This is a genomic window from Acinetobacter portensis, from assembly GCF_009372215.1.
GTDB lineage: Bacteria > Pseudomonadota > Gammaproteobacteria > Pseudomonadales > Moraxellaceae > Acinetobacter > Acinetobacter portensis.
Genome location: NZ_LWRV01000040.1, coordinates 1 through 57,671, shown reverse-complemented (window position 1 = coordinate 57,671; position 57,671 = coordinate 1). Strand labels below are relative to the sequence as shown.

Annotated in this window: 56 protein-coding genes, 4 tRNA genes and 1 riboswitch (1 of these 61 running past the window's edge); of the genes, 38 read left to right on the top strand and 22 right to left on the bottom strand. The window is 37.4% G+C overall.

Going from position 1 to position 57,671, the window contains the following annotated elements:
• Positions 1 to 504, top strand: partial view of an AMP-binding protein gene (locus A6M14_RS04130; RefSeq protein WP_152873746.1) — the final stretch only. 1,173 nt of this gene lie to the left of the window's left edge; the window shows 504 of its 1,677 coding nt (coding positions 1,174-1,677); its start codon lies beyond the left edge, outside the window; it ends in the stop codon at positions 502 to 504.
• Positions 505 to 546: 42 nt separating this feature from the next.
• On the opposite strand, the gene A6M14_RS04125 is transcribed toward A6M14_RS04130, so the two are convergent.
• Positions 547 to 927: a hypothetical protein gene (locus A6M14_RS04125; protein WP_152873745.1), complete on the bottom strand. Its 381-nt coding sequence runs from the start codon at positions 925 to 927 to the stop codon at positions 547 to 549.
• Positions 928 to 1,037: 110 nt separating this feature from the next.
• Between A6M14_RS04125 and A6M14_RS04120 the strand changes: the two genes are divergently transcribed.
• Positions 1,038 to 1,439: an MAPEG family protein gene (locus A6M14_RS04120; protein WP_152873744.1), complete on the top strand. Its 402-nt coding sequence runs from the start codon at positions 1,038 to 1,040 to the stop codon at positions 1,437 to 1,439.
• 122 nt (positions 1,440 to 1,561) lie between these two features.
• Complete coding sequence (gene ppa / locus A6M14_RS04115; protein WP_152873743.1) at positions 1,562 to 2,098, top strand: inorganic diphosphatase; 537 nt, start codon at positions 1,562 to 1,564, stop codon at positions 2,096 to 2,098.
• 93 nt (positions 2,099 to 2,191) lie between these two features.
• On the opposite strand, the gene A6M14_RS04110 is transcribed toward ppa, so the two are convergent.
• Positions 2,192 to 3,490, bottom strand: a complete 1,299-nt coding sequence (locus A6M14_RS04110) for an OprD family outer membrane porin (RefSeq protein WP_152873742.1) — start codon at positions 3,488 to 3,490, stop codon at positions 2,192 to 2,194.
• Positions 3,491 to 4,071: 581 nt separating this feature from the next.
• Here A6M14_RS04110 and A6M14_RS04105 point away from each other — a divergent pair.
• Positions 4,072 to 4,851 carry a TorF family putative porin gene (locus A6M14_RS04105; protein WP_152873741.1) on the top strand — a complete coding sequence of 260 codons (780 nt, stop codon included), beginning with the start codon at positions 4,072 to 4,074 and terminating at the stop codon, positions 4,849 to 4,851.
• A gap of 60 nt (positions 4,852 to 4,911) precedes the next feature.
• Here the strand turns inward: A6M14_RS04105 and A6M14_RS04100 are convergent, their stop codons facing one another.
• Entirely contained in the window at positions 4,912 to 6,399 is a 1,488-nt protein-coding gene (locus tag A6M14_RS04100; RefSeq protein WP_152873740.1) for a YifB family Mg chelatase-like AAA ATPase, read from the bottom strand.
• Positions 6,400 to 6,468: 69 nt separating this feature from the next.
• On the bottom strand, positions 6,469 to 6,693 hold the full coding sequence (locus tag A6M14_RS04095; protein WP_152873739.1) for an accessory factor UbiK family protein: 225 nt from the start codon (positions 6,691 to 6,693) through the stop codon (positions 6,469 to 6,471).
• Positions 6,694 to 6,969: 276 nt separating this feature from the next.
• Here A6M14_RS04095 and glnK point away from each other — a divergent pair, with 276 nt between their 5' ends.
• The 7 genes from glnK (at position 6,970) to A6M14_RS04060 (ending at position 13,120) form a co-directional block, all read left to right on the top strand.
• Entirely contained in the window at positions 6,970 to 7,308 is a 339-nt protein-coding gene (gene glnK / locus A6M14_RS04090) for a P-II family nitrogen regulator (RefSeq protein WP_086174160.1), read from the top strand.
• Positions 7,309 to 7,371: 63 nt separating this feature from the next.
• Positions 7,372 to 8,763, top strand: coding sequence for an ammonium transporter (locus A6M14_RS04085; protein WP_152873738.1), 1,392 nt, complete (start codon positions 7,372 to 7,374; stop codon positions 8,761 to 8,763).
• A gap of 136 nt (positions 8,764 to 8,899) precedes the next feature.
• Positions 8,900 to 9,364, top strand: coding sequence for a transcriptional regulator NrdR (gene nrdR / locus A6M14_RS04080; RefSeq protein ID WP_152873737.1), 465 nt, complete (start codon positions 8,900 to 8,902; stop codon positions 9,362 to 9,364).
• Positions 9,365 to 9,384: 20 nt separating this feature from the next.
• Complete coding sequence (gene ribD, locus A6M14_RS04075; protein WP_152873736.1) at positions 9,385 to 10,491, top strand: bifunctional diaminohydroxyphosphoribosylaminopyrimidine deaminase/5-amino-6-(5-phosphoribosylamino)uracil reductase RibD; 1,107 nt, start codon at positions 9,385 to 9,387, stop codon at positions 10,489 to 10,491.
• Positions 10,488 to 11,780, top strand: coding sequence for a DNA adenine methylase (locus tag A6M14_RS04070; RefSeq protein ID WP_152873735.1), 1,293 nt, complete (start codon positions 10,488 to 10,490; stop codon positions 11,778 to 11,780). The genes ribD and A6M14_RS04070 overlap by 4 nt, the downstream gene beginning before the upstream one ends.
• Positions 11,781 to 11,805: 25 nt before the next feature.
• Positions 11,806 to 12,465, top strand: a complete 660-nt coding sequence (locus A6M14_RS04065) for a riboflavin synthase (protein ID WP_152873734.1) — start codon at positions 11,806 to 11,808, stop codon at positions 12,463 to 12,465.
• Between the two features lie 109 nt (positions 12,466 to 12,574).
• The gene (locus tag A6M14_RS04060; protein ID WP_152873733.1) at positions 12,575 to 13,120 is read left to right on the top strand and encodes a VTT domain-containing protein; all 546 of its coding nucleotides are present in this window, start codon (positions 12,575 to 12,577) and stop codon (positions 13,118 to 13,120) included.
• 80 nt (positions 13,121 to 13,200) lie between these two features.
• Here A6M14_RS04060 and blhA read toward each other — a convergent pair whose 3' ends face one another.
• The 3 genes from blhA to A6M14_RS04045 are packed head-to-tail and all read right to left on the bottom strand — an operon-like array spanning position 13,201 to position 15,676.
• The gene (gene blhA, locus A6M14_RS04055) at positions 13,201 to 13,806 is read right to left on the bottom strand and encodes a cell division protein BlhA (RefSeq protein WP_152873732.1); all 606 of its coding nucleotides are present in this window, start codon (positions 13,804 to 13,806) and stop codon (positions 13,201 to 13,203) included.
• A 21-nt stretch (positions 13,807 to 13,827) separates the two neighbouring features.
• Positions 13,828 to 14,235 (bottom strand): DNA polymerase III subunit chi, encoded by a 408-nt coding sequence (locus A6M14_RS04050; RefSeq protein ID WP_152873731.1) that lies wholly within the window; start codon positions 14,233 to 14,235, stop codon positions 13,828 to 13,830.
• Positions 14,228 to 15,676, bottom strand: a complete 1,449-nt coding sequence (locus A6M14_RS04045; protein ID WP_152873730.1) for a leucyl aminopeptidase — start codon at positions 15,674 to 15,676, stop codon at positions 14,228 to 14,230. Before A6M14_RS04045 ends, A6M14_RS04050 begins: the two co-directional genes overlap by 8 nt.
• A gap of 149 nt (positions 15,677 to 15,825) precedes the next feature.
• On the opposite strand from A6M14_RS04045, the gene lptF reads away from it, so the two are divergent.
• From lptF to A6M14_RS04025, 4 genes are all read left to right on the top strand, one after another.
• Entirely contained in the window at positions 15,826 to 16,926 is a 1,101-nt protein-coding gene (gene lptF, locus A6M14_RS04040; RefSeq protein ID WP_152873729.1) for an LPS export ABC transporter permease LptF, read from the top strand.
• A gap of 1 nt (position 16,927) precedes the next feature.
• Positions 16,928 to 17,998, top strand: a complete 1,071-nt coding sequence (gene lptG, locus A6M14_RS04035) for an LPS export ABC transporter permease LptG (RefSeq protein WP_152873728.1) — start codon at positions 16,928 to 16,930, stop codon at positions 17,996 to 17,998.
• A gap of 124 nt (positions 17,999 to 18,122) precedes the next feature.
• Positions 18,123 to 19,670, top strand: coding sequence for a 2,3-bisphosphoglycerate-independent phosphoglycerate mutase (gene gpmI, locus A6M14_RS04030; RefSeq protein ID WP_152873727.1), 1,548 nt, complete (start codon positions 18,123 to 18,125; stop codon positions 19,668 to 19,670).
• An 18-nt stretch (positions 19,671 to 19,688) separates the two neighbouring features.
• Positions 19,689 to 20,861, top strand: coding sequence for a S41 family peptidase (locus A6M14_RS04025; RefSeq protein ID WP_152873726.1), 1,173 nt, complete (start codon positions 19,689 to 19,691; stop codon positions 20,859 to 20,861).
• Between the two features lie 7 nt (positions 20,862 to 20,868).
• On the opposite strand, the gene A6M14_RS04020 is transcribed toward A6M14_RS04025, so the two are convergent.
• From A6M14_RS04020 to gacA, 3 genes are all read right to left on the bottom strand, one after another.
• Complete coding sequence (locus tag A6M14_RS04020; protein ID WP_241678037.1) at positions 20,869 to 22,221, bottom strand: sigma-54-dependent transcriptional regulator; 1,353 nt, start codon at positions 22,219 to 22,221, stop codon at positions 20,869 to 20,871.
• A gap of 72 nt (positions 22,222 to 22,293) precedes the next feature.
• The gene (locus A6M14_RS04015) at positions 22,294 to 23,862 is read right to left on the bottom strand and encodes a sensor histidine kinase (protein ID WP_152873724.1); all 1,569 of its coding nucleotides are present in this window, start codon (positions 23,860 to 23,862) and stop codon (positions 22,294 to 22,296) included.
• Positions 23,863 to 23,888: 26 nt separating this feature from the next.
• Positions 23,889 to 24,524 (bottom strand): response regulator transcription factor GacA, encoded by a 636-nt coding sequence (gacA, locus tag A6M14_RS04010; protein ID WP_163122148.1) that lies wholly within the window; start codon positions 24,522 to 24,524, stop codon positions 23,889 to 23,891.
• Positions 24,525 to 24,742: 218 nt separating this feature from the next.
• Between gacA and A6M14_RS04005 the strand changes: the two genes are divergently transcribed.
• Complete coding sequence (locus A6M14_RS04005) at positions 24,743 to 25,801, top strand: serine hydrolase (RefSeq protein ID WP_163122151.1); 1,059 nt, start codon at positions 24,743 to 24,745, stop codon at positions 25,799 to 25,801.
• Positions 25,802 to 25,902: 101 nt separating this feature from the next.
• Here A6M14_RS04005 and thrC read toward each other — a convergent pair whose 3' ends face one another.
• From thrC to xerD, 4 genes are all read right to left on the bottom strand, one after another.
• A complete protein-coding gene (gene thrC / locus A6M14_RS04000) occupies positions 25,903 to 27,042 on the bottom strand; it encodes a threonine synthase (protein ID WP_152873722.1) in 1,140 nt (379 codons plus the stop codon).
• A 57-nt stretch (positions 27,043 to 27,099) separates the two neighbouring features.
• The gene (locus tag A6M14_RS03995; RefSeq protein WP_188110854.1) at positions 27,100 to 28,404 is read right to left on the bottom strand and encodes a homoserine dehydrogenase; all 1,305 of its coding nucleotides are present in this window, start codon (positions 28,402 to 28,404) and stop codon (positions 27,100 to 27,102) included.
• A 123-nt stretch (positions 28,405 to 28,527) separates the two neighbouring features.
• Positions 28,528 to 29,340: a DsbC family protein gene (locus tag A6M14_RS03990; RefSeq protein ID WP_152873720.1), complete on the bottom strand. Its 813-nt coding sequence runs from the start codon at positions 29,338 to 29,340 to the stop codon at positions 28,528 to 28,530.
• A 101-nt stretch (positions 29,341 to 29,441) separates the two neighbouring features.
• Positions 29,442 to 30,359: a site-specific tyrosine recombinase XerD gene (gene xerD / locus A6M14_RS03985; protein WP_152873719.1), complete on the bottom strand. Its 918-nt coding sequence runs from the start codon at positions 30,357 to 30,359 to the stop codon at positions 29,442 to 29,444.
• Between the two features lie 173 nt (positions 30,360 to 30,532).
• Between xerD and A6M14_RS03980 the strand changes: the two genes are divergently transcribed.
• The 5 genes from A6M14_RS03980 to ftsW all read left to right on the top strand — a co-directional run bounded on the left by A6M14_RS03980 (position 30,533) and on the right by ftsW (position 35,650).
• Complete coding sequence (locus A6M14_RS03980; RefSeq protein ID WP_188110853.1) at positions 30,533 to 30,787, top strand: FeoA domain-containing protein; 255 nt, start codon at positions 30,533 to 30,535, stop codon at positions 30,785 to 30,787.
• Positions 30,784 to 32,637, top strand: a complete 1,854-nt coding sequence (feoB, locus tag A6M14_RS03975; RefSeq protein ID WP_152873718.1) for a ferrous iron transporter B — start codon at positions 30,784 to 30,786, stop codon at positions 32,635 to 32,637. The genes A6M14_RS03980 and feoB overlap by 4 nt, the downstream gene beginning before the upstream one ends.
• Before the next feature lie 33 nt (positions 32,638 to 32,670).
• Positions 32,671 to 32,922, top strand: coding sequence for a DUF6587 family protein (locus A6M14_RS03970; protein WP_152873717.1), 252 nt, complete (start codon positions 32,671 to 32,673; stop codon positions 32,920 to 32,922).
• A 165-nt stretch (positions 32,923 to 33,087) separates the two neighbouring features.
• Positions 33,088 to 34,434, top strand: a complete 1,347-nt coding sequence (gene murD, locus A6M14_RS03965) for a UDP-N-acetylmuramoyl-L-alanine--D-glutamate ligase (RefSeq protein WP_152873716.1) — start codon at positions 33,088 to 33,090, stop codon at positions 34,432 to 34,434.
• A 19-nt stretch (positions 34,435 to 34,453) separates the two neighbouring features.
• Complete coding sequence (ftsW, locus tag A6M14_RS03960; protein WP_152873715.1) at positions 34,454 to 35,650, top strand: putative lipid II flippase FtsW; 1,197 nt, start codon at positions 34,454 to 34,456, stop codon at positions 35,648 to 35,650.
• 85 nt (positions 35,651 to 35,735) lie between these two features.
• Here the strand turns inward: ftsW and gluQRS are convergent, their stop codons facing one another.
• From gluQRS to A6M14_RS03930, 6 genes are all read right to left on the bottom strand, one after another.
• Positions 35,736 to 36,653 carry a tRNA glutamyl-Q(34) synthetase GluQRS gene (gene gluQRS, locus A6M14_RS03955; RefSeq protein ID WP_152873714.1) on the bottom strand — a complete coding sequence of 306 codons (918 nt, stop codon included), beginning with the start codon at positions 36,651 to 36,653 and terminating at the stop codon, positions 35,736 to 35,738.
• 3 nt (positions 36,654 to 36,656) lie between these two features.
• Positions 36,657 to 37,184 carry an RNA polymerase-binding protein DksA gene (dksA, locus tag A6M14_RS03950; RefSeq protein ID WP_152873713.1) on the bottom strand — a complete coding sequence of 176 codons (528 nt, stop codon included), beginning with the start codon at positions 37,182 to 37,184 and terminating at the stop codon, positions 36,657 to 36,659.
• Positions 37,185 to 37,400: 216 nt separating this feature from the next.
• Positions 37,401 to 38,213, bottom strand: coding sequence for a 3',5'-cyclic-AMP phosphodiesterase (gene cpdA / locus A6M14_RS03945; protein WP_378226898.1), 813 nt, complete (start codon positions 38,211 to 38,213; stop codon positions 37,401 to 37,403).
• Between the two features lie 5 nt (positions 38,214 to 38,218).
• On the bottom strand, positions 38,219 to 38,839 hold the full coding sequence (locus A6M14_RS03940; RefSeq protein WP_152873711.1) for an NUDIX domain-containing protein: 621 nt from the start codon (positions 38,837 to 38,839) through the stop codon (positions 38,219 to 38,221).
• A gap of 78 nt (positions 38,840 to 38,917) precedes the next feature.
• A complete protein-coding gene (thiC, locus tag A6M14_RS03935; protein WP_152873710.1) occupies positions 38,918 to 40,813 on the bottom strand; it encodes a phosphomethylpyrimidine synthase ThiC in 1,896 nt (631 codons plus the stop codon).
• A gap of 93 nt (positions 40,814 to 40,906) precedes the next feature.
• Positions 40,907 to 41,037: riboswitch (TPP riboswitch) on the bottom strand.
• Positions 41,038 to 41,122: 85 nt separating this feature from the next.
• Positions 41,123 to 42,151: a hypothetical protein gene (locus A6M14_RS03930; RefSeq protein ID WP_338325163.1), complete on the bottom strand. Its 1,029-nt coding sequence runs from the start codon at positions 42,149 to 42,151 to the stop codon at positions 41,123 to 41,125.
• A 287-nt stretch (positions 42,152 to 42,438) separates the two neighbouring features.
• Between A6M14_RS03930 and abuO the strand changes: the two genes are divergently transcribed.
• Both abuO and phoU read left to right on the top strand, forming a co-directional pair.
• Positions 42,439 to 43,782, top strand: coding sequence for a multidrug efflux outer membrane protein AbuO (abuO, locus tag A6M14_RS03925; protein WP_152873709.1), 1,344 nt, complete (start codon positions 42,439 to 42,441; stop codon positions 43,780 to 43,782).
• A gap of 124 nt (positions 43,783 to 43,906) precedes the next feature.
• Entirely contained in the window at positions 43,907 to 44,629 is a 723-nt protein-coding gene (phoU, locus tag A6M14_RS03920) for a phosphate signaling complex protein PhoU (protein ID WP_152873708.1), read from the top strand.
• 681 nt (positions 44,630 to 45,310) lie between these two features.
• Here the strand turns inward: phoU and A6M14_RS03915 are convergent.
• Positions 45,311 to 45,583, bottom strand: coding sequence for an oxidative damage protection protein (locus tag A6M14_RS03915; RefSeq protein ID WP_152873707.1), 273 nt, complete (start codon positions 45,581 to 45,583; stop codon positions 45,311 to 45,313).
• Positions 45,584 to 45,610: 27 nt separating this feature from the next.
• Positions 45,611 to 47,041 (bottom strand): argininosuccinate lyase, encoded by a 1,431-nt coding sequence (argH, locus tag A6M14_RS03910; RefSeq protein ID WP_171500235.1) that lies wholly within the window; start codon positions 47,039 to 47,041, stop codon positions 45,611 to 45,613.
• Between argH and A6M14_RS03905 the strand changes: the two genes are divergently transcribed.
• The 15 genes from A6M14_RS03905 to A6M14_RS03835 all read left to right on the top strand — a co-directional run bounded on the left by A6M14_RS03905 (position 47,032) and on the right by A6M14_RS03835 (position 57,482).
• A complete protein-coding gene (locus A6M14_RS03905; protein WP_152873706.1) occupies positions 47,032 to 48,186 on the top strand; it encodes a sensor histidine kinase in 1,155 nt (384 codons plus the stop codon). The two genes, argH and A6M14_RS03905, sit on opposite strands and share 10 nt — an antisense overlap.
• A gap of 49 nt (positions 48,187 to 48,235) precedes the next feature.
• Complete coding sequence (locus A6M14_RS03900) at positions 48,236 to 48,976, top strand: LytR/AlgR family response regulator transcription factor (RefSeq protein ID WP_152873705.1); 741 nt, start codon at positions 48,236 to 48,238, stop codon at positions 48,974 to 48,976.
• Positions 48,977 to 49,084: 108 nt separating this feature from the next.
• A complete protein-coding gene (gene hemC, locus A6M14_RS03895) occupies positions 49,085 to 50,002 on the top strand; it encodes a hydroxymethylbilane synthase (protein WP_152873704.1) in 918 nt (305 codons plus the stop codon).
• Position 50,003: 1 nt separating this feature from the next.
• Positions 50,004 to 50,777, top strand: coding sequence for a uroporphyrinogen-III synthase (locus A6M14_RS03890; protein WP_152873703.1), 774 nt, complete (start codon positions 50,004 to 50,006; stop codon positions 50,775 to 50,777).
• A 2-nt stretch (positions 50,778 to 50,779) separates the two neighbouring features.
• The gene (locus A6M14_RS03885; protein ID WP_152873702.1) at positions 50,780 to 51,604 is read left to right on the top strand and encodes a hypothetical protein; all 825 of its coding nucleotides are present in this window, start codon (positions 50,780 to 50,782) and stop codon (positions 51,602 to 51,604) included.
• Between the two features lie 3 nt (positions 51,605 to 51,607).
• Positions 51,608 to 52,801: a heme biosynthesis protein HemY gene (locus A6M14_RS03880; RefSeq protein WP_152873701.1), complete on the top strand. Its 1,194-nt coding sequence runs from the start codon at positions 51,608 to 51,610 to the stop codon at positions 52,799 to 52,801.
• Between the two features lie 9 nt (positions 52,802 to 52,810).
• Entirely contained in the window at positions 52,811 to 53,239 is a 429-nt protein-coding gene (locus tag A6M14_RS03875) for an acyl-CoA thioesterase (protein WP_152873700.1), read from the top strand.
• A 134-nt stretch (positions 53,240 to 53,373) separates the two neighbouring features.
• Positions 53,374 to 53,700, top strand: a complete 327-nt coding sequence (locus tag A6M14_RS03870) for an H-NS histone family protein (RefSeq protein WP_163124648.1) — start codon at positions 53,374 to 53,376, stop codon at positions 53,698 to 53,700.
• Between the two features lie 199 nt (positions 53,701 to 53,899).
• Positions 53,900 to 54,625 carry an FHA domain-containing protein gene (locus A6M14_RS03865; RefSeq protein WP_152873698.1) on the top strand — a complete coding sequence of 242 codons (726 nt, stop codon included), beginning with the start codon at positions 53,900 to 53,902 and terminating at the stop codon, positions 54,623 to 54,625.
• Between the two features lie 60 nt (positions 54,626 to 54,685).
• Positions 54,686 to 55,354, top strand: a complete 669-nt coding sequence (locus A6M14_RS03860; RefSeq protein WP_152873697.1) for a phosphoglycolate phosphatase — start codon at positions 54,686 to 54,688, stop codon at positions 55,352 to 55,354.
• Positions 55,355 to 55,474: 120 nt separating this feature from the next.
• Positions 55,475 to 56,968, top strand: coding sequence for an anthranilate synthase component I (trpE, locus tag A6M14_RS03855; protein WP_152873696.1), 1,494 nt, complete (start codon positions 55,475 to 55,477; stop codon positions 56,966 to 56,968).
• Between the two features lie 98 nt (positions 56,969 to 57,066).
• A tRNA-Thr gene (locus tag A6M14_RS03850) sits at positions 57,067 to 57,142 on the top strand.
• Positions 57,143 to 57,195: 53 nt separating this feature from the next.
• Positions 57,196 to 57,279 (top strand) — tRNA-Tyr (locus A6M14_RS03845).
• Positions 57,280 to 57,316: 37 nt separating this feature from the next.
• A tRNA-Gly gene (locus tag A6M14_RS03840) sits at positions 57,317 to 57,392 on the top strand.
• Between the two features lie 15 nt (positions 57,393 to 57,407).
• Positions 57,408 to 57,482, top strand: a tRNA-Thr gene (locus tag A6M14_RS03835).
• Positions 57,483 to 57,671: the final 189 nt, after the last annotated feature.

Below are 57,671 nucleotides of genomic sequence, written 5' to 3'. Positions count from 1 at the left end.
ACTGAAGTTGCTATTTTAGATGATGATGGTAATGAAGTTGCACTTGGTGAACAAGGTGAAATCTCGATTCGTGGTCCACAAGTCATGAAAGGCTATTGGAACCGTCCTGATGAAACTGAAAAAGTAATGACCAATGGTTTCTTCCGTACAGGTGATATTGGCGTTATGAGCTCGCAAGGCTTCGTTAAAATTGTCGATCGTAAGAAAGACATGATTTTAGTATCAGGCTTTAACGTATACCCTTCAGAAATTGAAGAAGTGGTTGCTCAACATCCAAAAGTATTAGAAGTAGCAGTCATTGGCGTTCAAGATGAAAAATCAGGTGAAGTGCCAAAGCTATTTGTTGTTAAAAAAGATCAATCTTTAACAACCGAAGAAATTTTGGCATTTGCGAAAGAAAACTTAACAGGCTACAAACGCCCACGTTATGTTGAATTTATGGATGAATTACCAAAATCTAATGTAGGTAAAATCCTGCGTAAAGATTTACGTAAACCAGTTTAAATTCTCCAATAAAAAAAGCGCCTTAAGGCGCTTTTTTTATCATTATTTTTTTAAAAACCATCTGTCGATATATGGACGACCAACGCCAAAAATACCCAGAAAAATAAACATAGTGCCAAATTGACGAATAAAGCTAGGGTTTTTAAATGCGCCATAACTTAAGATGTTATCTATTAAGCAATAAACACAAATAATGGCAATCCATAATCCCAAAGAAAGACGTTTAATAGAAACAGCGTAAAATGAAATCCATAAAACTACAAAAGTAAAAATGGTTGACCAAATATTGAAATTTGCACAAATAACACACAGTAAAAATGCAGTGATAGGAATGACAATTTTAAAAGCACGATCTACTCGAACCTGATTTTTATGTTGCATCTCAAGGATATCGAACATTTCTTCTTGATCTGGCTGTGCCATAAAGGGATCCTTTAAATCATTAAAATTGATAAAATACGACATTAAACGAAAATCATCCGTCAAACGCCATGCTATGATATGATAATAAAATGCTCATGAGAATTGCCTTCATGCAAAGTATAAGTGGAATCGTTTATCTAATTTTGATTGCATGTCTTTTACCCTATGTTTTCTCATTCATTGCAAGAAAGGCGGGTGGTTTTAAAATACAAGATAATCAAAACCCTAGAGATTTTTTAGCTCATACGACGGGTTTAGCTGTACGAGCAAATGCAGTACAACAAAACAGTTATGAAACTTTACCTTTATTCATTGCTGCGGTGTTACTGGCAGAGTATATGGTCGTTCCTCAAGTTGTTGTGATGACTTTTGGTATTGCGTACATTGTATTTAGAATTCTATATGGCATCTGTTATTTAATAAATTGGGCGACTTTACGCTCTATTTTTTGGGTGCTTTCATTACTTTGTTCAGTATCGCTACTTTTATTGGTGATTAAAATTACTGGATGAGTAACACAGATGAAAATATGTATTTTTCCTGTGCAGATGTATAATCGACACTAAATTCGATCTAGAAAGCGGTTATAATCGCCCTGGATTAAAAAAGATTTAACTTGTTAAAGAGTGATGCTATGAGCTACAGCAATATCCCAGCGGGTAAAGATGCGCCAAACGACATCTATGTAATTATTGAAATTCCTGCAAATGCAGCACCAATCAAATACGAAATTGATAAAGATTCTGATGCATTATTTGTAGACCGTTTCATGGGTACAGCAATGTTCTACCCAGCAAACTACGGTTATGTTCCTAATACATTATCTTTGGATGGTGATCCACTAGACGTATTAGTTGTAACTCCACATCCAGTTGAACCAGGTTCTGTAATTCGTTGCCGTCCTGTTGGTAAATTGAATATGGAAGATGACGGTGGTGTAGATGCGAAATTAATCGCTGTTCCACACGACAAATTAACGCCTATCTATAAAGACGTTAAAGAATACACAGATCTTCCTGAATTATTGATCAAACAAGTTGAACACTTCTTTGCTCACTATAAAGATTTAGAAGCTGGTAAGTGGGTTAAATTAAGTGGTTGGGAAGGTTCTGAAGTTGCAAAACAAGAAGTTCTTAGCTCAATTGCTGCTTACGAAGAAGCAAACAAGTAATTGTTTGATGGTTTAAGTTTTATTTTTTAAAATTTAGCCATAAAAAAACCTGCACAATGTGCAGGTTTTTTTATGCTTTAATATTTCTGAAAATTAGAATAATTTCACAGGAATATCAAGGAAGATACGCCATTCATTTGTATCAGGCATGTAGTAGTCTTTTGCGTAAGCAAGGTCGTTACGGTAGTGTGAATAACGTACGCGTAGGCTTGCATCTTTAGCAAAACCATTTTGTACTGTGTATTTCACTTGGTTAAATAATTCTTTTTCTTTTGCATTGTCAGTAGTTTTAGTGTCGATATCCCAACCATAAACATATGCAGAAGTCCAGTTCAAACCAGGAACGCCGTAATTCGCAAAGTCTAAGTTATATTGAACTTGTACAGACTTCTCACCACGACCGTTAAAGTCTGAAAGGTAAGAGTTTGGTAAGTAAATACTTTGTCCGCCATCAGCATTTTCACCATAAGCATAACCTGTGTTACCAGTACTTTGTTGGTAAGCAAGCATTACGCCATGAGCGCCTTGGTTATAAGTACCAGAAACAGCCCAAATGTTGTTGCTACGGTTATCAGAGTTTTTATCTAAATCAGGACGAGCAGAAGATGCTTCTGCCCCCTTATCCCATTCAGTATGGTAACCGCTAAAATCATAAGTTAAAGAAGCATCATTGGCTAAAGCTTGTTTGTAGTTTGCATTTACATAATGGCGTTCTAGTTTATTTTTAGAATCTAAACCAAAATATGAAGCATTTAATGCATCATTGAATTTGTATTTAGCACCCCAAACAATTGCACGGTCTAAATTTCTTTCATCAGTTGAAATTTGATCTGAATATTGGTTTTTAGTGAATTTACCTGCAGTTAGTTCTAAACCGTTAATTTCACGGCTAGTTACCAATAAACCATCAAAATATTCAGGAACCATACGGCTTGTATTGCTTGCAAGTACTGGTAAATCTAAAACTTGAGTACCAAATACCGCAGTTGTATTAGAAACGCGTGCTTTTAAGAATGCACCACCACGAGCCCAACTGTTATATGGACGACCGTTAGGTTCACCAGCAGCATCATCATGACGTGGAATCATGTTGTTGCCAGAATGTTTATTATCACCAATTTTGAAAGATGCATCACCAACAACACCAACGCCAACACCAACAGTGCCTTTAGTAAAGCCAGACTCTAGTTTTACAATAGCTGATTGCGCAGTTGAGCGATTGTCTGCAGCACCATCTTTCTTATCACGATCGATAAAGCCTGTACGGAAAAGTACAGAGCCTTCGGCATCTTCAATAAAGCCTTTAGATTCGCTTTGTTCGCTTGCAAAAGCAGTAGAAATAAAAGCTGTTTGAACAAGTACAGCAAGTAATAATTTTTGTGTTTTTTGCATTGGGAGAGAGCCTCATACAAAATAGTGGTGAAATGGGTGATTTATATAAAACACATTTAAAAGATGCTTATAATTAATCCTGATTAATTAAGGTTAAACACTCTTCCAATGAGGTTTATATATTTGCCTATAGAAAACATGCATTTAATTTAATCAAAAATACAGTTAACAAGCCATAATATATATGACTTATAGGCACTTTGGGTATAAAAAAATAAACTAAGATCATAAATAAAATATCTATAAAGGAGATCTTGTCTAAATATTGTTATTTTATCTTAACTTATGTGTGGGTTATTTTTGTGCAATTTGATAAAAATGTAAATACATTACTGTGAAATTGTTTAATTTTGATGCATTTTTTGTTTAAGAAATAGTTTGTAGCTCATTTCTATGTAGGAATTATTAAGTACTGATACTTACATATATAAAAGTTGTATGTGTGATTCCGTCTCTTTTTTCTATCAGTTTTTTTTGTTGATGACCCATTTTTAAAAATTGGCATAGCAATTGCTAATTCATTTATGAGTTTTTAAATTAATCAAAAAAGAGTCGTTTTAACGATATCGGGGGAATACACAATGAAATTCACTTTAAAGGCATTAAGTTTGGCTTTAGTTACTTCAGTATCTACAGTAGCTTTTGCAGATGAAGCACCGGCTTTACCTTTCGGATTAGAATTTAGTGGCTCAGCTGCTATGACCACAGATTATCGTTTCCGTGGTATGTCTCAAACAGAAAATGATCCTGCAGTACAAGTGGGTTTTCAATTAGATCATGCATCGGGTTTGTATGCAGGTGTTTGGGGGTCTAATGTTTACATCGCTAATGGTGATGCAGGGGTTGCTCACTTAGAATTAGATCCTTACCTTGGTTATGCAAAAACATTTGAAGGTGTTGCTGGTAAGCCTACATTGGACGTTGGTGTTTATTATTATGCGTATCCAGGGAATAGCGATTTAAACTTTGTTGAATACTATGCAGGTGTAGGTTTTGAAGGCTTAATTACCGAGGGTGATAGTTTATCAACGTCAGTAAATTATACGAATGACTATTTAGGTTTAGATATTGATGCATGGTATTTGGGATTGGGGTATACAATTCCATTTGCAGATACAGGCTTTAGCGGTATAGCAAATATTGGTTATACAACAACAGATAAGTACTATTTTGATGCAGCTTCTAAAGATGATAGTTATTGGGATTGGAAAGCAGGTGTAGCGTACGAATTTAAATCTATTGAAGGTTTCAGTGCTGAATTAGCTGCTGTAGGAACAAATATTGAAACTAAGAATACGCCATCTACTTATAAGCGTGGTGTAGAAACTGGTGCGGTATTTACTTTAACGAAGTCTTTCTAATTTAGACAAAGTTACAGTTTATGAAAACCCGTTACAGGAATCTGTAACGGGTTTTCTTTTTTAGGTTTGTTGACTTCTATAAGACAATGCTTCAGTAAGATGTGTACTTTGAATATTTTCACTTTGTGCTAAATCTGCAATGGTTCGAGCTACACGTAAAACGCGATGATATGCACGAGCAGATAAGTTTAAGCGTTGTTGCGCAAGTTCAATAATTTTTGCTGCTTGAACATCTAAAGTTGCATATTTTTCCAATAGTTTTGGATTAAGTGCCATATTTAAACAATTCTGTCTTTCAATTTGATGATGATAAGCATCAACAACACGCTGACGTACAGTATTGGAATCTTCAACAGGTTTTGTATCTTGTAGTTCAGAAGCTTGTAATGGTGGTACATCTATATGTAAATCAATGCGGTCTAATAAGGGACCTGAAATGCGATTTTGATATCTTTTAATAGCATCTGCCGAACATTGGCAACGGACATCTTGGTTAAAAGCATAACCACAAGGGCAAGGATTCATTGCTGCAATCAGCTGGAAATTTGCAGGGAAAGTAATTTGTCTTGATGCTCTAGAAATCACAATTTCTTTAGCTTCTAAAGGCTGACGTAAAACTTCTAAAACTTTTCGATCAAATTCAGGTAATTCATCTAAAAATAAAACGCCTAAATGGGAAAGTGTAATTTCACCTGGTTTTGGATGTGAGCCACCACCAACCAATGCAACCGCTGATGCTGTGTGATGAGGTGCTCGAAAAGGGCGTTGACCAAAATCATGTGCTGTATTTGCAACAGAGTAAATACTTGCGACTTCTAAATTTTCTTGTGTGCTTAATGGCGGTAAAATACTCGCTAAACGAGAAGCCAATAAAGTTTTCCCCGTGCCGGGTGGACCTTTAAATAGCAATGAATGTCCACCTGCTGCAGCTATTTCTAAAGCGCGTCTTGGGCGTAATTGTCCTTTTACATCTGAAAGATCATATTTAGATTTGTTGATTTGAAAGTCTTGTTGATTTTCAAATGCGGTTAGAGGTTGTGCATTGTTTAAGTGGTTACATACTTGCTTTAAGTGATCTGCGGAAAATGCTTCGAAGTTTGGTAATTGAGATGCTTCTTGTGCATTTTGTGCAGGTAAAATCAATTTGTGATTGGCTTGCTGACAGGCAATTGCAATGCTGAGCGTACCTGTGATTGGTCTCAATTGACCATCTAAAGCAAGTTCACCAATAAATTCAAAACCATCTGTACTTTTTTCAGGAAGTTGACCTGAAGCAATTAGAATTCCTAAAGCAATAGGGAGGTCTAAGCGTGAGCCATCTTTGGGCAAGTCGGCAGGTGCTAAGTTAATGGTTAAGCGTTTGGTTGGAAATTGAAAGCCACTATTAATAATGGCTGAGCGTACTCGGTCTTTACTTTCACGAACTGCAGCTTCAGGTAATCCAACAATAGTAAGCGATGGAAGTCCTTGGCTGATATGAACTTCGACTTCAATAGAAGGAGCGTGGAGGCCAAGCAGCCCCCGAGTATAAATTTTGGCAAACGACATTTTTATGATCCATTATAGTGCGTTATTTATTATTAATTTTGATGTTTTTATGCACAAATTTGGTGCTTATTATTTATTTTTTAATTGAGCTTCTAAGTTTTCAACATGTTTAAGAAGTTCATCTAAGCGAATATTTGCATTATTTAATGCTGTTTTTTGGCGCTCAATTTCATCTTTCGACACTAAATCCATCTTGGTTACAGCTTCATTTAAGAGTGCACGTAAATTATGTTCAATATCTTTTTTTGGGAGATCTACTTGTTCCATAATTGCTTGTAATAATGTTTCGATCATTTGTTTTCTCAAAGCAGGAGAGTGGTTGTGGAAGTGTATAACACGTCTGAAATATAGGCTACTGCATTTCGGTATAAGATGGGTTTATTCAATCATTAAAATCGTAAATCTTCTAGGAAAAATGCGGATTTACTAGCGTATAAAAATCATTATGGGTATAGAATATAAAAACGAAAAAAACATGCTTAAATTTTTATTTTCCCCCGACCTTAAAAATTTTGGCATGAAAATTGAACATAAAACCTTACTGGTGAAACAAGCCGAAGGAAAACAAACATGAAGCTAGTAACTGCTATTGTAAAACCCTTTAAACTTGATGACGTGCGTGAAGCATTGTCAGATATTGGTGTTCAAGGGATCACTGTAACGGAAGTCAAAGGTTTTGGTCGTCAAAAAGGTCATACTGAACTTTATCGTGGCGCTGAATATGTTGTTGATTTCTTACCAAAAGTAAAAATTGAAATTGCAATTAGCGATGAAATGGTTGATTCAGTGATTGAGTCTATTACTCGCGTTGCAAGCACAGGCAAAATTGGTGACGGAAAAATTTTCGTGACTAACTTAGAGCAAGTCATCCGTATTCGTACAGGTGAAACAGGTGCAGATGCCGTTTAATAATTTGGCACGAAGTTTGCTGAGTACCTAATAACTCAAAAAAAACTAGGTTGGGGGACACGAATGAAAAAGATGCTACTTGCGCTGAGTTTGTCTGGCGCGCTTTTAGGTGGTTCTGTTGCATGGGCTGAAGAAGCTGCATCAGCACCAAATACATCAGAAGTAACAGTGGTTGAAACAACTGCTACAGTATCAGAAGTCGCACCTACTGCGGCTGCTACAGAAGAAGCTCCAGCACCTGCTGAAGAAGAACAAAAATTAGATACAGGTGATACAGCGTGGATTTTAGTATCTACAGCTCTTGTTCTTTTAATGACTATTCCTGGTTTAGCACTTTTCTATGGCGGTATGGTTCGTAAGAAAAACGTATTAAGCACAATGGCTCATAGCTTTGTTGCTGCTGCTGTTGTAAGTATTGTTTGGGTTGTTATTGGTTATACGCTTGCTTTTGGCGAGGGAAATGCCTTTATTGGTAGCCTAGATAAGTTCATGTTATCGGGTATAACCACAGAAGCCCTTTCAGGCACAATTCCTGAAATTCTATTTGTTATTTTCCAAATGACGTTTGCTATTATTACTGTTGCCATTATTAGTGGTTCTATTGCAGAACGTATGAAATTTGGAGCATTTGTCGCTTTCATCACTATTTGGGTTATTGTTGTTTATGCGCCAATTACTCATTGGGTATGGGGTGGTGGTTGGTTAGGTAACGATGGTGCACTAGATTTTGCTGGTGGTACGGTTGTACATATCAACTCGGGTGTTGCTGGTTTAGTTGCTGCATACATGCTTGGTAAACGTATGGGCTTAGGTCGTGAATCTATGGCTCCACATAACTTGGCATTAACCGTTGTTGGTGCAAGCTTAATTTGGGTAGGTTGGTTTGGTTTTAATGGTGGTTCTGCATTAGGTGCAAATGGTTCAGCAGGTTATGCGCTTGTTGTGACTCAAATTGCAGCAGCGGCAGCAGCACTTTCTTGGTTATTTGTTGAAAAACTTGTACGTGGTAAAGCGTCTGTATTAGGTGGTGCTTCTGGTGCGGTTGCAGGTTTGGTGGTTATTACACCAGCTGCAGGTTTTGTTACTGTAAGCGGTGGCTTAATTATGGGGCTTATTGGTGGTGTAGTTTGCTTCTGGGGCATTACAGCATTGAAACGCATCCTTAAAGCCGATGACTCTTTAGATGCATTTGGTCTTCATGGTGTGGGTGGTATTGTGGGTGCGCTATTAACAGCAGTATTCGCAAGCGAATTCATTATGGGAGATGGTGCACCAAAAGATATGCTTGCTCAATTATGGGTTCAAGTTGAAGGTGTACTCGCAACGATTGTCTACTCAGGTATTATGACTTTCATTATTTTGAAAATTATTGATCTAGTGATTGGTATTCGTGTTGAATCTGATGATGAACGCATGGGTCTAGACTTAAGTCAACATGGCGAACGCATAGAATAATAAAAGCACATTATCAATATATAGTATAAAACAGCCCGAAAGGGCTGTTTTATTTCCATATCTAGAACAATACTCTACAAATACCATTATTTTTGCTACACTCTAAACTCATTGAAATTTGTTTAATAAAACCGCTATGCATTGTCCTTTTTGCAACGCCGAAGATAGTAGAGTGATAGATTCGCGTTTGGCTGCTGAAGGCTGTCAAATTCGTAGACGTCGTGAATGTATTAGTTGTGGTGAGCGCTTTACAACGTTTGAAACCTACGAAGTTGTAATGCCACGCGTGATTAAATCAGATGGTAAAAGTGAACCATTTGATGAAGCTAAAATGCGTCGTTCGCTGATGCATGCTTTACAAAAACGTCCTGTAACGCAAGAGCAAATAGAAACAGTATTAAGTGACATTCATTTACAAATTCGTAGATTGGGCGAGCGAGATGTTAAATCACGCACCATTGGCGAAATTGTCATGCAATCTTTATTTGCATTAGATCATGTTGCGTATGTACGTTTTGCATCTGTCTATCAAGATTTCCAAGATGTAGAAGCATTCCGTCGTCAAATCGAACAGATGCAATATCGCGATCTTCAAGATTAAGTTTAGAGATTTAGTACACCATGTCCGAGTTCAATCAAAATCCAAAACACCAAGATCAGGTGTGGATGCAACGTGCCATCACGCTTGCAAGGCTTGGACAATATTCAACAAAACCCAATCCCAATGTAGGGTGTGTCATTGTTAAAGACGGTCAATTGATGGGTGAGGGTTTTCATCCTCAAGCAGGTCAGCCACATGCTGAAGTATTTGCTATGCGCGAAGCTGGTGAACTTGCAAAAGGCGCGACTGCTTATGTCACCTTAGAGCCATGCGCACATTACGGTAGAACGCCTCCATGTGCAAAAGGGTTGGTTGAAGCAGGTGTAGCAAAAGTTGTTGTTGCATGCCCCGATCCAAATCCATTGGTGGCAGGTAAAGGCGTACAAATTCTAAAAGATGCAGGTATTGAGGTTGAAGTCGGTGTGTGTGAAGCAGAAGCACATCAACTCAATTTAGGCTTTTTAAAAGCAATGGCAACAGGCATGCCTTATGTGCGCCTTAAAATTGCTTCAAGTTTAGATGGTCGTACTGCCATGGCATCGGGTGAATCTAAATGGATTACAGGCACTGAGGCACGTCAAGATGTTCAACATTGGCGTGCAATTTCAGGTGCTGTTATTACAGGTATTGAAACGGTTTTAGCCGATGATTGCCAGTTGAATGTAAGACAATTAAGCAATGTAGAAGATCTTTCTACAGTGGTACAACCGCTACGCATTGTTTTAGATCGTAAAGGGCGTTTGCCATTGAGCGCTAAAATCTTAGAGCAAGCTAAAACCGTGATGGTCATGGGACCGTATCGAAAAGAACTTGAAGATTTGGGTGTTATTCAATTACACATTCAGCCGTTAAAAGAACTTTTACACACCTTATCCAAAGAGCATCAAATTTATGATGTTTTGGTTGAGGCTGGCGCAACATTATCAACCGCATTTTTAAAAGAGCAGTTGGTTGATGAATTAATTAGTTATGTTGCACCCACTTTTCTAGGGCAGACCGCTCGAGCAATGTTTAATGCGGAATTTAGCCGTATGGCAGAGCAACTTCGTTTTAAGCTTATAGATGTTACCCAAGTAGGGAATGATGTTCGTTTGAAACTCATTCCTTCTTCTCAAGAGACAGTATGAATCCAGAGTCTACGGTTTATCACAAGCGTCGTCATGCGGCGCGTACTACCGATGAATACCTTTTCCATCAATTGGTTCCTTATTTAGGAAACAAGCGCCGTTTACTACATCTGATTTTAGAAGCACTTGAGAGTACGGGAACGTTAAATCGAGCAGATGGTCGCGCACCTATTTTTGCAGATTTTTTTGCAGGTTCTGGCGTGGTTTCTCGTTTAGCACGCCAAAATGGTTATCGAGTGATTGCCAACGACTGGGAACCCTATAGCCATGCTTTAAATAGCGCAATTTTATCTTGCGTTGAGGCACCTGCATTTAAAGAATTGGGTGGCTATCAAAAAGCAATTGATTACCTTAACCGCTTACCTGAAGTAAAAGGTTGGGTGACGCATAATCTTTGCCCACGAAATGACGAAATTTACGATCCTGCTAAAGACCGTTTATTCTTCAAACGCCGTAATGGTATGCGTATTGATGCAATTCGTCAGCAAATTGCAACATGGCAAGCGCAAGGTGCAATTGATGATGTAGAGATGTCTGCATTACTTGCACCACTTTTGTATTCAGCAAGTTTTGTCAGTAATACATCAGGCGTATTTAAAAGCTTCCATCATGGATGGGGCGGTAAAACACAAACAGCTTTAGAACGAATTGAATCATTACTTTGGTTAACGCCAAGTCGCTTTTGTGAAAATGGTGATTCGAAAAAGCCTGCTGCTGAAATGTGGTGTGTAGATGCACAGCATTTAGCAAACCAAATGAGTGGTTTTGAGGTTGATGTTGCTTATTTAGATCCACCTTATAATCAACATGCATATAGTAGTAATTATCACGTTTTAAATGCCTTAACACTTTGGGATCAGGTTGATTTACCGACACCAGATACGAAAGGCTTTAAGAGCGGTATTGATCGTGCTTGGCGTAAAGAAAGACCAAGTCCATATAACTCTTCTAAGCATGCGCAAAAGGCATATGAGAAGTTACTCGAAACTATAAATGCACGATATATTCTGACGAGTTATTCGACAGATGGTAATATTAGTGCGACAGATTTGTTACAAGCGAACTTAAAGCGTGGGCGTGTAACCTTGTTAACACAAGATGTGCCTCGCTATCGTGTAAGTAAGCAACGTCAGTCAGAAAGAGCACGTGTACTCGAGTTTATTGTGATTACCGATACACATGGCAAGTCTGGTCCACCTATTCGCCAGTTACTTAGCCAATTACACCATTTTGCAGAATTAGGTGGTGTAGACACGACAGGTGTTAGCACACAATTGGCATTATGGTAAAAGTCTACAATATTTGAGAAAACCTATGTTTACAGGCATTATTGAAAGTGTTGGAAAAGTTGAAAGTTTGCAAAGTGTGGGCGGAGATGTCCGTTTACGCATTCAAACAGGCTTAGATATGTCAGATGTACATTTAGGCGATTCAATAGCAACCAATGGTATTTGCTTGACGGTGATCGATTGGGGGGACAATTGGTATGCTGCCGATGTTTCTCGTGAGAGTTTGAACCGCACAACCTTAGGTCAATGGAAAGTGGGTCAACGTGTAAATGTTGAAAAAGCGATGCTTCCAACAACACGCTTTGGTGGTCATATTGTCAGTGGACATGTTGATGCTGTTGGTGAAATTACCGTAGTGAAAGCAGATGCTCGTTCAATTTACTATGAAGTGACAGCACCTGCAGAAATTGCACGCTATTTGGCAGAAAAAGGTTCAGTCACTGTTGATGGTATTAGCCTTACAATTAACCACTTAAATGGTCGAGTGCTGAGTCTGAATTTAATTCCACATACTGCTGAAAGAACCAATATTGGAACTTGGCAAGTAGGGGCGAAAGTAAATTTGGAAGTTGATGTTTTAGCACGGTATATTGAGCGTCTGTTACTAGGCGATAAAGCGGCTGAAACAAAACAACAATCAAAAATTAGTATGGACTTTCTTGCTGAAAATGGCTTTTTAAAATAAGCTAATAGAATGAAAAATAAGCAGTCTAGTTGAAAAATTAGACTGTTTTTTATTTTTTAGTGCATTTTAGTGTTTAAATAGAAGCAGTTTAAATTTGGGAAAGGTGTGAATGTTCGATTTTTTGCTGAACCTTGAACAGTGGTTGCCAGTGTTGTTAGAAAACTATGGCGCATGGATTTATGCAATTTTATTCTTAGTGATTTTTGCAGAAACGGGTTCGGTATTCATGTTCTTCCTTCCTGGTGATAGCTTATTGCTTGCGATAGGTGCACTGTGTTCAACCACAGATGTGATTCATTTACACTACATGGCTATTACATTGTTTAGTGCAAGTACATTGGGCTATACCGTAAATTATTATACGGGCAGTGTTTTGGGTATTAAGTATTTTAATAAGCATACTCGTTATTTCAAGCCAGAATACCTAGTTAAAACCAATCACTATTTTACCAAGCATGGTGGTAAAACCATCCTTGTTGCACGTTTTGTTCCTTTTGTTCGTTCATTTGCACCATTCGCGGCAGGTTCGGCACATATGAATTTTGCATCATTTACTGCATATAATGTCATTGGTGGGATGCTTTGGATTGGTGCTTTACTAGGAATTGGTTATGGCTTAGGCCATACGTTACATGCGGTTGTAGACTTTTTATAATTAAAAATGATGATTTAAGATAAAAATCTAAAGTATTTCATCAGACATACTTTAGATTTTAAGTAGTATAAAATATCTTATTAATCTGAAAACTTCGAACTTTTCAAAATATATTCAATTTCTTCTTGAGTTGCTGTGTGAAGTTTTGCACGGAACACAGTTACCGCTTGCTCAATCAAACTTTCTGCTTCTAACTCTAATCGAATGCGTACGCTATCTAGCTCAGAAAGCATTTCGCTATCTTTTACAGATAAATTATCCAGAAGATTATTCGGATTTTTTTCATAGCGATTGGTATAGCTTTGCGTTTCTTGAACTAAATCTTGACGAATGGCTTGAAGTTCTTTTGCTTGTTCAGCAAATTTTCTTTCTTCATCAAGTTGAAGTTGTTTGGCAAAAGCAGCCTCTTCAGCGCGCTTATCTTCCAGTTTCTTTTCTAAAGCTTGTTGATGACGAATACGTGCTTCTTCAATCAATTGAGCTTTTAATTCTGCATAAGCAACATCAATTTTTTGCAAAGATTTTTGCTGTTCTTGTTGATCTCGTTCAATCCAAGCTTGTAACTGAACTTCTGGTTTTAGAATATCGAAGATACGATGGAGGTCATCAAGATATGCTTGACGCACAGCTTCGGGTGCTTCTAACCAACGCTGTTTAAAATCTTGTCCGACATTTAATGCCACCATCATTCTCCTTTATTTTATAGCTTAGAGTTTATAAGTTTTTGGTTCTATTCCAAAACGTCGATACTGTTTAAACTTTTCACGACCGAGTTGCTTTGCCACGTCATTATTTTCAATAATCTCAATAATGTGACTAAATTTCTTAAATTGTTCAAGTGCTTGGTCGTTAAAATTAAAGATAATCCAATCAGACTGTTCAGGAAGTTTATCCGAAATACAAATAGGTGCACTCGTATCTTCAATTCCATGTGGAATGAAACTTGTAGAATCAAAACTCCATAAACGATCATCAAGTTGTTGCTGCAATGTTAAATCATTACAGAGTAACCAAATTTTTTCAGATTTTTTTAAAATTTTCCGACATAAACGGCAAGTGCTTTCGACTTGCCGTTCAGGACTCTTTTCAAAAAGATAAAAGCTTATTTTAGCCATTCGATTGGGCACGATTCGCTAAAAATTGCATTAATAGTGGAACAGGACGACCTGTAGCACCTTTGTTTGCACCAGAAGTCCACGCTGTACCTGCAACATCTAAATGTGCCCAACGGTAATCACGTGTAAAGCGTTCTAAGAAGCATGCAGCTGTTACAGAACCTGCTTTAGGGCCACCAATGTTTGCGATATCGGCAAATGGTGAATCGAGTTGTTCTTGGTAGTCTTCAAGAACAGGCATGCGCCATACACGGTCAAATGAATTTTGACCTGCTACATTTAATTCTGCTGCAAGTTCATCATCTGGGGTAAATAGACCAGTTAATACAGAACCTAATGCAACCACACAAGCACCTGTTAAAGTTGCAATATCAATGACAAGGGCAGGGTTGAAGCGTTTAACATAAGTGAGAGTATCGCAAAGAACCAAGCGACCTTCGGCATCTGTGTTGAGAATTTCAACAGTTTGACCGCTCATAGTTGTTACGATGTCGCCTGGGCGAGTTGCACCACCTGAAGGCATGTTTTCAGCAGCAGCAATTGCACCAACAACATGAATAGGAAGTTCAGATTCGCATAATGCGCGGATTGTACCTAATACAGATGCAGAGCCACACATATCATATTTCATTTCATCCATGCCTAAGCCTGGTTTAAGTGAAATACCACCTGTATCGAATGTCACACCTTTACCAACAAGTACTACAGGTGCTTCTTCGCGGTTGCCTTGGTATTCAATCGTAATGATACGCCCCGGACGATCTGACCCTTTGCTTACTGCAAGGAAAGCACCCATACCAAGATCAGCCATTTGTTGCTCATCTAATACAGTTACTTTTAATAAATTCGGATATTCTGCTGATAATGCTTGAGCCTGTTCAGCTAAATATTCTGGGAAACAAATATTGCCAGGACGGTTACCTAAATTACGTGCAAGATCTTGACCAGATTGAATTGCTTCAATCAGTGACAATTGTTGTTGATTAAGTGGACTGTTCGTCGCAATGAGATTAACTTGTTCAAGAATAAAATCATTCTTTTTAGACTTATATTCATCAAAAGAATAAGCAGCTTGCGTTAAGCTAAGTGCAAATAAATAATGTAATTCTTGAGGAAGTGCTGAAATATCAACACTAATCTGTTTGAATTTTTTTTGTGAAGACTTGATAATTGTTTGAGCAATTTTCGATAATTTTGCAGCTTTAAGCTCAGTTGCCTTACCAATACCAACAAGTACGCTATACGTACAATTAGAAACCTGACCAATTAAAGGTAAAGTTTCGCTTAGTGTTGCTTTAAACTGTGTTGATTCAATAATTGTATCTAAATTGTTGATTTGATATGTATTAGTAGCATGTTGAACTTGTTCAGAATCAACTAATATCAACAAAGATTGGTTCGATGCATTCTCTTGGAATGACTGATTAATACTGAGTTTCATATGCGATTTTCATGCCTTTGTAAGGTTTGGTTCCATTGAAACATTTTGATGAGTAGAGTTTCAATGTGCAACACGAGTATAGTTCTATATTTTCAACATTAGGTTAAACTAGTGTTGGTTTTTTTACCCAGTTTTTTGGAAGAATTAATTTGATTATTCGGCGTTATCTGGTCAAGCAAGTTGTATCGACATCATTGGTGGTGGTCTCCTTATTGACCTTGATCATGATGGGTGGTCGTTTGATCAAATATTTTGGCGTAGCAGCTCAAGGTCGTTTAGATGCAAGTATCTTATTTAGCATCATTGGTTACCGTTTACCTGAGTTTTTAACGCTTATTTTACCTTTAGGTTTTTTCATTGGTTTAATGCTAGTTTTTGGTCGTTTATATGTCGACCACGAAATGGCAGTATTTAATAGTAGCGGTCTCAGTCGTAATCGTTTAGGTCGCTTACTTGTTCCAATGACGGTGGTTTTCTTAGCGGTTCAGTCTTTTCTTATGTTATGGGCTGCACCTTGGGGATTGCGTCAGTTTGAACAACTGACATCGGCTCAAGCAGTCAGAACAGGTTTTGACTTGGTTCGACCAAAAGAATTTGTATCTTCTGGCGCATACACCATTTATGCAGGTGATTTATCTGAAGATCGTAAGAATCTAAAAGATATTTTCTTTTATCAAAAAGCAGATAAAGATGGTCGTCCAGATGTTGTTATTTTGGCAAAAGAAGCAACTCGAATTGAAATGCCAAATGACAGTGCCAATGTAGTGGATTTAACCGAAGGTCGTCGTTACGAGATTTATCCGGGTAGCCCGAAATATACGCATATTGAGTTTAAAACATATCGTTTACGTCTAGAAAATAATAAAGAAGCGAAGTTTGAAAGCACAGAGGTTGAGGCATTACCAACATCTAAACTTTGGGAAAATAGGGAAGACCCTGTTGTTGCAAGCGAACTTTGGTGGCGTGTTTATGTACCGTTTGCAATGTTTGTTGCACTATTGCTTTCAGTTGTGCTTTCTGAAGTGAGTCCACGTCAGGGACGCTATTTAAAATTATTCCCTGCATTACTTATTTTTGCGAGTTTAATTGTTGCATTAATGGCGGTTAAAACACGTGTAAGTAAAGATGAATTAGGAGCATGGGCTTATCCGTTGGTATTGTTTATCTATGCCAGTGTAGCGGTGCTGTTTTTAAGAAAACCTAATCTTGCACCAAAAATTAAGAAAAAAATTCAACGAGTGGGGTCTTAAAATGTTCGCACGCCGTATAGTTGCAAAACATGTGACCAAAACCACTGCGCTCGCAATGCTTGGTACAACGCTTATTTTAGCGGGCTTACAAGTCCTGTTTACTTATTTGGGTGAACTTGGTTCATTGAAAGGTAGTTATGGTGCATGGGAAGCATTGAAATATGTACTTTGGGGCGCACCAAGGTATTTATATGAAATTCTACCCATCTCAGCGTTAATTGGCGCTGTTCTTGGTTTAGGTGCCTTAGCCTCAAATAGTGAACTTATTATTATGAGAGCTTCAGGCATTAGCTTGTGGCGCATTGTTGGATGGGTGATTCGTTCTGCATTAATTTTAGTGGTTTTATCTTTTGCTTTAAGCCAGTGGGTTATTCCTTATACCAATGAACAAGCAAAAAGCGTTAAAGATCATCGTACTGTTGCGGAGTTGGGAAGTGTAAGTGGTTATTGGACTCGAGAGGGTCAGCGCTTTATCTATATTGACTATGCAAACTCATCTGGTCAGCTGCAAGATATTCAGGTTATTGATTTAGATAAAGATTATAATCTTCGTGGTGTTGTTACTGCGGAAAAAGGTAATTTTATTAAAGATGGTGCTTGGTCTTTAGAAAATGTACAGCAAACGGATGTATTGCCAAATGGTAATGCAGTAATGGAAAAAGCTGAAAAACTACCTCTATCTATGGCATTGCAACCTAAATATGTACATATGGTGACCATTGATCCTGAGAAATTATCACCAAGTCAGCTCATTAGTTTTACACGCTATATGCATGAGTACAGTCAAGTACCAAAAACATATCAATTGGCATTTTGGCAAAAAGTTGCTTCACCATTTGGACTGATTGCATTGGTCGTGATTGCATGTTCATTTATTTTTGGACCATTACGCCAACAGTCTATGGGTTTTCGTTTGGTGATTGCATTATTTACAGGGCTTGGATTTTATTACTTACAAGACTTCTTGGGTTATGCAAGCTTAGTATATTCACCATCTCCTGCGTGGTTTGTATTTTTACCAATTATCTTTATGTTTGCTGTTGGTGGTTACTTACTCCATCGAGCACGCTAAAAATACGGTAAATTGAAGAAAACAATGTGCGTTAGTGGCTTTAACCATTGAGTACACATAGAGTCTTTACCGAAATTTCGGTAAAATGTATTGATTAATTTGTAAACAGAAAAGAGTGTATATCATGACGGTTGCAACTGCTGACAAAATCCCTCACGTTTTAGTCATTATGGATGGTGTGGGGCACCGCGTAGAGGTTGAAGACAATGCCTTTTTAGCAGCAAAACGGCCTAATTTGACTGCAATGCAGGAAAAGCATCCGCATGGTTTAATTTCTGGTTCAGGCGAAGATGTTGGTCTTCCAGATGGACAAATGGGTAACTCCGAAGTTGGACATATGAATTTGGGTGCAGGTCGTGTGTTGTATCAAGATTTCACACGCATTACCAAAGACATCCGTACAGGTGATTTTTTTGAGCATGAAGTTCTAGTCGATGCTGTAGAAAAAGCCAAAGCTTCAAATGGTGCGGTACACATCTTAGGTTTATTGTCTGAAGGTGGTGTACATTCACATGAAGATCACATTGTTGCAATGGTTGAACTTGCATTAAAACGTGGTGCAAAAGTTTATCTTCATGCTTTCTTAGATGGTCGTGATACACCACCAAAAAGTGCTCAACCATCGCTTGAAAAATTAGATGCAGTTTTTGCCCAATACCCAGGTCAAGGTCATATTGTGACCATGATTGGTCGTTATTTTGCAATGGATCGTGATAACCGTTGGGATCGTGTTGAACAAGCTTATCGTCTTTTAACAGAAGGTGAAGCTGCACGTACAGTTGCTACGGCTACAGAAGGTTTAGAACTTGCTTATGCTGCTGAAGAAACCGATGAGTTTGTCAAAGCAACACGCATTGGTGATATCGCAAAAATTCAAGATGGCGATAGCGTTGTATTTATGAACTTCCGTGCTGACCGTGCGCGTGAAATTACCAAAGCATTTGTCGAAAAAGATTTTGTAGGTTTTGAACGTAAAGTTGTTCCAAATTTATCTAAATTTGTAATGCTTACACGCTACCAAGCAACCATTGATGCACCTGTGGCTTATATGCCTGAAGCATTAAAAAATTCAATTGGTGAGTATTTATCTGAATTAGGTAAAACACAACTACGTATTGCTGAAACTGAAAAATATGCACATGTAACATTCTTCTTTAGTGGTGGTCGTGAAGATGAATATGTTGGCGAAAAACGTATTCTTATTCCATCTCCAAATGTTGCAACATATGATTTAAAACCAGAAATGAGTGCATATGAAGTAACAGATGAGTTGGTTGCTGCCATTCACTCAGGTGAGTTCGATCTGTTGGTTGTGAACTATGCAAATGGTGATATGGTTGGTCATACAGGTAAGTTTGATGCAGCAGTGAAAGCCGTTGAAGCTGTAGATACATGCCTAGGTCGAGTGTATGAAGCAGTTATGGCACAAAAAGGTCATATGATTGTGACAGCAGATCATGGTAATGTTGAACAAATGCAAGATTACGTAAGTGGTCAGGTTCATACTCAACACACAACAGAACTTGTGCCGTTTATTTATGTAGGACCTACACAAGCAACTATTGCTGAAGGTGGCGTACTTGCAGATGTATCACCGACACTTTTAACATTAATGCACCTTCCTGTACCTAAAGAAATGCAAGGTCGTAATCTAATTACTCTAATACCATAAATTATAAAAGGTGAATGAATGGCTCGACACAATACTGTTGCTTTAATAACAACATGCTTAATGTGTTTGAGCCTTTCACCTGCTTGGGCGAAACAAAAGCCTCAAAAGCCAGATGTACTATCTTTAGATGATGAGCAGGAATATGCAGAAGTTCCTGTTGAAGCAATTCAAAATTTCGTTCAAATTTACGGCATTGTGAAAGATAACTATGTTGCTGAAAAAAATGATGATGACTTATTTCAACAAGCCATTAAAGGTTTAGTTTCAGGTTTAGACCGCTATTCTCGCTATTTATCACCAGAAGACTATAAGCAACTTCTACAATATACCGAAGGTGAGTTTGCTTCGGTAGATTTTGACTTATTGTATGATAATCAAATACATCAGTGGGTTATTAAGGGCTTAAAAGCAGATGCTGATTCAGCAAAGCTAGGTCTTAAAAATGGAATGGTTATTTTTAAAGTTGATAATCAAGAGTTAAAAAAACTCAATCATGATCAAGTCAATAATTTGTTATCAGGCTCAGTAGGTTCAACTTTAGAGATTCAACTTACAGATAAAAGCATTCCTATTACACTTGTTAGAAATAAAAAAATAGAAACAGATATTCAAGCTCAACTACTCAGTAATCAAATTCTTGTCATTAAAGTGCAAGTTTTTCAGCAAGATACTGCCAATGAAATTAAAAATATAATTGAACAACATACAACACCACGTTTAAAAGGCGTTTTAATTGATCTAAGAAATAACCCTGGTGGATTGTTGTCGGCAGCTGTTGAAAGTGCAGATTTATTTCTTAATCAAGGTGTTATTGTTTCAACTAAAAGTAGATCTGAGGGTGATCAACAATTCCAAGCCTTGCCAAGTTCAGAGTTCCAAAAGTTAAAACTTGGAATATTAATTAACAATCGCTCTGCATCTGCTGCTGAAGTATTTACCGCAGCATTAAAAGACCATGGTCGGGCATGGGTGATGGGCGATAAGAGTTATGGCAAAGGCGTAGTGCAAAAGTTATTCCCTCTTTCAAATGGCGCTGCGCTACAAATGACAGTTTCGCACTATTACACCCCAAAAGGTGCAATGATTGAAGGCGTTGGAATTCAGCCAAATCAGAAGTATGTTTTACAGCAGGATATGAAAGAAGAAAGCTATATTGAACATATTACAGAATTACTAATTGCTCAAAAATAATAATGCATTACTCCTCATCTATATCTAGTTCAAATTTTTTTAAACGATAGCGTAAAGAGCGAAAAGACATCCCTAGTTTTTTTGCAGCTAATGTTCGATTCCAATGTGTTAAATTTAACGCATTTAATAGAATTTCTTTTTCAATTTTTTCTAAGTAAAGCTCTAAACCTTCAGTCGGCAATTTATGGGTATTTAAGGTTTTTTCATATTTATATTCAGGTGTTTGAGTGATTTCTTCCGTTTGAATAGAAAATTGCTTTAATGGAGTGCTTTGTAAGTGTTGGATATTAATCGATTTGTCATCGCTTAGTGCCATTGCTCGTTCAATAATATTTCTTAATTCACGAACGTTGCCCGGATAATATTGCTCAAGTAAAAGTATTTTTGCTTTATCTGTTAGATATTTAGGTGAGATACGCCATTCTTGAGAAACACGTTGAATAAAGTGTTCGGCTAATAACAGAATATCATTACCGCGGTCTCTTAATGGCGGAAGTACAAGATCCATCACATGAATACGGAAGAATAAGTCTTGGCGGAAGCGTCCTTGTTGAACCAGCGCTTCTAAATCTTGATGACTGGCGCTAATCACGCGAAAATCCACATCAATTTCTGTATCTGAACCAAGAGGACGAATTCGTTTTTCTTGTACAGCACGAAGTAATTTGACCTGCATATTCAAAGGTAAATCTGCAATTTCATCTAAAAATAAGCTTCCTCCATGTGCTGATTGAATTAAACCTTGTTTATCTTGTGTTGCACCTGTAAAGCTTCCTTTTTTATGTCCAAATAACTCACTTTCCATTAATTCTGATGGAATCGCACCACAATTAATGGCAATAAAAGGTCCTTCATTGCGATTACTTAAACGATGTACAAGATTGGCCACGACTTCTTTACCTGTACCAGATTCACCTGTAATGAATACTGGTGTCTGAGAACGTGCAATTTTTTTCAGCGTTGTTTTTAATTGCTGGATAGGTACAGATTGCCCAATCAGCATTTTATTTTCTAGTAAGTTTTCATTATTGCTTTCAGTCAATATCTGAGGCTGATTAAGGGCTTTATCTAAAAGTTGTTGAAGGTGGTTTTGTTTAATAGGCTTATTTACAAAGTCAAATGCACCCGCTTTTAAGGCAGAAATAGCAATATCCATATTCCCATAAGCAGTAAGGACAGCAACAGGAATTTGTGGGTATTTTTCAGAAATATGCTGAACAAGTTCAATGCCATTCCCGTCGGGTAAATTGAAGTCGGTTAAGCAGGCATTATAGTTATTTTCAGCCAGTAATTTTTTAGCTTGCGTAATTTGATGTGCTACATGTGTTTGCATCCCCATTCGGGATAATGTCATAGACATGAGCGTACATAAATCTTCTTCATCATCTACAAGTAAGATGAGTGGTGTTGAATTCAAAGTAATTCCCCAAAGCTAATTTATGACTATACGCGGGCACTCAATTCTAAAACAAGCCCCAAGTTGTTGTTCTACATAGCTTAGTTTAGCTTGATTTGCCTCACAAAAACTATGGGATAAATATAATCCTAATCCAGTTCCTGTAATTTCTGTACTAAAAAAAGGTTGAAACAACGAGCGAATGTTTTTATTTGCAACGCCCTCACCAAAATCGATGATATCAATTTGTATGCTTTGGAAATGGCTATAGATATTTAATTCAATATAATTTTTATCTGCTGAATTATGGCGCACGGCATTACGTAAAAGATTAATAAGCACTTGTTGAATCTGTGATTCATCAAAATTTATTATAGAAGACGGTTCAATGTTTAAGTGAATTTTATCTGCAATATCTGGCAGATTATCTTGAATAAAAGACGGTATGAATTCATTTAGGTGGATTGTTGAAGCACGTGTTTCATTATTTTTAACCATGCTCAAGGTATCGTGAATAATTTGATCAATACGCTGAGCTTGCTTGCTAATCATTTTGCTCAATTGCTCTTGCTGATTTTCATCACTTCCTTGTAAAAGATGATTTGCTTGAATAATTGCAGCCAAAGGGTTTCTAATTTCATGCGCAATACTGGCTGATAATTGCCCTAAAGATGCTAGTTTTAGCTGTTGTGCATGCTGATTAATTCGCTTTGAATCTTGTAAAACTAAAAGTGTTAAGGTTTGATGGGGCACAAGTAATTTTTGAACTTTAATGTGAATGTGATAGTGACTTTGTTGAGATTCAAACTCAAATTTTTCCCCATCTTTAAGTTGATCAAATTTTAAAATTTCAAATAAATCGGGTTGAGCTTTATAAAGTGGAAAAGGCTCAATTGCATATAAAGGGCTAATACCTAATAATTCTCTTGCAGCAGGATTACTCAGTGCAATATGGCAATTTTCATCTAATACTAAATAGCCTGTTTCAATTTGTTCTAAAATATATCGATTAATATTTTGTAGTTTATTGATTTCTAATGATTGGGTAAAACTCCAATTTTCAAGCAATTGAAAACGTCGAACTGTAATTTGTCCGCAAATATAAACAAAGACAAATAAAATTGAAAGTAGAGCACTATTGCCAATATTATTCAGTGATGTGAACGAAAAGAGACCGCCTAGAAATTGCTGGTAAACCACACTAATGACAGCAATAAGTGTGATAAATAGGGCGTTTTTAGATTCTAAAAGGAGTGATGCTGCAAAAATAGCAATCACGAATAATAGGCTGATGTGTAAGCTTGGGCCGTTAGAAGCAAAAGTTAGTGCACTGAAAAATAAGACATCAACAGCAAAAAATAGAGTGATTTGTCGAATAATTTTCGATGAAAAATATTTATAAAAAATGAGTTGGATTAGACTACTTAAAATATAAATACTAATGGTAGCTAAATAGAGTAACGGATGACCATATTCGTGCTGTAAATTTTGGAAGGTCAGAAAAAAAACAAAGAAAAGACAAAGCGCAATAATGAGACGGTATGAGCCATACCACGTCCCTAATCGATATCTATTGAGCTCAGAATTACTATAGTTAGAATACATAAGCGTGTAGGTTGCTCGTGCTTAATTTAAGGTTTAATCAAGCCATATCGCATTGCTAAGTGGGTGAGTTTAACATCACTATCAATGTTTAATTTTTCAAAAATACGGTAGCGATAAGTGTTGACCGTTTTAACACTAACAAAAAGCTTATCAGAGATTTCTTGTGTGCTAATACAGTTTACAACCATCATCGCAACTTGCATTTCACGTTCAGATAAACTGTCGAATGGTGATTGTTGAGTATCGGATAAATATGAACTTGCTAACTGTTCCGCAATATCTGCACTAAAGTATTTACCACCCTGCATTACTTTATTAATTGCACGTACCATTTCGGTAACAGGAGCACCTTTGGTGATATAACCTTTTGCACCTGCTTTTAGAAGTAAAGATGGATATGGTTCTTCAGCTAAACCACTGACAGCAATCACTTTTGTCTCTGGTGATGACTGCAATAAGCGACGTGTTGTTTCTACGCCACCAATACCTGGCATATTCACATCAAGTAAGACTACATTTGGGGCATTTTGGCGGATAAGGTTAATGGCTTCTTCACCTGATTCAGCTTGTCCAATGACATCAATTTCGGCATGATCTTCTAGCATCCGACAAATGCCAGTGCGTACTAATTCATGGTCATCTACCACTAAAACTGTGATCACCCGCAATCTCCCTCTAGTTTATTCATCTTTTTTGTTACATAACGCAAAATAAGCTTGCAATGAAATGACAAAATTAGCAATCCTATTATCAATATTAATTGAAAACATCTGAACATTAAAAAGTGGGCTATATATTGTTCACTCTTTTGTGTTAAATGTAAGGCATATTTGAGGTAATACGCAAATGTATATTACCTCCATAAGTTGAGTAAATATTCGTGAAAAATACTAAAAAAGCGTTAATGAATGCTTTGGGAGCATCATTACTTCTTTGCATGAGTTCAACAGGATTTGCAGAAATTGTGATGAATTCTTCAGGGAATTCAAACCAAGCAAATATCAGTTGGTCTTCTGAGGAAGCAAACTTACTGTTAAATGGGGATGTATCTGCGAATACAGCAGCATATAGTGAACCATCACCGAAAGGTTCAGTAAATGTTACGACAACTGTTCGTAGTGGCTCTAGTGCGGTTCAAGCAGCACCTAAAACAGTACAAATTTTAGATACTTCAAGTTATTCAAATCAGCCCTCTGTAAATGCTCGTGCTGCTTTGGTGATGGATGCGCAAACAGGTGAAGTATTGTTTGGTAAAAATGCCAATACAGCATTGCCAATTGCTTCTCTTACCAAGCTAATGACTGCTGTTGTTACTGCAGATGCACGTTTAAATATGTCGGAGCAAATTACGCTACAACAAATTGACTTTGCTGGGGCAGGTGGTAAGAACTCGAGTTCGACTTTACGCGTTGGCGATAAGATGAATCGTGCAGAGGTTTTATTATTTGCTTTAATGAAATCTGAAAATCCTGCTGCAGCGGCATTAGCGCGAACATATCCAGGTGGTCGTACAGCCTTCTTTGCTGCAATGAATGCAAAAGCACGTAGTTTGGGTATGTCGTCAACACATTATGTTGAATCGAGCGGCTTAGACCCACGTAACGTGGCTTCAGCACGTGATCTTGGTATTTTGGTTACTGCGGCATCGCAATATAGTTTAATTCGTCAATTTTCTACTACGCCAAGCTATGATTTTAACTTAGGGTATCGTGTATTAAAATCGAACAATACAAATGCGCTTGTGCGTAATGGTGGTTGGAATATTAATATTTCTAAAACTGGATATATTAATGAAGCAGGTCGTTGTGTGGTGATGCATACCACATTAAATAATCGTCCTGCTGTCGTGGTTATTTTAGGTGCGAATAATACCCAAGCACGTAATGACGATGCTGTTCGTTTAATGAACTGGGCAAGCCAATTACCAAAACGTGTTTAATTTGAGGGAATCTTTAAGTTGACTCAACACTTAAAGGTTTAGCAATAAAAAACCCTGCATGTGCAGGGTTTTTTATTTTCTATCTAAGTGTCTAAAATAAATTACATATTAGATAAAATTGAATCGCGAACTTGATCTAAAGTTGCATCAATTGAAAGCATAACAGCATCAGAACATTGTTTGATTGCTGTGTCAGGATCTTTCAGACCGTTACCTGTAACAGTACATACAATCACTGAGCCTTCTTTGATTTTGCCGGCTTTAATGTCACGGATTGCACCGCCAACAGAAGCAGCAGAAGCAGGTTCAACAAACACGCCTTCATACATAGAAAGCAAGCGTTGAGCTTCTAAAATTTCAGCATCTGTTAATTCATCGAACCAACCATTTGAATCACGTACAACAGCTTTAGCATGGTTCCAGCTTTGAGGATTACCAATACGAATAGCAGTTGCTACAGTTTCAGGATTCTCAACAGGTGCACCACGTAAGAATGGAGCAGCGCCAGAAGCTTGGTAACCTGCCATAATTGGCAAGCCTGCAGGTTTTGGACCTGTGAAAGCATCAGTTTCAGGGTCATAAACAACTTGTTCAAACTCGCCCGCAGGTTGGTTTGCAACAGCCTCTGTATAACCCATCCAATGTGCAGTGATGTTGCCTGCATTACCTACAGGTAGGCAGTGGTAATCAGGTGCGCGACCTAATTCATCAACAATTTCGTAAGCAATGGTTTTTTGACCTTGCAAACGGTATGGGTTGATTGAGTTTACAATTGTTACAGGGGCTTTATCTGCAATTTCTTTAACTAGGCGCATACCATCATCAAAGTTACCGCGAATTTGCATGGTGATTGCACCGTACATCATCGCTTGCGCCATTTTGCCCATGGCAATTTTGCCTTCAGGAATTAAAACAAACGCTTTCATACCTGCACGAGCCGCATAAGCAGCCGCAGCGGCTGAAGTATTGCCTGTAGATGCACAGATAATAGCTTTTGAGCCTTCTTCAGCAGCTTTTGTTACCGCCATGGTCATACCACGGTCTTTAAATGAACCAGTCGGGTTTAAGCCCTCGTACTTCACATAAATTTCAACATTTTTGCCAATAATGCGCGGAATATTCGCAAGCTTAATCAGTGGGGTATTACCTTCACCTAAAGAAATTGCTTTAGTAGTGGCAGACACTGGTAAACGGTCGCGATAGCGGTCAACTAAACCAGTATAACGATTGGCATTCGACATGATGATGTTCCAATTGTGTGTAGAGCTTGGCAAGGGGAGGATATCCCCTCGACCCGATTAATTATCAAGCGATTCTAAACGAATTCGTACAATTTCGCCATGAATCACTGGTAATGCTTGAATTTGTTGAAGTGCTTCATCCATCTTCGATTCTTTAACAGGATCTGTCAAAATCACGATAGGAATGAGGTCTTTTAAGCGTGGTTGTTGCATGATTGCATCAATGCTAATGCCATTATGACTTAAAATACTTGTCACATTTGCAAGAACACCTGTTTGATCTTCTGCATTAATGCGAATGTAGTAGCCCGTGGTCATTTCTTCACGACTTAAAATCGTTAAGTCAGTTAAGTTTTCAAAAGCAAGCTGTGGAATCGTACCTGAACCATCTTCTGTATAAGAGATGTCACGGACAATATCGACAATGTCTGCAACAACCGCTGAGGCTGTAGGACCTGCGCCTGCACCTGCACCATAGTAAAGAGTTGGACCAACTGCATTGGCGTGAACTAAAACAGCGTTTTTAACGCCATTTACATTGGCAATAAGCTGATCTTCAGGAATAAGCGTTGGGTGTACACGAAGCTCAATACCTGTTTCAGCACGTTTTGCAATGCCTAAGTGTTTAATACGGAAGCCTAAGTCTTCAGCATATTTCACATCTTGTGCAGTAATTTTGCTAATGCCTTCTGTGAAGACTTTATCGAACTGAAGCGGAATACCAAATGCAATTGAGGCAAGCAAAGTCAGCTTGTGCGCAGCATCAATACCTTCAACGTCAAAGGTTGGATCTGCTTCTGCATAACCTAATTCTTGTGCTTCTTTTAAGACATCTTCAAATGCACGACCTTTGTCACGCATTTCTGTCAAAATGAAGTTGCCTGTACCGTTGATGATACCTGCTAACCAATCAATTTTATTGGCAGCCAAGCCTTCACGCATCACTTTAATGATTGGAATACCACCTGCAACGGCAGCTTCATAAGCAATTTGTACATGATGGTCATCTGCAAGTTTAAACAGTTCATTACCATGTTCAGCAAGAAGTGCTTTGTTTGCAGTAACAACTTGTTTACCGTTTAAAATAGCTTCTTTAATGATTTCATAAGCAGGATGAATACCGCCCATCACTTCAACGACAACGTCTACATCGGGTTGACGTACGATATCGAGTAAATCTGCGCTTTGTTTTACGGTGTCTGGAAGATTAAGATCAGGACGAGGACGACGTGTACCCACATGGGTAATTTGAATTTCACGATCGGTGCGACGTCTAATCTCAGCAGCATTTTCTTGTAATAGTTTAAGGGCACCACCACCCACAGTACCTAGACCGAGGATTGCCAGACGAACTGGTTTCACGTCACACTCCAAAATTTAATCGTTTATAAGCGAGTTAAGATCATAGCTAAAAAAACGCTGAGACTCTAGGGTAAAAATAACTTTATCTCTACCCATAAAAAACAGTGAGTTAATACATAAATATTAGTTATTTAAACGGGTGTCTAACTCTTCAGGAGTCAGGTAACCACCAAGGTAAACACCATCTTCATTATAAATTGCAGGTGTGCCATTTACGCCCATGTTTAAACCTAATTTATATTGGTCTTGAACAGGGTTTTTACAGGTTGCAGGCGGAAGTTGTTCATTGGCAATTGCACGATCAAAAGCAGCTTGACGGTCTGAACTACACCATACACTTTCCATTGCAGGCATAAATTGCTCACCACGTGGCCATGCGATATAACGAACCTCAATGCCTTTGGCATTAATTTCGCTCATATGCTCATGTAATTTATGGCAATACGGGCAACTTACATCTGTGAAGACATAAACCACGTGTTTGGTTTTGCCTTTTGCTTTGTAAACAATAAGGTCTTTTTTATTTAGTTGAGAAAGCAGTTTTTTATTGGCTTCAGCTTGTAGGTTGTCACCCACATTGTGTAATTGCTTATCACCTAAGCGAACAATATCACCTTGAATAATATATTTACCATCGCTTGTTGCATAAACTGAAGGCATACCCTCTAAGCTTACCCAATACAAGTTAGGAACTTCTGTTGCCTTAACATCTAAAACTTTGGCAGGAATACCTACTTTTTTGAAATGTTCGGCTAGTGTTGTAACTAGGCGTTGTTGGGCATTTCGTTCAGAAAGATTAGAAGCCTCACCCGTAGCAGGCGTACTCGCAGTTAAAGGAGTTTGCTTATTTTCATCGTTTGCATTTGAACAAGCGCTTAAAGCCATAGTTGTCGCAATAGCAGATGCGATAAAAAGTTTAGAGCGGGTAAAAGTCATAAATAACCCTTTCTTTGTAGATATAAAATAGGCAAATAGAATAACAAAAAACGAGACTTCAAATAAAACTTCTTAGTCTAATAAGTGAAGTGTTTATGTATCTAGGCTCTAGGATGGTGCTGTGCATGGAGTTGTTGCATGCGAACTTGAGCAACATGTGTGTAAATTTGAGTTGTCGATAAATCGCTATGACCTAATAACATTTGTACCACACGTAAATCTGCACCGTGATTGAGTAAATGCGTAGCAAATGCATGTCTAAGCGTATGTGGCGAAAGTTCTGTAGAAATTCCTGCTTGTAAGGCATAACGCTTAATGGCATACCAAAAATTTTGTCGGCTCATAATGCCACCATGTTGTGTTAAAAATAAATAATCGGTTGAGCTTTTATAAAGTGCAGGGCGGGCAGTATTTAAATATTGCTCAATCCAATCACAAGCAACTTGACCCAAAGGTACAAGGCGTTCTTTATTACCTTTACCCACAATACGGACATAACCTTGTTTTAAGTTAATGAGTTCTAAGCGTAAAGTAATGAGTTCAGAAACACGTAAACCACATGCATATAGTACTTCAAACATTGCACGGTCACGCAAACCCAATGCGGTATTTGTGTCGGGTGCATAAATCAATGCTTCAACATCTTGTTCAGATAAGTCTTTAGGTAAAGCACGACCAAGTTTAGGTGTTTTGTGTGTCGCAACAGGATTATCACTGCGAAGCTTTTGTTCTCTTAAGAATTTAAAGAAAGAACGTAGTGCAGAAAGCGTTCGCGCAATTGATCTTGGGCTTTTTCCTTGTTTGGTTAAATTTAATAAAACATCTGAAATATCGTCACTTGACCAATATGGCATTGAGGAAGAATGAAGTTCACTAATTTGAATTAAATCTGACAAATATGCATTTCTTGTATGTGGACTTACCGTTTGCGCTATTAAATAATCTCTAAAGCCCTGTAAAAAACTAAGTTTTTCTGGAATGTTGATGGCTGATGGAATACGAGGTTTTTTATTTAACATTTCTGAATCAACTTTAAGTATTTCAAATCGATAAAATTATTGATTTTGCTCACTGTAGTTTAATTTTATTCAACTGTCGATGCTGATCAATAGATGCGAATCGGAATCAAATCTGATTTGTGAATTATTCTCATTTGCTTGTATAATGTTCAAAAATATGAAGGGTTAGATGCGTGCGCTTATCTGATTTGAAAGTCAAACAAATTGCCGTTATTCATAAGGTACATCGTGCTATGGATAATGAAAGTTCACAAGACCTTGTGGCAAGTCGTTTGGAAACCTTAGGTTTTATACCAGGTACAAAAGTACAAGTGATTACAAAAGGTATTTTTGGTGGAGATCCAATTCTCATTCAAGTTGGGTTTACACGCTTTGCATTGAGAAAAATTGAAGCCGAAAAAATAGAAATCGAAGGAGCAATTGCATGAGTGATGCGCTGCGTATTGCCCTTGTAGGTAATCCAAACTGTGGTAAAACCTCTCTTTTTAACCATTTAACAGGGACACGCCAAAAAGTTGCGAACTATGCGGGTGTTACTGTTGAACGTAAAGTGGGGCAATTCACTTTGCCATCAGGTAAGGCTGTTCGAGTTCTAGATTTGCCAGGTGCATATAGCTTAAACGCAACTAGCCCAGATGAAGCCATTACCCGTGATGTTGTTCAAGGCAAAATTGCGGGTGAAGATAATCAAGATGCATTTCTATGTGTTGTTGATGCAACAAACTTACGTCTACATTTAGGTTTAGTGTTGGAAATGATTGAGTTGGGTCGCCCAATTTTAGTTGTTTTGAACATGATGGACGAAGCACGTCGTCGCGGTATGCAAATTAATACCCAAAAACTTTCAGAGCGTTTGGGTTTACCTGTTGTAGAAACTGTTGCGGTACGTAATGCAGGTATTGAAAATTTAACCAATGCTTTGGATTTGGGTAAATATGAAGTTCCTCAGACCGAAATGAACGGTTTAACAGGTACAAATCATGAAAAAATCGAGCAGATTTTAAATGATGTTGTTCACTCTGTAGATCATGAAGACAAGCGTTCTGACTTTTTAGATAAAATCTTCCTTCATCCTGTTCTTGGTTTAATTAGCCTTGCAGTGATGATGTTTATTGTATTCCAAGCTGTATTTGCTTGGGCTGAACCATTTAAAGCTTTAATTGAAGACTTCTTTGCATGGTTTGGTGAATTTGTTGGCGGCTTTATCTCACACTCATTATTAAACAGTTTAGTGGTTGATGGTGTGATTGCAGGTGCAGGTGGCGTTATTGTGTTCTTGCCACAAATTTTAATTCTATTCTTCTTTATTTTGGTTTTAGAGGAATCGGGTTATTTACCACGTGCGGCTTTCTTGCTCGATAAACTTATGTACAAAGCAGGTTTAAGTGGTCGTTCATTTATTCCGTTACTTTCAAGTTTTGCATGTGCCATTCCAGGTGTTATGGCAACACGTAGTATTAGTGATCCACGAGATCGTCTAACCACTATTTTTGTTGCGCCACTCATGACGTGTTCGGCACGTTTACCTGTTTATGCCTTATTGATTGCTGCATTTATTCCAGAGTATCAAGTTTGGGGTTTATTCAACTTACAGGGCTTGGTTTTATTTGCTTTGTATATGGCAGGTATTGTGAGCGCATTAGTTGTTGCGACGGTGCTGAAGTTATTCCAAAAAGATAAATCTCAACATGCCTTATTGATGGAATTACCAAGCTATCGTATTCCAGATATTAGAAGTGTGTGGATTGGTTTATTAGACCGTGCAAAAATTTTCTTAAAACGTGTAGGTGGCATCATCTTTGCGTTATCAATTTTGCTTTGGTTCTTATGTACCTTCCCACAACCACCAGAAGGTGCAACTTTACCTGATATCGATTATTCATTAGCAGGGATGTTAGGTCATTTAATTCAGCCAATTTTCGCGCCACTTGGTTTTAATTGGCAAATTTGTATTGCCTTAATTCCTGCAATGGCTGCACGTGAAATTGTTGTTGCTGCTTTAGGTACTGTTTATGCCTTATCTGCTGTAGATGATGATGCTGTGTCTCAAAGTCTAACGACTTTAATCAGTGGCGGTGATTTAGGTTGGTCTGTGGCAACAGGTTTATCATTACTGGTTTGGTTTATCTATGCGCCACATTGTTTAGCGACACTTGCGACAGTTAAACGTGAAACAGGTTCGTGGAAAACAGTGGGCTATATGACACTGTATTTATTTGGTTTGGCATACATCATGTCATTCTTCACGTATCAAATTGCTTCACATTATTTAGGTTAATTGAACTCAAAATAATTGTGATAGGAGATAGAGATGATTGAGATTTTAATTGTTGCTGCATTGGTGATATGGAGCGCTATTGTTGTGTTTAAGAAAGTATTTCCAAACACATCAAGCTCAGTATTCATGTCTTTATCAAATGTATGTGCATCGAAAGGATGGACGACATTAGCAAAGTGGCTTAAACCTGCGATGGTTTCGGGCTGTGGTGGTGGTTGTGGTTGTTCAGCATCTGAATCTCCTGTGGAAAAGAAAGTGGAAGTGCAAGCTGTAAAGTGGAAATAATCACTTTCAAATAAATTTAAGACCTAAAAAAGCCATCGAATGAGATGGCTTTTTTACGCACGGACACAAAAAAATGAAAAGAAAGTTAAAACAGAAAAAGCAAATAAAACATCAAAGTGCTAACATTTCAGCAGTTCTAAAATATATCAAAATTATGGTGCAAAAATGTTGATACAGCGTGGTGGTTTAAAAGTCGTTGCTGGGTTGGGTATTTCTGGTGTGGCGGCCGTTAATTTTTTGCATAAACAGGGTTATCGCGTTGCCGTAACCGATTCGCGTGAAAACCCACCGGGGCATGATCAAATTCCTGCTGAAATTCAAACAAGCTTTGGTCAACTTGACTTAGAACTTTTACTTTCTGCTGAAGAAATTGTGATTAGTCCAGGGCTTGATCCTAAAATTGAACAAATTCAAACTGCCGTAAATAAAGGCATTCCTGTTATTAGTGAAATTCAAATTTTACGCCGTGCAACAGATAAGCCAATTGTCGCAATTACAGGTTCAAATGCAAAAAGTACGGTCACTACTTTAATGGGCATTATGGCGCAAGCAGCAGGTAAGAAAGTTGCTGTGGGCGGAAACTTAGGGCGTCCTGCATTGGATTTAACCAATGATGATCCTGAGTTATATATTCTAGAATTATCAAGCTTTCAGCTAGAAGCGACATCAAACTTAAATGCGAATGTTGCTGTTGTGTTGAACATGAGTGAAGATCATTTAGATCGTCATGGAGACATGATGGGCTATCACACCGCAAAACATCGTATTTTCCAAGGCGTGAAAAAAGTGGTTTATAACCGTGATGATTCACTCACACGCCCTTTGGTTCCTGATGCAACGCCAATGCAAAGCTTTGGCTTGAATGCACCTGACATGAATCAATATGGCATTTTGAAAGATGATGACGGCACAATTTGGCTAGCTCGCGGACGTGAACGCTTGTTAAAAAGCGCAGATATGTACATTCAAGGTACGCACAATGTTGCCAATGCTTTGGCATGTTTGGCTTTGGGTGAAGCAATTGATTTGCCTTTGGAAACAATGCTTGAAACATTAAAAACATTTAAAGGCTTGGAACATCGCTGTGAATTTGTGAAAGAAGTAAATCAAGTTCGCTATTATAACGATTCTAAAGGCACGAATATTGGTGCAACTTTGGCAGCAATTGATGGTTTAGGCGCTGCGATTGAAGTACAGAATGGTAAAGTTGCCATTATTTTAGGTGGTCAGGGTAAAGGGCAAGACTTTAGCGCATTACGTGAATCTTTAAGCAAATATGCTAAGGTTGCTGTGCTTATTGGTGAAGATGCACCAATCATCGAAAAAGCAATTACAGGCACAATTACGCTTTTACATGCAAAAACTTTTAAAGAAGCAGTAGAACTTTGTCAGCAAAATACACACCCAAACGATGTTGTATTATTATCACCTGCATGTGCAAGTTTTGATATGTTTACAGGCTATCCACAGCGTGGTCATCAGTTTGTAGAACTTGTAAACGAACTCAATTAAGAATAATAGGAAGACTGATATGGCTGGGTTTGCTCAGGCAGCGATCAATAAAATAAATCAAATATATGATCAGTGGACGCCAAGACTTCCTGCCGAAGTTAATGTTCGGAATATATTGATTTTTTGTGTGCTTGCATTGCTTTGTATCGGCACAATAATGGTGGCATCTGCATCTATGCCTTATGCAGATCGAATGCATGAAAATGCATTCCATTATGTAACGAGACATAGTATTTCTATTTTTGTGGCATCTGTTGCGGCATTAATTGCATATAGATTTCCACTTAATATTTGGTTTAACAACACTTTCTTTTTATGGATTGTGACCATCGTTCTGCTTGCTGCTGTTTTGGTGGTGGGTACGGAAGTGAATGGTTCAAAACGATGGATTCGAATAGCAGGGTTTACTTTACAGGCATCTGAAGTTGCTAAAGTGATGATGGCTATATTTACCGCAGATTATGTTGTACGTCGTGCAGAAGAAGTGCGAAGCAATATTAAGGGCTTAGTCCGTTTAATGGTGATTATGGCGGCTACAGTCGGTCTTATCATGGCTGAACCCGATTTAGGTGCAACGGTTGTAATTGCTTTAACCATGCTTGGTGTGTTTTTCCTTGCAGGTGCGCCGTTAATTCAGTTTGCGACAGCGTTTGGTGCAATGCTTGCAGCATTATTTGTGCTTATTGTATTTGAGCCTTACCGTTTTGCACGTTTAATGTCATTCTCGAACCCTTGGAGTGATCCGTTAGGCGCGGGCTATCAACTCTCAAATGCGTTAATGGCATTTGGTCGAGGAGAGTGGTTTGGTGTTGGTTTAGGGCATAGTATTCAAAAAATGTCTTATTTACCCGAAGCACATACAGACTTTATGCTTGCAATTCTAGGTGAAGAATTTGGCTTTTTCGGTATTTCGATTGTCTTAGGACTTTCTTTTATTATGCTGGTTTGCTGCATCCGAATTGGTCATCGTGCTTTGAAAAATCAATATCTTCGAGCAGGTTATTTGGCTTACGGTATTAGTATTATTTTCTTAATGCAGATATTGGTAAATGCGGGCATGAATATGGGTATGTTGCCAACAAAAGGTTTAACACTTCCTTTTATTAGTTATGGTGGTTCATCTCTTATTGTTTGTGCTGTGATGATTAGCCTTATTCTTAAGATTGAATCAACAACGAAGGATGCTAATCCTAGTCGTGAAGAGTCAAGCTTCTAAGCGATTCATCTATTTATAAGTGGCAAGTTTTAAAAAACCGAGTATTTAAAATGCTCGGTTTTTTTTGTCTAAAAATTTAAATCTATTAGATGTAAAAGCCATCTAGGTTGGTATGTTTTGGAATAAGATTTAAATCCCATTGAGCAATTGCTTGTTTCAGCATTTTATTGGGCGCATCAAGGTCAACAGAAGGCTGTTTGAGGGCCTGTAATGCTTGTTGTAAAAGCTTGGATGGCTTACTCAAATCGAGTGCTTGCGCCATATTTTGCTTAGATAACTTTTGCCCTTGATCATTCATTGCAAGTGGTAAATGGATATATTCAAGGCGAGGGTAGTCTAATAATTCACCTAACCAAATCTGACGTTCCGTATTATCAAGTAAATCGGCACCACGAACGACATGCGTCATACCTTGCAAATAATCATCTACAACAACGGCAAGTTGATAATTGATAATGCCATCACGACGTTTTAAAACAAAATCGCCTAAATCGTTTGCTAAGTTAGAGCAGTGTTGACCTTGAAGTACATCTTGAAAGCAGATTTCACGATTTTCAACTTTTACACGAATCGCTTGCTGATCAAAAGAAAGGGCAAGATCTCGACACGTTCCTGTATAAATGTGGTTAGAACCCAAGATTTTTCGAGTACATTGACAGGCATAGACCATTTTTTTTTGATGTAATTGTTGAATCACATCTTCATAAATGTCTAAGCGGTCTTTTTGGAAGATAATTTCTGAATCGGGTTCAAACTGAAATGCATGTATAGATTGAAGGATATGATCTTCACTACCCGGATAAATTCGGGGGATGTCGGTATCTTCAATACGAACATGCCAAAGCCCTCGATTGGCTTTTGCATCGCAATAACTCGCAACAGCTGTGATTAAAGACCCAAAATGTAAAGGGCCGGTTGGCGATGGCGCAAACCGACCCACGTAATTCACTTCTTTCCCTTCCTTTTTTAAAGGAAGGGGCAGGGATGGATTACTGAATAACATGAATTAACCGTTATTTTGCTTCTCTTTGATTTCTGCTAATGTTTTGCAGTCAATACAAAGTGTTGCAGTTGGACGTGCTTCTAAGCGACGTAAACCGATTTCAATACCGCATGTTTCACAGAAGCCATAGTCATCGTTTTTAATTGCTTCGATAGACTGCTCAATTTTACGAATGAGTTTACGTTCACGGTCACGTGTACGCAATTCAATCGCAAATTCTTCTTCTTGTGTTGCACGGTCATTCACATCTGGAAGCGCCGTATTTTCATCCTGCATCGTATTTAAAGTACGATCCACTTCAGACATTAACTCTTCTTTCCATGCTAAAAGAATTTTACGGAAATGTTCGAGTTGCCCTTCGGACATATAGTCTTCATTTTTTTTAGGCTGATAAGGCTCAATACCAAATAAGCTAGCGGTTGTGCCACCTTCTGATGCTTTTGACTTTGGTTTACGCACTCGTTTTGTAGATTTTTCTTCTACAATATTTGTTTGTTCGTCCAATACTTGATTTTGATTGTCATTCGCCATGTAAGGCATTCCTCATCATATACGTACATCAATACGCAAAAAATATGGTGATATGCAAGTGTCTGTTTCCACACTCCCCACATAGATAAACGATCTTTGGGGGTCGTCATCATATAGACTTTTTATGTATTTTGATAGTCTTTGATGTTTTGGATTTGACCCGCCATTCTTTATTTATCAGGCAATAAAATAAAGCATAAAGTATAAAATGAAAAGTTAATAACCTGAAATTTCTAAATTAATTTTAGGTTTATATTCTTCAACTCTTTGTATTTCTGTACTAAAAGTTCCATTTTGTTTTAAATGAAGTACCCGATAACCTGGTGCAGTATTATCGAGTGCAAAATTATCACTCTTGGGTTTGAACTGTACGCAAGTAGAGGGTGTAGAGTAGAAATAAATATTATTCCAGATGTTGATTGAGTCCTGATGGACATGACCAAAAAGAACAATTTTAATATTTTGATGATTTTTTAAAATATCAGTTAAATTTCCACTATTTTTGAGTTTGTGATTATCAATCCATCGAGATTCCATTTCTAAAGGATGGTGATGACACGTAATAATGATATGTTGATTCTTATGGGTTGTCAGAATCGTATCAAGTTGTTGTAATTGCTCATCATCGATCCAACCATGAACCTGACCTTTGACTGCACTATTTAATAAAATGACAGTCCAATTCCCAATTTGAATTGCATGAACTTGGTTTTGATTTTTATAAAATGGAAAAAATTCAGCTTTATCATGATTGCCCGGAATCTGATAATGTGGAATGCCTAATGTATTCATAAACGTTAAATAGTTGGAATATGTTTCAGGAATAGCAACTTGAGCTAAATCACCTGTATGAAATATAGTGTCGGCATGTGAATATTTTTGTTGAATATCTTTTATAACGGCACGAAATGTTTCAGATGGATTCATCTGTAAAAATTCTAAATCATCTCTATTCATCAGATGTGTATCTGAAATTTGTATGACCGTTAAATCTTTTTGATTATTATTTTCTGATAAAGCCATGTCCATCCCCTTTAGACATCCTTTATGGTTTTAATATGTTGTTTTAACCATTGTAAAGCCATAATGACAGGTGCATTTCTTAAACGTCCATTTGTTAAAAGTGTGGCTAAGTCTTGATAGCTAATCAAATGAAGTAAGATATTTTCCCCTTCATCTGGCATACCAAAAATGCCACCCTCTTTGGGTAATTTAACTTGAGCACTATATAAATGAAAAAGTTCTGAGCAAGCGCCAGCAGATGGGTAAAATGTAAAGAGATGCTCTAAGTCATCTACTTCACATCCAGATTCTTCTAAAGATTCTCTACGGATACAACTTTCAGGTGATTCATCACCATCGAGTACACCCGCAATAATCTCAAGTTGCCATGGAGAACTTTCATCATCCATAGCACCCACTCGAAACTGCTCAATTAATGCAAATTTTTGTTGTTCATCATCATAAAGAAGGACACCTGCGGCTTCAGGACGATGAACAAGTTCACGCTGAATAACAGATGTATATGAAGTTTGATTAAACAATTGATGCGCTAGGCTAACTTTTTCAACTTGGATAAAACCACGATATAAATATTCACGTTTGTGAATATTTAATGAGTTTTTTCCATATGTTGCTTGTTTAATAATATTCATAATTTATTCATTAGGATAATTAAAACCTGATTTCATCCTAACTGAGTTTTTGATGAATACAAACTATTTTTTGCTCATTTACACTTTATGGTACAACTTTTGTCCTTGCTCCAAATATGCGTCACTCATGGCTTGGAGACCAATTTCAATTTCTTGACTATTTTGCTCGGAATTGATCTCAGCATTTTGTTTTTGAGCGTACTCTCTCACATTCTGCGTGATTTTCATCGAGCAGAACTTAGGTCCACACATAGAACAAAAGTGTGCAGATTTATGTGCTTCTTTTGGCATGGTTTCGTCATGCATGCTTCGAGCTGTGTCAGGGTCTAAACTTAAGTTAAACTGATCTTCCCATCTAAATTCGAAACGTGCTTTTGAAAGCGCATTATCACGTGCTTGTGAACCGGGATGTCCTTTTGCAAGGTCGGCTGCATGGGCTGCAATTTTGTAAGTAATGATGCCATCTTTAACATCTTTCTTGTTGGGTAAGCCTAAGTGTTCTTTTGGCGTTACATAGCAAAGCATTGCTGTGCCGTACCAACCAATCATAGCTGCACCAATTGCAGATGTAATATGGTCATAGCCTGGTGCGATATCTGTAGTTAATGGACCAAGTGTATAAAACGGTGCCTCTTTGCACACTTCAAGTTGCAAATCCATGTTTTCTTTAATCATATGCATTGGTACATGACCTGGACCTTCAATAATTACCTGAACATCATGTTCCCATGCTTTATGAGTAAGCTCACCTAAGGTTCTTAATTCATTGAATTGTGCTTCATCATTGGCATCTTGAATACAACCAGGGCGTAAACCATCGCCTAAGCTAAATGAAACATCATAAGCCTTCATAATTTCGCAAATTTCATCGAAATGCGTATATAAAAAGTTTTCTTGATGATGTGCTAAACACCACTGCGCCATGATTGATCCACCGCGGGAAACAATACCTGTTAGGCGATTTGCAGTTTGTGGGACATATCTTAAAAGTACGCCTGCATGAATCGTAAAGTAATCGACACCTTGTTCTGCTTGTTCAATCAATGTGTCTTTGAAAATTTCCCAAGTTAAATCTTCAGCAACGCCATTTACTTTTTCTAGCGCTTGATAAATAGGAACGGTACCAATAGGAACAGGGGAGTTACGAATAATCCATTCGCGTGTTTCATGGATATTTTTGCCTGTCGATAAATCCATAATGGTGTCTGCACCCCAACGTGTTGCCCACGTCATTTTTGACACTTCTTCATCAATGCTTGAGCCAAGCGCAGAATTACCAATATTGGCGTTAATTTTCACGAGAAAGTTACGACCAATAATCATGGGTTCACATTCAGGATGATTAATATTGGCAGGAATAATGGCACGACCTGAAGCCACTTCTTGGCGAACAAATTCGGGCGTGATTTCACGTAAATTTTGCGCACCAAAGTTTTGACCTGCGTGTTGGCGCATATCTACGCCTTCAAGCTGACGTTGATTTTCACGTATAGCGATATATTCCATTTCGGGGGTAATTATGCCTTGCTTTGCATAATGCATTTGCGTGACATTTTTTCCTGCTTTTGCACGCCTAGGATTTTGAATGTGAGCAAACCGAATATCTGCAGTACGAATATCTTTTAAGCGTTCTTGACCAAATTTTGAAGTGAGTCCTGCTAAGCGTTCGGTGTCTTGGCGTTCTTCAATCCACGTTTCACGAACATTGGGCAATCCTTTTTTTAGGTCAATTTCAATATTTGGATCTGTATATACACCCGAAGTGTCATACACCATAAGCGGTGGATTTTTTTCACCACCTAAGTCTGTAGGTGTATCTGTAAGTTCAATTTCACGCATGGGAACTTGAATGTCAGGACGTGAGCCTTGAATGTAGGTTTTTTTAGAAGCGGGTAAAATTCGAGTTAAATCTTTTGCATCTTGCTCATGTTGAGCAGAAATATCAGAAGCGGTGAGATTCGTTAATTGGTTCATTGCAATGATCCTTATGAATGAAATCAACGAATCAAGCACGACCAAAAACGTGGCGGTTTTATCCTATAGAAATAAGATAAATTGAGGCTTCAGTTTTTAGATTGGCTTGATTCCTACGCAGGTATTAACCTGATCAGGTTCAACGGTACTCACCATCAAATAAAAGCCATGGGCTTTATTAAAGTGATCTCAGCGAGTTTTTACTCGCGCTCCGTCAAGCGATTTGCAGATAGTAGCATGAAGTGAACTGAAAAGCAGAGTTGGTTTTATCTGCATTTTCTTTAAATTGTAAGTGATAAAGTATAAAAATTAAGATGTACGTTGAAGGCAAATGGCATCTGAAAAACAATCAAAATATTGATTAAAAGTGATGATTTTTAAATTTAAGTAATGACTTAGTTGTGAGGACAATTGACTTGAACCTGTTTGATTGCGTTTTACATTTGGAGGCAATTGAATGAATTTTAAAAAGTATCTCGCTTGTTCTGAAAGCTGAGAATGATCTAGCTTTGCGAGCTTTTCTATCGCCAATAAATGATCGCCTTGAATAGAAGACTCACCTAAATATGTATCAGAGACAGGATCTTTAGCTGTTCCTTTAAAGAGCAGTTGGCTATAGGTCAGATAAAGGTATTTTGCTTGTTGAATATAGATGCTTTGAGGAAATTGTTTTACATAATTTTCCCAAAATAATGCACGCTCTGAAATTTCATTGGCATCTGGCACAATTCGATTATTTCTAAATAAGTTGTGCATATTTTGCTGAGCTAAATTTTCAATGAAGGTTCGTTCAGCTTTTGGAAAATACGGTGCAAATATACGCGCAAGATATTGCGGGCTACGTCGATAAACAAGTTGGTGTTGATCTGTTTCATGTAGCTCGATATAAGCTTGTCCTTTATGTTTAAGTAAATATTGATCTCTTAAACTAAAATTTTGATGATGGCTTTGCTGAATTGTTGGATGTTGTGCCATATCTAAAGCGAAAGAATTAAAAGCATTTTTTTCTTCTGGTGTACGTTGTACCGTTAGAAATTTTTTGTACATTTGAGTACTTAAATGCATGAGATATAACTGTTGTTTGAAGTCTAAAAGAGGCAAACACGTTTTTAATTTTTGATTAATTTGCTCTAAGGCAAAAGTTGTGCGAGTGTTATCGATATCTTGCATTTCTTTGCTGAGATGATTGCACAGATACGTTAAGTCAATAGTAACAGGAGATTCGTGAGCTTCTTTTATTTGAACAGGTGGTGGGTCAGATTTTTGGCATGCAACTAAGCTAAGCATAAAGCCTAAGATGCTTAGAATAATGATGATGTAAAAAACTTTATATTTCACTAGAACTCATGCAAAAAAAACAGACCAACTAAACTGAAAGAACTATTTTATCGCTGAAACATGGAGAATGATTGTGGCTTTTATGAGCTGATTTCGTTAATGAGTGAATGTGAACGTAAATACTGTTGTAATTATGGCAATATCTTGTGAAAGCAAATTTAGATTTAAAAAGATGTGAAAAATATACATAAAAATGGTATTTAAGCTTTTAAATTTGTGATGTTATTGATTGAATACAAAGTGTTATCGGCAACTTAGCTAAATATCGTAAGGGTTTAAGTAAAACAATGAAGAAAAACTTTTTATGCTTTTTATCTCTTGCTGTAATGAGCCCTTGGGTAAACGCATTAGACTTAGTGAATGCTTATGAGCGAGCACAAAACTCAGATCCCAATTGGCAAGCAAATATCCTGCAATATGAGGCAGATCAGCTTAATTTAGGTATTGCGAAAGGTAATCTTTTACCTACAGTCACATTTTCAGGAAATATCACGAGAAAAAGTCAGGATATGAATAGTATTTCTATTCCTGGTGTACCTGAGGTGAATTCAGATAATTTGATGTCATCATCATCTACAACGCGACAAGTATCTTTAACTGCTCGTCAGCCTTTGTTTCGGTGGGATGCTTGGGAAGCTTTAAAGCAAGTCAAAACATCGGTGAATTTGAGTGAAGCAACTTTAAAATCACAACAACAAGATCATATTTTAAATGTGTCTGAATCATATTTTAATGTGCTGAGACAGCAATCTTTAACAGCCGCATATCTACAAGAAGAAAAAGCCTTACTTGAGCAACATAACATGATGAATGCAAAGTTAAGAGAAGGTCTTGTTGCAAAAAGTGATGTCAGTGAAGCCAATGCACAATATCAAAATGCACGAGCAAATCGAATTTCATCGCATGTTCAATTGGTATTGGCACAAGAACAATTATCGCAGCTCATCGGTTCATATCGTGAAAACTTAGCTGTGCTTAGAGATGATTTTAAATTTCAGAAACCCATTCCTGAAAAACTGCAAGATTGGACAGATTTAGCGAAGCAGCAAAATTTAGGTATTCAACAAGCACGCTTGCAATATCAATATGCTGAAGATGGTGTACGCGTTGAGCGAGCTGCAAAATATCCTCAAGTTGAAGCGGTTGGAACCTATGGATATACCAAACAAACACCTGAAAGTTTAATGTCGCAAAATGGTGAATTTGATCAAATTGGTGTAGAGGTCAATTGGAATATTTTTAGTGGCGGACGTGTCAAAAAGAACGTGCAAAAAGCATCTGTAAATGCAAAAAAAGCACAAGCACAATTAGATGCTGCAATGTTAAAAGCCAATACAGATGTTAAAAAATCGTATTTACAAGTAGAAACAGATCAGGCAAAACTAGACGCTAGAAAAGCCGCAATGGAATCATCGGAAACCGTATCAAAAGCATCAAAAGCACAATATAACGAAGGCTTAAAAACCATGGTTGATGTGCTTTTAGCTCAGCGTAATGCTTTTTCAACCAAGCAAGATTATGTGAATGCAAAGTATGATTACATTGTAAATGTTTTGAGATTGAAAGCTTCAGTGGGACAATTGAATGAAAGTGCATTAAAAGAAGTGAATGCTTGGCTTGTAGAAAAATAATCGATTTATAGGATGTTTTTATCAGTCGATCGGTGACCGAATACTGTCATAAAAGGTTCATCATATTTATGCTTTAATGTTCCCCATTATAAATTTATAAGTCTGTTGCCGTGGAGTATATTCCTTGAGTCCGACCAATCCAGTGCTGAATTATCATATATCTTCTCAATTTAATGAAGAATTAAGAGATGTAAATACAAAATTTATGACGATGGGCGGCTTAGTTGAACAGCAGGTCGCAAGTGCAATTCGTTCTTTACTTGATACAGATGCAACATTAGCAATAGAAACTCAGTTTCAAGATAATGTGGTTAATCGATTAGAAACTGAAATTGATGAAGCTTTAACATTGATTTTAGCGCGACGTCATCCTGCTGCAATTGATTTACGTATGGTGATTGCAATGTCAAAAGCCAATACAGATCTAGAGCGTATTGGCGATGAAGCAGCAAAAATTGCACGTATTGCACAAAACCTTTGTGAAGAAGGTGGTTCGCCACGTGGTTATATGGAAACACGTCATATTGGTAATCAAGTACGCATCATGATTCATGATGCTTTAGATGCATTTGCACGTTTAGATGTCGATCAAGCATTACGTGTATTACTTGCAGATGCCGATATTGACCGTGAATATCAGTCTGCGATGCGTACATTAATGACCTATATGATGGAAGATCCGCGTCATATTGCACGTGTAATGAATGTAATGTGGGTTCTACGTTCTTTAGAGCGTGTTGGTGATCATGCGCGTAATATTTCAGAACAAGTGATTTATATGGTGAAAGGATTAGATGTTCGCCATACAAGCGTAAAAGAAATTGAACAAAAAGTTCAGGAAAAATAATTCATTTTAGAAATAAATATATTTGGGAAGGTCTCTAGTTTACTAGGGGCTTTTTTATTGTGGATGAATTCCACTGAATTTTGGATAAAAAAAATCTCAGACTTTGGGGGAAGTCTGAGACTAAAATTAGTACGGTATCAATGGAGATAGGTACCGTCTATGAAATTAAGTATAGGTGGGTATTTAGAATAAATCATGTGGCTTATTGTATTCTAATGTAATGTTTTATATACGAATGTATGTGGAAATTACATTCAATGATTTTGATACAAATTGGATGAAGTCATTAGTCTTAGAGTAGATGCATTTGGGCGAATAATGCTGTAAACAACCATCATTTGAAAACTCAAGATATTAAAAAAATCTGATAAAAGGCGATAGACTTTATTTTGAATAGTTAGAATTGTAGGCTCTGTTTGTCATAGATAAATAAAGTCATGCATAAAAAAGGAGTCTTATGAAGACTCCTTTTTGACATTTGAAACTACGCGCTTCGCTTGTCTTGTGTAATTTTTAGAGTAGCGCTTAAAAAAAAGAGAAGCTCTCAATTCAGAGAGCTTCTCAAGTTAAAAGCTACGCGGACATTGTCCTTGTCTTGCATAAAACTTAAAGCAGTACTTTAAGTTTTCACTCAAGCATAGCTTCTCATCTTGCGGCGTGGCGGAGCAGTGCTCCGCTGAATCACGCCTCAGGCTTTAGGCCTTCAGCTTTTTCTAAAGATGCATCATTACTGAAGAATTTCTCACGTTGTTCTTCAAGAAACTTTTTCGCATCTGGTTCAAATACGTTTAAACGCTTTTCGTTAATAAGCGTTGTTTGATGTTTTAACCATTCTTGCCAAGCTTGCTTAGATACAGAGTCAAATAATTCTTGACCCTTTGCACCTGGGAACGGTGCAAAATCTAAAGCTTCCATTTCTTGTTGATACTTACGGCAAAAAACTTGTCGAGACATATCAATACTCCGAATTTAACGTAAAATTTAAGCGTAAAGCTTTTCTAAGCGAGTGTAAGCACGAGCAATAGCTGCTTCAACTTGCGCAGGCGCAGTACCACCAATGTGATTACGTGCATTTACAGAAGCTTCAAGTGTTAATGCTTTTTCGAAAACATCAGCTTGAATCAAGTCAGAGAACTGTTGAAGCTGTTCTAATGTTAATTCAGATAAATCTTTAGATTCAGCAACACCTAAAGCAACGGCTTTACCGACAATTTCATGTGCATCACGGAAAGCAACGCCATTTTTTACGAGGTAGTCAGCAAGGTCTGTTGCTGTAGAGAAACCACGTAATGCAGCTTCACGCATGATTTCGATATTTGGAACCAATGCAGGAATCATGTCCGCAAATGCCATCAATGAGCCACGAACAGTATCAATTGCATCAAATAATGGTTCTTTGTCTTCTTGGTTGTCTTTGTTGTACGCCAATGGTTGACCTTTCATGAGTGTTAAAAGACTCATTAAGTCTCCATACACACGACCCGTTTTACCACGGATTAACTCAGGAACGTCTGGGTTTTTCTTTTGTGGCATGATTGATGAGCCCGTGCAGAAACGGTCAGGAATGTTCACAAATTTGAACTGAGCCGAAGTCCACAGAATCATTTCTTCAGACATGCGTGATAAATGCATCATAATTAACGATGCCGCAGCATTGAATTCAATACCAAAGTCACGGTCAGAAACAGCATCTAATGAGTTTTCACATACAGCTTCGAAACCTAAAAGTTCAGCAGTATATTCACGCTCGATTGGATACGTTGTACCTGCAAGTGCAGCCGAACCTAAAGGTAAACGATTCACACGTTTACGGCAGTCAATTAAACGCTCAGAGTCACGAACAAGCATTTCAAACCAAGCCATTAAATGATGACCAAACGTCACAGGCTGTGCAGTTTGAAGATGTGTGAAACCTGGCATAATCGTTTGGGTGTTTTTAGCCGCTAAACTTAAAATGCCTTTTTGTAATTTTTCAAGTAATTGTAAAATTGCATCAATTTCATCACGTACATATAAACGGATGTCGGTTGCAACTTGGTCATTACGGCTACGACCTGTATGCAGTTTTTTACCTGTAATACCGATACGTTGAGTTAAACGAGACTCGATATTCATGTGAACATCTTCTAAATCGATGCGCCACTCAAAGTTGCCCGCTTCAATTTCAGATTTAATAGTGGTTAAACCATTGATGATGTCATCACGTTCTGTTTCAGTTAAAACACCAACTTTTGCAAGCATAGTTGCATGTGCAATAGAACCTGCAATATCTTGTTTATAAAAGCGTTGGTCAAATTGAACAGATGCTGTAAATTCAGCAACAAATGCATCAGTAGCTTCAGAGAAACGACCGCCCCACATACCCGATGTTTGGGCTTGTGACGGATTTGAGGAATTAGAAGATGTGGTCATGTCGGCTCAATAGAATAAAAAGCGATAATATGCAAAGTAGTATAGCAAATTCGGAAACACTTACCGAAAAACAAGTCGATCAAACTTTTGCACATATGCAGGGGGAAAATCATTCAATCTATTTTTTAACGAAAATGGGTCGTTGGCAATATTTAATTGAATTATTTATTGGCAGTGTTTTATTGGCACTGGTTTTGGTCTTGGCAGAAGCACGAGGGTGGTCGGGGCTAAGCTTTGAGCGCTTTATTCAATATGTGCTTTATATTGATTGGGTACTTCTATGTTTTGTGACGCTCATTGAATATTTTAAAAAAATTCTAACTAAATTGCATTTAGCACAATCTTTTATTCTTGGTTTTTTATTATTGCAACTGATTATTTTATCAACAACAGTCGGTCTGAATTTTTTTAAATATGTAGGTGAAAACTTAGGTTTAGAGAATTTAAGCTTAAATATTTTATTGAATCATATTGGCTTACATTTAGGTTACGGTATTTTACTTGGTGCATTCTGCTTTAGATATTTATACGTACGCGAACAATGGGTGCAACAGCAACATAGTGAATTGCGTTCAAGGGTTGATGCATTGCAAGCACGAATACATCCTCACTTTTTATTTAATAGCTTAAATAATGTCATTAGTTTAATTGCGATAGATCCTGATAAGGCAGAACAGATGTTGTTAAATTTGTCGCGTTTATTTCGGGCAAGTTTGCAAGAATTAAAGCTTGTAACACTGGAAGATGAAATTGAATTATGTCAAAAGTATTTAGAAATAGAGCAAATTCGTTTAGGTAATCGCTTAAATGTAGATTGGAAATTTGAAAATAAGCAAGTTTTTACCCAAGTGCAAATTCCATTGCTTACTTTGCAACCACTTCTTGAAAATAGTATTTTCCATGGAGTAGAGAAAATTTTAGCAAAAAGTACAATTAGTATATTAGTTGAAGTTTTAGATAATTATGTCAATATAGTCGTTACGAATCCTTTTATAATTAATGATATAGAACAACATCAAAGCCACGGGATAGCAACAAAAAATATTAAACAGCGTTTGCAAGCATACTATGGACGTTCTGTGAAATTTAGAACATTTGCTGGAAGTCAAACATATACAACCGTTATTCAATATAAATACAAATAATGCGTTTTATGGTTTTTAATCCTTTTAAATCAATTGGGTAGATATATGTATGGATATATTGATTTGTGATGATGAATCTTTAGCAGTACAAAGATTATCAAGATTGGTCGAACAACTGGGTCATCGGGTTGTGGCAACAGCGTCACATGGTCAAGAAGCGATTGAACTGGCTCAGATTCATCATCCAGATATTATTTTACTTGATATTCAAATGCCTGAAATGGATGGGTTAAGCTGTGCAAAACGCTTGCGTGATTTGGGTTTAATGCCTGCGATTGTTTTTTGTACGGCTTATGATGAATATGCATTAAATGCTTTTAAATCTCAAGTAGATGGATATTTACTTAAACCTGTGCTAAAACAAGATTTACAAGTCGTATTAGATCACTTAACCAAACTTACTCAAGCTCAGCTGAGTAATATAAAACAAAAAGAAAATATGGAAGAACTAAATAATCAGCGCACACAAATTGTGGCAAAGACCTTTCGAGGCGTCGAACTTATTCCTGTGGAAAATATTTATTATTTTTTAGCAGATCAAAAATATGTCACTGTTCGTCATAAGAATGGAACTGTTCTTATTGATGAGACATTAAAGGAGCTTGAACAAGAATTTGGTGAAAATTTTATTAGAATTCATCGTAATGCTTTGGTTTCAGTCAAATTTCTGAGTGGTTTGGAGCTTGTTAGCTCTGGTCAATATCAGGTGAAATGTCGTGGATTAGAAGAAAAATTATCTGTCAGCCGCCGTCATTTACCTCTGTTAAAAGAACGTTTACAGAAGATGTAAAATGATTAAGTATAAAAATTAACACAAGACGAAGTTCAATTTACTTGCATTTTTAAGATTTCAAGTTAAGTTTACAATCATACTTATTCTATTATTTAAGCTGGCATGATGAAAACCCTTAAAATTGCAACTCGACAAAGCCCACTTGCTTTATGGCAAGCAGAACATATTCGTGCGCGTTTAGAGGCGTTACATGCAGGTTTAACAGTTGAGCTTGTCACTTTTGTGACCCAAGGTGACAAAATTCTAGATACACCATTGGCAAAAATTGGTGGAAAAGGCTTATTTGTTAAAGAATTAGAAGCTGCATTATTAGATGGTCGTGCAGATCTTGCTGTGCATTCAATGAAAGATGTTCCAATGGCATTACCTGAAGGTTTAACGCTTGCAGTTATTTGCGAACGTGAAGATCCTTTAGATGCTTTTGTCTCAAATACCTATGCAAGTTTTGATGATTTACCAGAAGGTGCAAAAGTCGGTACATCAAGCTTACGTCGTAAGTGTCAAATTCTAAAAGCCCGTCCAGACTTAGAAATTATTGATTTACGTGGCAATGTGGGTACACGTTTATCTAAATTAGATGCGGGCAATTACGATGCTATTATTCTTGCAAGTGCAGGCTTGAAGCGTTTGGAGTTGGCAGATCGTATTCGTCATACTCTTGATCCTCTTGTCAGTTTACCTGCGGTGGGACAAGGTGCATTAGGCTTAGAATGCCGTGAAGATGATCAATCTGTTTTAGATTTAATTTTGCCATTATTACATGATGAATCGAATGTATGTGTTCGTGCAGAACGTGCTTTTAATGCGTATTTGGAAGGTGGTTGCCAAGTTCCAATCGCGGGCTATGCAACATTAAAAAATGGTCAAATTCATATTGAAGGTCGTGTGGGCAGTGTAGATGGTGAGACGTTACTTCAAGTGAACTTGAATGGTCAGCCTGAAGATGCTGAAAAGCTTGGTGTTCAGTTGGCTCAAGAATTACTTGCTTTAGGTGCAGGTGAGCTTTTAAAAGCATTGCATTAATATGCTTTTCATTAATACCAGACCTCAAGATCGTGCAAAGCCACTAACGATGGCTTTGCACCAACAGTCTATTGATGTCATTGAGTTACCACTACTTGAACTTATTGCACGCCCTTTATCAAGTGATTTGACAGGCTTGTATCGGCAGCTTCAAAGTGCCAAAGTGATAGTAGTAGTCAGTCCAACGGCTGTTGACGTTGGCATGAAATATCTAAACCAATTGCAAATTTCATTAGCTGATTTGGCTCATGTGAAATGGATTGCAGTAGGTCAAAAAACGGCTGAAAGCTTGATTAAATATGGTGTTGAAAGCCTTGTGCCCGATGTTGAAACATCTGAAGGAATGTTAAGTTTATCTGCTTTAAAATCTTTAGATACTCGAACAAATGTTGCATTTTGGCGTGGTGAGGGTGGACGTCAATTTATGATGGACACCTTAATTTCACAAGGTCATAAAGTTCTAAATTTTATTTTGTATGATCGACACTGTCCTGAACAGTCAAAACAGGTTATTGAAACAATAAAACAGCAGTTACAACAATCGCCAAGTTATAAAATGGTGGTGAGTAGTGAAGCAAGTTGGCTAAATTGGATTGAATTAATTCAAAATAATCGTGGTATTCTAAATAAAGCTGATTATTGGGTATTGGGGGAGCGATTGTTTCAATTATTACTTAATCATCAGAAGCAGAATAAACTGAGTTTTAAAATTACAAAATTAGCCGATTTAAAAATAGATTCAATTACGCAACAGATTGCTGTTGCTCAAGGGTAAACATGAAAAAGCTTTATATTTTTGTGCTAATAATTATTTTAGCTGTTGTCGCTAAACTAAGTTATGACGTATATAAAATATCGGCACAACAAACCGAATTAAAGCAAGTCATCAATAAATTGGAAAAATCAGGTTCTGATTTAAATGATCAGTTGGTGGCAATAAAGCGTGATCCGAGTGAAGCTCAAACAGTTACTGACATAAAAAAAATAACAGATACTCAATCGGATATTCAGCCAAATGATATGATCAAACAACAATTGAGTTTGGTTGAATTTGCGCTAAAACAGCATCAATATCATTATGCAGTAGAAAAATTAATAGAACTAGATCATCAGATTGATGATTATGTTTTAGCACCCTCATTAAAAAATAGTTTACATCAAGTGATTGATAAAGATATTCAGACCATTAAGCAATATGTTGTAAATAGCGATGCTCAACAACAAAAGATTAATCAACTTATATTGCAGTTAAATAGTGAACTAAAACAAGAAATTATCAATCCAAATTTGGCAGTATCATCTTCTGAAAATGCATATTTTTGGCAAAAATGGTTTTTGGTTGAATCGACAAAAAAACCAAATCAACAGTTAATGCAACGTTCAGTGGTTTTAAAAGAAGCTCAATTAAGACTTCTTATTGCACGTGAAGCATTATCTCAAGGGCAGTTTTTACAATATCATAAAGAGCTTGCAGATATTATTCAGCTTGTTAATCAATTGCCAGATCAGGTTGCAAAACAACTTGTTCGACAAATTAAAAATATCGATGGAATGACAGCAATTCCAGTTCCTGTATTAAGCACTCGAGCATTATTGGGCTAAGTTATGAAAACAGTGATTCTTGCTTATACACTTATTATTTTAATTTTTGCATCCATTTTGAGTGTTTTAAGTTATGGCTATGGGGCGGGTTATGTTTATATTTATTGGCGCGATTTACAAATACAAACCAATATTTGGGTTGTTTTCTTTTTAACCATTCTAACCAGTTTGGCTATTCAACTAATCTGGGTACTAAGTAAGCGTTATTTCACGCGTGAACAGCGTAAAAGTGAAGTTATTTTCAATTTTAAAAACTTGCATCCCTATGAGCAGTTAGCCGTTATTTCTCTTTTAGATGCAGAAATTGATCAAAAAGATTTTATTCAAAATGTATTTTCCAATTCAGGTCTGTTGCAAGGTGTTATTGAATCTCAGCTTGATTATGTACAAGGAAATTTTTCACAGGCATTAATGTCCTTAGATCAAGCAAACGCAATGGCATTTGAGCTTGCTGAGATTCAGCGTATACGTGTTTATTTGGCACAGAATGAGGCTGAGAAAGCGCTTACGCATCTTGAATTTTTAAATCAACATGAGCTATCGCCATGGCTTAATGATGTTAAAAATTCATATGAGCGAACTTTGCAGGATTTATGGGGTGCTTTTGCAATTGCATTTCCTTGGGATTACTTACGTGCGACTAAATATGGTCATCTAAACATTGATAAAAAAATTGAATGGCTTAAACAGCTATTGAAGCAGTTTGATCAAGCAAATGCAGATAATCTTCAAGATTTGCAACAGCGCTATTTGGCTTTGGCTGATCAACTTGAAGATAAGACTTATGACGTAAATGTACTGTGGTTAAAAGTGCTTTCACATTTACCTGAATTAAGCGAACAGCATGAAGCGCTTGCAGAATACTTGTTGGGAACTCAGTTTGATCAAGAAGTATTCTATTTATGGTTCCAGCAACAAGTATTAAAACAAAATCCAGATTATTCAAATATTGAGCAAAAAATTGAATATTGGGAAGCTAAATATCCAGCATTACCTATATTAAGTTTTGTGAAATGGCATGTTTTTCAAGAGCAAGGTCGCTTTGTAGAAGCAGAGCAATTATTAGAGTTATATCCAGATCATATTCTAATGAACTATTTACGAATTAAATCGACATTAAAAGATAAAGATCACTTAATACATCAACTTAATTTAATTTTTGAAAATAATGCAAATCACGTGGCAATTAAAATATAAAGGTACAGTATGAACGCTCTTCAAGATTATCCAGTGATATATGAACAGAAGGTTGCTTGGGGAGATATGGACGCTTTTGGTCATGTTAATAACGTGATTTATTATCGATATATTGAAAGCGCCCGATTATGTTATTTGGGTAGACTTAATATTTTAAACGAAGATATTTATACTGTTGTTGCATCAAATCAATGTCAGTATTTTCAACCCGTATTATATCCAGACTGTTTGAAAATAGGTGCACGTGTTGATGAGTTAAGAAATAGCGCATTTAGAATGCATTATTCTATTTGGAGCGAACAGCTTAAAGATATTGTTGCTGTTGGGGAAGCCGTTATTGTTTGTGTAAATAAAACGGATATGAAAAAAACTCAAATACCTCATCATATTAAAGATAAAATTAAAGCACTGGAAAAAGAGATTCATCATTTAATTTAAATATTAAAACCTTGTTATTAAGTGTAAATGTTTTTTATTGTGTTTAAAGTGCTTATTATTATTGATAATTTATATTTATATAAATAAGATATGTAGGTTAATTAATAAAATCAATATTTAATAAATTGGAGTTCATAATGCCAGATATTAGTAATATGTCTGTTGAAGAGTTGAAACGCTTACAGGTTCAAGCTGAAGCTCTAATTGCATCTAAAAAAGATCAAGCGATTGAAGATGCCTATAATCAAATTTTAGCTATTGCTGAAAAAGTTGGTTTATCTGTAGATCAAATTGTTGAATTTGGTGCATCAAAACGTAAAAAAGGCACACGTAAAGCTGTAGAGCCAAGATATCGTAACAAAGGTAATACCGCGGAAACTTGGACAGGTCGTGGCAAGCAACCTCGTTGGTTGGTTGCACAGCTTGAAAAAGGTGCAAAATTAGAAGATTTTCTTATCTAATCAAAAGTTGCATCAAATGTAGTTTAAAAGCCAAGTTTAAAAACTTGGCTTTTTTATTGGATTTAATTCATGAATTAAAAAATAGATGAAAAAACTTTGTGATGCGTGGTTTTAAATTGTATAGAGTTTATAAAGCCTGAAGTTATTTTAATAAATTGACGTGCTATGATTATTCAAAATCACTATTGAGTAGCTTTTTATGACTTGGGTATTGCAGGCCATTACAGGTGAATTCACAGGACAAGAGATCCTTATCGACCGTGATATGTTGGTAGGTCGTCATCAAGATTCAGATGTTCTTTTACAATCCTCAGAAATTTCGCGGAAACACGCTGCATTTTTATTAAAAAATAACGCACTTTGGCTTCAAGATTTAAAATCTTCAAACGGTACATTTGTGAATGATGTGCGTATTGAGGCTGAAACACTTTTAAAAGAAAATGATATTGTTCAGTTTGCAAGTCTGAAATTCTCTGTATTGCAAGCAGCCAAAAAAATTGAAAAGCCTACATTTGTTTCAGGTGTAGAACTTCAGCGTGTGGCTGTTGCAGATAAAGAGCAAGTTAAAGAACCTATTCAGCAGCCATCAGAAGCCATTGCTGTATCGGAAACAGCTGCGAAGCAAGAAGAGCTTACGCCTGCACAGCAAATGAATGAGCAAGGAATGCCTGACCTGAAGGCACGTGATGAAAATGTTCTGGTGACTAAGGAAGGTATGCCGACAAACGTTGGTATTCCTAAACCAGCACCTATTCCAGAAGGTGTAGATTTAACTGTACCTGCTAAACGTGAAGAATGTGAAGTTGAAATTCCTGCGGTATGCGTTGAACAAGAAAAAGAAGCACAGAAAAATGCTTCAATCGGTTTGATGGCTGTTATCGCAATTGTTATTTTGGCAATTATTGCATTTGTAATGTTTAAATAACGTTGCTTTAGCATACAATTAAGGCATGCATACGCATGCCTTTTTTATTGTGGAGTAAAAATGTCTGTCGCAAAGCTCAATACTCGAGAAGTTATTTTATTTGACCTAGATGGTACATTGGTCGATTCTGCTTCAGACTTATATCGTGCAATGAATTTGAGCTTAGAAAAACTCAACCTTCCACTGGTAACAGAACAGCACGTTCGTATTTGGGTGGGAAAAGGCACATCAATTTTTTGCGATAGTGTGTTGAAACATCTTACAGGACAGGTTGACCCTGCTCAGCATGAGCAATTACTTGCAACATTCTTAAAAATTTATAATGCAGAACCATGTGTAAATACTTTGCCATTTGAAGGTGTAGTCGAGTTTTTAGATTGGGGAGCGGCACATCATAAAAAATTAGTTTGTGTGACCAATAAGCCTGAATTACCTGCACGAAAAATTATTGAAGAATTGGCTTTAGATCATTATTTTGATGATGTGATCGGCGGAGATCGTTTTGAAGAGCGTAAGCCACATCCAAAACAACTGCTTCATTGTGTAGATACTTATGGCGTTACTAAAGAACAAGTTTTAATGATTGGTGATTCAAGTAATGATGTTGAAGCGGCACGACGTGCAGGAGTCGATTGTATTGTGCTTAGCTATGGCTATAATCATGGTGAAAATATTTTAGATTGTCAGCCACAACAGGTGGTTGATAATCTTAGAGAATTGATTGCTTAATAGAACAGTAAATAAAGGAATATTGAAAATGAGCGTGTGTGTGGTTTTTCGATGGCGAAGCTCAGTTAAATAAAATGAAAACACTGAACAAAGTCCAATATGAATATATAGAGAGAAACCATGACAACTCAAACGCAATTCGATCACTTAAAAGAAGCAGGCTACAACCTTATTCCTGTTTACCGCCAACGTTTAGCAGATACAGAAACACCACTTTCTGTGTTTGCACGATTAAAATCTCATGAACAAGCTTATCTTTTTGAATCTGTAGAGGGTGGCGAAAACTGGGCGCGTTATTCAATTATTGGTTTGGGTGAATCGACTGTATTTTCATGTAATGCAGGTGAACTCACTATCCAGCAAGCAGATGGCACAACGCTAAAACAAGGATGCACAGACCCATTTCAATTTATTCGTGATTTTCAATCTCAATATAAAGTACCAACTCAGCAAGATTTACCTGCACTGCCAAATTTCACAGGTGGTTTGGTGGGCTACTTTGGATACGATGCCGTACGCTACATTGAGCCTCGCTTAAATAACGTGCCAGAAGCAGATCCTGTGGGGTTACCTGATATTTGGATGATGTTGTCTAAAACAGTGATTGTCTTTGATAATTTAAAAGATACCTTGTTCTTAATTGTTCATGCCGATGTGAATGATGCGGATGCTTATACGAAAGCACAGGCTCAGCTAGATGTATTAGAAGAACTTCTTGCAACGCCTATTCGTCTAAAAGCGGAAAAACATACAGCACCGCATTTTGAGTCACTTACAGGCAAAGGAAAATTTTTAGAATCAGTTGAAACTGTAAAAGAGTACATTCGGGCAGGGGATGTGATGCAGGTTGTGCCGGGGCATCGTATGGTTTCAGATTTTGATGGTGAGCCGTTACAAGTGTATCGTGCGCTCCGCCATCTTAACCCATCACCGTACTTATTCTTGGTACAAGGGCAAACCTTAGAGAATAAGAAGCCATTCCATATTGTCGGGTCATCACCAGAAATTTTGTCTCGTTTAGAAAATGGTATTGCAACTGTTCGTCCATTGGCAGGGACACGACCACGTGGCAAAACCAAAGAAGAAGATTTAGCACTTGAGCAAGATTTACTTTCAGATGAAAAAGAAATTGCAGAACATCTCATGTTAATTGACCTTGGTCGAAATGATGTAGGGCGTATTTCAAAAATTGGCAAAGTGCAGGTTACAGATAGAATGGTCATTGAACGCTATTCACATGTGATGCACATTGTGTCAAATGTTCAAGGTGAAGTTCGAGATGATGTTGATGCTTTAGATGTATTTAAAGCAACGTTCCCTGCAGGAACACTTTCTGGTGCACCAAAAATTCGTGCAATGGAAATTATTGACGAAGTTGAGCCTGTAAAACGTGGAATTTTTGGCGGAGCTGTTGGTTATTTAGGCTGGCATGGCGAAATGGACATGTCTATTGCTATTCGCACCTGTGTAATTCGTGAAAATAAGGTCTATGTTCAGGCAGGAGCGGGGCTTGTTGCAGACTCAAATCCTGAATCTGAATGGCAAGAAACGCAAATAAAAGCTCGCGCAGTGATCAAAGCGGTCGAATTATCATCAAATGGATTGATTTTATGAGTTTTTGACGTTTTTTTTGAAAAAAACACTTGCACGGATTCTAAGTTTTGCTAAACTGCACACCGTTCCGATACGAAACGTACGAAACACTAAGAAACGCCGGCATAGCTCAGTTGGTAGAGCAACTGACTTGTAATCAGTAGGTCCACAGTTCGAATCCGTGTGCCGGCACCATCTTAGAAGTTTTAAGTTTTGTTGAAAGAGCAACACTGAAAGTAAGTGTAAATGGTGAGGTTCCCGAGCGGTCAAAGGGGGCGGACTGTAACTCCGCTACGAAAGTTTCGAAGGTTCGAATCCTTCCCTCACCACCAATTTAAGACTTCAATAAGTGGATTGTACCAACATCGTGCGGGAGTAGCTCAGTTGGTAGAGCGGCAGCCTTCCAAGCTGCATGTCGCGAGTTCGACCCTCGTCTCCCGCTCCATTGAAGCATTTGTTTGCTCTTATAGCTCAGTGGTAGAGCACTCCCTTGGTAAGGGAGAGGTCTCGAGTTCAAATCTCGATAAGAGCTCCAGATACAGTTTAGCAACGTAGTTGCACAGAATTTTTTAAAAAGCAGGCTTATTAGTCTGCTTTTCGAGTATTTGGTGTTTGTTTTTTTAGACGATATGTCGATGCTGGGTTTTGCTCAGAATTGTGTTCGACGTAAACGAGGAAGATGAAAATGGCTAAGGCTAAGTTTGAACGTAATAAGCCACACGTT

Coding starts and splice junctions, on each gene's coding strand:
- ftsW (WP_152873715.1), top strand. CDS start 34,454: ATGGCTGGGTTTGCTCAGGCAGCGATCAATAAAATAAATCAAATATAT.
- A6M14_RS03875 (WP_152873700.1), top strand. CDS start 52,811: ATGAACGCTCTTCAAGATTATCCAGTGATATATGAACAGAAGGTTGCT.
- blhA (WP_152873732.1), bottom strand. CDS start 13,806: ATGGTGGCATTAAATGTCGGACAAGATTTTAAACAGCGTTGGTTAGAA.
- A6M14_RS04015 (WP_152873724.1), bottom strand. CDS start 23,862: ATGTATTCTAACTATAGTAATTCTGAGCTCAATAGATATCGATTAGGG.
- A6M14_RS03880 (WP_152873701.1), top strand. CDS start 51,608: ATGAAAACAGTGATTCTTGCTTATACACTTATTATTTTAATTTTTGCA.
- feoB (WP_152873718.1), top strand. CDS start 30,784: ATGAGTGATGCGCTGCGTATTGCCCTTGTAGGTAATCCAAACTGTGGT.
- A6M14_RS04105 (WP_152873741.1), top strand. CDS start 4,072: ATGAAATTCACTTTAAAGGCATTAAGTTTGGCTTTAGTTACTTCAGTA.
- A6M14_RS04045 (WP_152873730.1), bottom strand. CDS start 15,676: ATGAAACTCAGTATTAATCAGTCATTCCAAGAGAATGCATCGAACCAA.
- dksA (WP_152873713.1), bottom strand. CDS start 37,184: ATGGCGAATGACAATCAAAATCAAGTATTGGACGAACAAACAAATATT.
- A6M14_RS03900 (WP_152873705.1), top strand. CDS start 48,236: ATGGATATATTGATTTGTGATGATGAATCTTTAGCAGTACAAAGATTA.
- A6M14_RS03890 (WP_152873703.1), top strand. CDS start 50,004: ATGCTTTTCATTAATACCAGACCTCAAGATCGTGCAAAGCCACTAACG.
- A6M14_RS04070 (WP_152873735.1), top strand. CDS start 10,488: ATGAATCCAGAGTCTACGGTTTATCACAAGCGTCGTCATGCGGCGCGT.
- murD (WP_152873716.1), top strand. CDS start 33,088: ATGTTGATACAGCGTGGTGGTTTAAAAGTCGTTGCTGGGTTGGGTATT.
- A6M14_RS04050 (WP_152873731.1), bottom strand. CDS start 14,235: ATGGCTAAAATAAGCTTTTATCTTTTTGAAAAGAGTCCTGAACGGCAA.
- trpE (WP_152873696.1), top strand. CDS start 55,475: ATGACAACTCAAACGCAATTCGATCACTTAAAAGAAGCAGGCTACAAC.
- A6M14_RS03885 (WP_152873702.1), top strand. CDS start 50,780: ATGAAAAAGCTTTATATTTTTGTGCTAATAATTATTTTAGCTGTTGTC.
- A6M14_RS04085 (WP_152873738.1), top strand. CDS start 7,372: ATGAAAAAGATGCTACTTGCGCTGAGTTTGTCTGGCGCGCTTTTAGGT.
- A6M14_RS04095 (WP_152873739.1), bottom strand. CDS start 6,693: ATGATCGAAACATTATTACAAGCAATTATGGAACAAGTAGATCTCCCA.
- thiC (WP_152873710.1), bottom strand. CDS start 40,813: ATGAACCAATTAACGAATCTCACCGCTTCTGATATTTCTGCTCAACAT.
- A6M14_RS04125 (WP_152873745.1), bottom strand. CDS start 927: ATGGCACAGCCAGATCAAGAAGAAATGTTCGATATCCTTGAGATGCAA.
- abuO (WP_152873709.1), top strand. CDS start 42,439: ATGAAGAAAAACTTTTTATGCTTTTTATCTCTTGCTGTAATGAGCCCT.
- gpmI (WP_152873727.1), top strand. CDS start 18,123: ATGACGGTTGCAACTGCTGACAAAATCCCTCACGTTTTAGTCATTATG.
- A6M14_RS04120 (WP_152873744.1), top strand. CDS start 1,038: ATGCAAAGTATAAGTGGAATCGTTTATCTAATTTTGATTGCATGTCTT.
- ribD (WP_152873736.1), top strand. CDS start 9,385: ATGTCCGAGTTCAATCAAAATCCAAAACACCAAGATCAGGTGTGGATG.
- A6M14_RS03865 (WP_152873698.1), top strand. CDS start 53,900: ATGACTTGGGTATTGCAGGCCATTACAGGTGAATTCACAGGACAAGAG.
- A6M14_RS04060 (WP_152873733.1), top strand. CDS start 12,575: ATGTTCGATTTTTTGCTGAACCTTGAACAGTGGTTGCCAGTGTTGTTA.
- A6M14_RS03860 (WP_152873697.1), top strand. CDS start 54,686: ATGTCTGTCGCAAAGCTCAATACTCGAGAAGTTATTTTATTTGACCTA.
- A6M14_RS04100 (WP_152873740.1), bottom strand. CDS start 6,399: ATGTCGTTTGCCAAAATTTATACTCGGGGGCTGCTTGGCCTCCACGCT.
- cpdA (WP_378226898.1), bottom strand. CDS start 38,213: ATGGACATGGCTTTATCAGAAAATAATAATCAAAAAGATTTAACGGTC.
- nrdR (WP_152873737.1), top strand. CDS start 8,900: ATGCATTGTCCTTTTTGCAACGCCGAAGATAGTAGAGTGATAGATTCG.
- xerD (WP_152873719.1), bottom strand. CDS start 30,359: ATGTTAAATAAAAAACCTCGTATTCCATCAGCCATCAACATTCCAGAA.
- A6M14_RS03915 (WP_152873707.1), bottom strand. CDS start 45,583: ATGTCTCGACAAGTTTTTTGCCGTAAGTATCAACAAGAAATGGAAGCT.
- A6M14_RS04020 (WP_241678037.1), bottom strand. CDS start 22,221: ATGTCTATGACATTATCCCGAATGGGGATGCAAACACATGTAGCACAT.
- lptG (WP_152873728.1), top strand. CDS start 16,928: ATGTTCGCACGCCGTATAGTTGCAAAACATGTGACCAAAACCACTGCG.
- A6M14_RS04110 (WP_152873742.1), bottom strand. CDS start 3,490: ATGCAAAAAACACAAAAATTATTACTTGCTGTACTTGTTCAAACAGCT.
- A6M14_RS03905 (WP_152873706.1), top strand. CDS start 47,032: ATGTGGTCATGTCGGCTCAATAGAATAAAAAGCGATAATATGCAAAGT.
- A6M14_RS03970 (WP_152873717.1), top strand. CDS start 32,671: ATGATTGAGATTTTAATTGTTGCTGCATTGGTGATATGGAGCGCTATT.
- ppa (WP_152873743.1), top strand. CDS start 1,562: ATGAGCTACAGCAATATCCCAGCGGGTAAAGATGCGCCAAACGACATC.
- A6M14_RS03940 (WP_152873711.1), bottom strand. CDS start 38,839: ATGAATATTATTAAACAAGCAACATATGGAAAAAACTCATTAAATATT.
- A6M14_RS04065 (WP_152873734.1), top strand. CDS start 11,806: ATGTTTACAGGCATTATTGAAAGTGTTGGAAAAGTTGAAAGTTTGCAA.
- thrC (WP_152873722.1), bottom strand. CDS start 27,042: ATGTCGAATGCCAATCGTTATACTGGTTTAGTTGACCGCTATCGCGAC.
- hemC (WP_152873704.1), top strand. CDS start 49,085: ATGAAAACCCTTAAAATTGCAACTCGACAAAGCCCACTTGCTTTATGG.
- A6M14_RS03990 (WP_152873720.1), bottom strand. CDS start 29,340: ATGACTTTTACCCGCTCTAAACTTTTTATCGCATCTGCTATTGCGACA.
- gluQRS (WP_152873714.1), bottom strand. CDS start 36,653: ATGTTATTCAGTAATCCATCCCTGCCCCTTCCTTTAAAAAAGGAAGGG.
- argH (WP_171500235.1), bottom strand. CDS start 47,041: ATGACCACATCTTCTAATTCCTCAAATCCGTCACAAGCCCAAACATCG.
- glnK (WP_086174160.1), top strand. CDS start 6,970: ATGAAGCTAGTAACTGCTATTGTAAAACCCTTTAAACTTGATGACGTG.
- A6M14_RS04025 (WP_152873726.1), top strand. CDS start 19,689: ATGGCTCGACACAATACTGTTGCTTTAATAACAACATGCTTAATGTGT.